This window comes from uncultured Faecalibacterium sp., assembly GCF_900066275.1.
Lineage (GTDB): Bacteria > Bacillota > Clostridia > Oscillospirales > Ruminococcaceae > Faecalibacterium > Faecalibacterium taiwanense.
In genome coordinates this window covers 1-57,671 of sequence record NZ_FMFG01000008.1, presented here as the reverse complement: position 1 = coordinate 57,671, position 57,671 = coordinate 1, and the positions used below count along the sequence as shown (strand labels likewise).

The following is a 57,671-nucleotide window of genomic DNA, read 5'->3' as shown; positions in this document are numbered from 1 at the left end:
CTGCAGGCGGTTCCGCCAAGATGGGCCGCGACTCTGCCATTCAGGCCATCCTGCCGCTGTGGGGCAAGATGCTGAACGTGGAAAAGGCCCGCGCCGATAAAATTTACGGCAACGACAAGCTGATGCCCGTTGTGCTGGCACTGGGCTGCGGCATTGGTGACGAGTTCGATATCTCCAAGCTGCGCTACGATAAAGTGTTCATCATGGCCGATGCAGATGTGGATGGCTCCCACATTTGCACCCTGATGCTCACCTTCTTCTTCCGCTATATGCGCCCGCTCATTGAGCAGGGCCATGTGTATGTGGCCCAGCCGCCTCTGTTCAAGGTGCAGAAGGGCAACACCATCAAGTACGCCTACAACGATGCCGAAATGGCCGTGCTTTCGCAGGAAATGCCCGGCGCAAAGGTGAACCGCTATAAGGGCCTTGGTGAGATGAACCCCGAACAGCTGTGGGAGACCACCATGAACCCCGATAACCGCGTGATCGTACAGATCACCATTGACGATGCAGAAAAGGCCGACGAAGCCTTTACCATCTTGATGGGCGATCAGGTGGAGCCGCGCCGCCGCTTTATCGAGACCAACGCCCAGTACGCAAAGCTGGACGTGTAAGAAAACCCTCTCAGGCGCTGACGCGCCAGATTCCCCCTTTTGTCACCTACGGTGACATCTTCCCTCAAGGGGGGAGCTTCAGGCAAAAAGATAAACTTTTCCTTCTCACGCAAAAAAAGCTCCCCCTTTTCGGGGGAGCTGGCAATGCCGTAAGGCATTGACTGAGAGGGTATGATCCTACGGAGGAAACAATGGAAGAAGATTATGTGATGATACCGGGCAGCGGAACCAAAAAGATCATCCGCGATGTGAAAAAGGAGATCGAGACCGCATTTCTGGACTACTCCATGTCGGTCATCGTGTCCCGCGCTCTGCCCGATGTGCGCGACGGTTTGAAGCCTGTTCACCGCCGCATTCTGTACACCATGCACGAGCGCGGCAACGACCCCAGCCATCCCTACCGCAAATCCGCCGACACCGTTGGTGCGGTGCTGGGCTCCTACCATCCCCACGGCGACGCATCGGTCTACGATGCCATGGTCCGTCTGGCACAGGATTTCTCTCTGCGCTATCCGCTGGTGGATGGTCAGGGTAACTTTGGTTCTGTGGATGGCGACCCCCCGGCTGCCTACCGTTACACTGAGGCCCGCATGAGCCGCATGGCGGTGGAGATGCTGACCGATATCGAGAAGGACACCATCGACTGGGACCCCAACTTTGACGAGACCAAGAAGGAGCCCAGCGTGCTGCCCTGCCGCTTCCCCAACCTGCTGGTCAACGGCAGTCAGGGCATTGCGGTCGGCATGGCCACCAACATCCCGCCCCACAACCTGAGCGAGGTCATTGACGGCTGCATCGCCTATATCGACGATCCGGACATCGATCTGCCCGGCCTGATGGAATACATCAAGGGCCCGGACTTCCCCACTGCCGGCATCATCATGGGCCGCAGCGGCATCCGCGCCGCCTACGCCACCGGCCGGGGCAAGATCACCCTGCGGGGCCGCGCCACCATCGAGGAAACCAAGAACGGCCGTACCCAGATCATCATTACGGAGATCCCGTATATGGTCAACAAGGCCCGCCTCATCGAGAACATGGCCGACCTTGTCAAGGAGAAGCGCATTGAGGGCATCACCGGCCTGAACGATGAGACCAACCGCAAGGGCATGCGCATCGTGGTGGACATCCGCAAGGACGCCAATGCACAGGTCATCCTGAACCAGCTGTACCAGTACACCCAGCTGCAGGATACCGTGGGCGTTATCATGCTGGCCATCGACCACAAGGTACCCAAGGTGCTCACCCTGAAGCAGATGCTTCAGAAATACGTGGAATTTCAGGACGAGGTGGTGCGCCGCCGCACCCAGTACGACCTGAAAAAGGCCAAGGAGCGCGCCCACATTCTGGAAGGCCTGAAGAAGGCCACCGACATCGTGGACGAGCTGATCGCCACCATCCGCGCCTGCAAGGGCGGCATGGCAGAGGCTAAGGCTGCCATCATGGAGCAGTTCGGCTTTGACGACCCGCAGGCAGATGCCATCGTCAAGCTGCAGCTGGGCCGTCTGGCAGGCCTTGAGATCCTGAAGATCGAGGAAGAGCTTGCCAGCCTGCAGGCCAAGATCGAGAACTGGGAAGCCATTCTGGCCGACGATGCCCGGGTGCTTGCCATCGTCAAGGAAGAGCTGCTGGAAATGAAAAAGCGCTTCGGCGACGAGCGCCGCACCGAGATCCAGTCCGTGACCGGTGAGGTGGATATCGAGGATCTGATCGCCGAGGAACAGTGTGTCTACACCCTGACCGAGGCCGGCTATATCAAGCGCCAGCTCAAGGCCACCTATCAGGCACAGCGCCGCGGCGGACGCGGCATCTCCGGCATGACCCGCAAGGAAGAGGACATCGTGCAGGAGATGTTCGTAGGCTCCACCCACGACTATGTGCTCTTTGTTACCGACCGGGGCCGTCTGTTCCGCATCAAGGGCTACACCATTGCCGAGGGCAGCCGCACCAGCAAGGGCAGCAACATCGTCAACCTGCTGCAGCTGGCCGAGGGCGAAAAGGTCACCAACATGATCTGCCAGTCGAAGGAAGCCGACACCGAGGGCGGCTTTGTGACCATGGTCACGAAGCAGGGCCTCATCAAGCGCACCCCGCTGGAACAGTATGCTAATATCCGCAAGTCCGGCCTGATCGGCATTGCCCTGAACGAGGGTGACGCTCTGGCATGGACCCGCCTGACCTCCGGCCACGATATGCTCATCGTTGCCACCCGCAACGGTCAGGCCATCCGCTTCAACGAAGCCGATGCACGTCCCATGGGCCGCAGCGGCCACGGCGTGCGCGCCATCCGTCTGGCCGAGGGCGATGAAGTTGTGGGCGTGTGCATCTGCCGCGAGGGCGGCACGGTGCTCACCGTCACCGAGAACGGCAAGGGCCGCCGGTCGGACATCGACACCTACCGCATCACCGCCCGCGGCGGCAAGGGCATCCGCAACTACGATGCCGCCAAGGATAAGGTGGCTGCGGTCAAGATCGTGGATGATGTGGACGACGTGCTGCTGAGCAGTCAGGAGGGCATCATCATCCGTCTGCACGCCAACGAGATCCCGCTGCAGAGCCGCTACGGTTCCGGCGTGCGGGTGATGCGTTTGGGTGAGAACGACAAGGTGATGGTGCTTGCCCGCACCGACCACGACGACGAGGCCCAGACCGAGCAGATCGACACCTCCGATGCCGATGCCGAACCCACCGCAGAGCAGCTTGCCGCCATGGAAGCTGCGGATGCTGCCGCCGCTGCAGAAGCCCCGGAAGCAGACGATAAGGGCAAAGAGTAAACCTTGAAAACACAATAAGATTTGAAAGAAGCCGCCGCGCAGAGATTTCTGCACGGCGGCTTCTTTTCAAATCCATCCAAACCATGTATAATAGAAATAGCGTGTGAGGAATAAAAATAAACACAGAAAGTGGTTTAAGGAACATGACAGAGCAAAAAAAATCCCCGGAGATCAGCATCATCGTGCCGGTGTATAAGGTGGAAAAATACCTGAACGAATGCATTGATTCCATTCTGGCACAGACCTTTACGGATTTTGAGCTGATCCTGGTGGACGATGGCTCCCCGGACAACTGCCCTGCCCTGTGTGATGCTGCGGCAGAAAAAGACAGCCGCGTGCGGGTAATCCATAAAATCAACGGAGGTGTAAGCACAGCTCGCAATGCGGGTTTGGAAGCTGCACAGGGAAATTGGATCGGCTTTGTGGACCCGGATGACTTTGTAGACAAGACTTACTACGAAAAAATGCTGCGGGCAGCAAAGCAGGCAGGTGCTGAACTTGCAGTCTGCAACGAAGTTTTTATGGAAGAGGATGGAAGTCTTTGTGATTATCAGGAACAGCCTTTACGTACAGAAGTGCTTTCCCGTGAGGAAGCAATACACCGCATCCGCCTTACGCCGTTGATTCAGGCAGCAACAAGACTGCATCGGAGAGATGTGCTGGAAGGAATCGTTTTTCCTGTGGGCAAAAACTATGAAGATGCATTTACCACACCGGAAATCATTGAACATGCAACAGCTGTGGCTTGTATAAAGGAAAAACTGTACCATTACCGGCTGCATCCGGCAAGCATCATGCATGGAAAGGTCACCTTGAAAAATCTGGATGAGATCGATGCAAACTACGGCCTTCTTGCTTGTGCACTCAAGTATGGAAAAAAAGACACAGCATTTCTGCAGTATGTACTGATGAAACGCATGCTCCGAAACACAAAAAAAAATCTGCCACCCAAACAGAGAAACAGTGAACGGGTTCAGCAGGCGGAAGCGTGCTTGAAAAAAGCAGGCAGAGAGGTTCGTCAACAGGGGGCCTGTACCCTGCGCAACGCAGCAGAAACCGCACTCTGCATTGCAAACCCGCAGTTCTACTTCAACTTCAAGTACCGGAAATAAAACTGAATTCCGAATGGGAGAAATACTGTGAGTGAAAGAACAGAAAGTGGAAAACCGGAGATCAGCATCATCGTGCCAGTGTATCAGGTGGAAAAATATCTGAATGAGTGTATTGATTCCATCCTCGCTCAGACCTTTACAGATTTTGAACTGATCCTTGTGGACGATGGCTCCCCGGACAACTGCCCTGCCCTGTGCGATGCAGCAGCAAAAAGGGACAGCCGCGTGCGGGTGATCCATAAGCAAAACGGCGGTGTAAGCACAGCCCGCAATGCGGGTCTGGATGCAGCACAGGGAAATTGGATCGCATTTGTGGATTCGGATGATACAGCAGCACCAGAATATCTGGAAAAAATGCATAAGGCAGTGCTGGAAACGGGTGCAGATTTTGCAATCTGCAGCAGTCAGTGCATTGATGAAACGGGCAAAACGCTTGCAGGCGGGGAACATCGCCTTTTGAACGAGTTTTTGCCGCAGGAGGAAGTTCTGCGCCGGATGGTGGTGTCGGATTTTCAGGTTCCGTGGAATAAGCTTTATCGCCGAAAACTGCTGGAAAATCTGCGCTATCCAGAAAACAAGGCATTTGAAGATACCTGTCTCATGCCGGTCATTTACGCAAGAGCGGCTTCTGCCTGCGGTGTATGGGATTTTTTATACAATTACCGCATCGTTACCGGCAGTGCCATGCACCGCAAGACTACCTTGAAAACACTGGACTGGGTGGAAGCATGGTACCGCCTGTTTGATGTGCTGTACCAAAACGGCATCCGGGATGCTTTGTGTGCAGCCTATCGCCCGATTTTGACTGCCGTGTGGGACATCTGGCTGCACCTGACACCGGAAGAGCGCAAAAGCCCCCGGATGAAGGAAGCCTTTGCGTATGAGCGTACAGCCCGCCATCGGCTGATGCAAGCCCGCGGCGTAACACTAAAAAATTTGTGGGCGGCAGTGATCTGCGCTGCATCGGCCTGCAGTTATCTGGATCTATGCCGCAAAAGGGCGGAAAGACGACAGAAAACGACCTGAAGCAATGAGGAGTTTATTGTGCAGGAACAACATAAAAAACAGCCGGAGATCAGCATCATCGTGCCGGTATATAAGACAGAGCGTTTCCTGAGCGCCTGCATCTCTTCCATCCTTGCCCAGACCTTCACGGATTTTGAGCTGATCCTGGTGGACGATGGCTCTCCGGACAGCTGCCCTGCTTTGTGCGATGCCGCAGCAGCAAAGGACAGCCGCATCCGGGTCATCCACCAGAAGAATCGTGGCCTGAGCGGAGCACGCAATGCCGGGCTGGACGCGGCAGAGGGCGAATGGATCGCCTTTGTGGATTCAGACGACACCATCATGCCGGACTTCTGCGCAAAGCTTTACCATGCGGCGCAGGAGGCCGGTGCACAGATGGCCGTGTGCAATTACCGGCAGGTGGACGAAGCCCTGACTCCCATTCGGGAGCAGTATCTGCATGTGCGGCGGGAGGTGCTGACCCCGGAGCAGGCGTTGGAGCACAGCACCCTTCTGCCCTACATGGTGGTGTGGAACAAGCTGTACCACCGCAGCATTTTTGCGCAGCTGCGCTTTGCAGAGGGCAAGCTGAACGAGGACACCCTGCTGATCGCCTACGCCTACGAAAAAGCGGACAGAATCGCAAATATCCCGGATGCGCTGTACCTTTACCGCAAGGTGGCGGGCAGCATTGTCAACAGCAAAGTCACCCTGCGCAATCTCGACCGTGTGGAAGCAAACTATACCGTGTTTGAGTGCGTCCGCCGCCATGGCATCACGGGTTCGCTGTGTGAGCTGTACTGGGCACTGCTGCACTCCCTGATCGATGTGGGAATGCACCTGACCGCCGAAGAGCGCCGGAGTGCCCGGATGCAGCAGGCGCGGGAGTACGAGCGCTGCGCCCGCCGGGCCTTGCGTCAGGAACATGCTGTTACCCTGAGAGCACTGGGCAACACCCTGTGTTTTATTATTTCACAGGACTGGTATTTTGCCCGCCGATGGAAAAATACCGTGTAACCGCGCAGGTTTGTCTGGACTTCCCTGCAAAGATATGCTACAATGGCAAAACAATCACAAATACCCGTGGGGGAGTAGCAGGCGCTTTTGCAGGGCGCAGCAAGTCAACATAATGACCGTTGGTTCCGGTCTGGCTTGCTTTCATTTGCGAGACTCATGTGTTTTTGGCGCATAGAACAGCGCCCGTGCACATGGAGTTGGTTTCAAAAAAATCACCCGGTCCCGGACGTACATGTGCGCCCGGGACCGGGTTTTGTATTGCCCGATATTCTGGTCAGATTCAGGAGGCAGACAATATGGAATGGAGTTTTGTATTTTTCCTCAACAGTGCCCTGCTGGGCGTGGGCCTTGCAATGGATGCGTTCTCGGTGTCCATGGCAAACGGCCTGCACGACCCCCGCATGAGCAGGGGAACCATGTGCAGGATCGCGGGCACCTTTGCCCTTTTTCAGGCCGTGATGCCCATGACGGGCTGGGTGTGCGTGCACACCATTGTGGAGCTGTTCTCTTCGTTTGAAAAGTTCATCCCGTGGATCGCGCTGGCACTGCTGGGCTACATCGGCGGCAAAATGCTGGTGGATGGCATCAAGGGCGAAGAGGCCGAAGAGGCCGCAGAGCTGAGTGCGGGTGCACTGCTCATGCAGGGCATCGCCACCAGCATCGATGCGCTTTCGGTGGGCTTCACCATTTCGGAATACGGCTGGCTGATGGCACTTGCGGCATCGCTCATCATTGCGGTGGTCACCTTCTTTATCTGCATGGCGGGCCTGCGCATCGGCAAAAAGTTTGGCACCAAGCTCTCCGGCAAGGCATCCATTCTGGGCGGCATCATCCTCATTGGCATAGGTCTGGAAATTTTTATTTCCGGGGTGTTCTGAAATTCAGACAGCATAAAACAAAAGGGCACGGCGCTGCAATGCGCTGTGCCCTTTTGTTTTATAAAATGTTCCACATAGAACAATTACTTTTCCGGCTCAAAATAATCGGCATATTCCTCGGTCAGCTTGGAGCCAAGCCGCCGGATGCCGCCGTACAGGTGCCGTTCCACCAACGGTTCAAAGGCGGCAAGGTCGCACCGCTCGATGGCGTTCATCAGGTTGCGGTGGTCTGCAATCACCTCGGCAAGACCGCCGGTGGTCATGGTGTCCAGCATCCGGAAGCGGCTGTAGTCGGCGTGGGCGTTCTGCAGGGTGCTCCACAGGTACATTTTATCCATGGCGGCAAACCATGTCCCGTGCAGGGCACGGTCGGCTTCGTACAGCTTGTTGTAATCCGGGCTCTCCATGGCCGCAAGGGCCTCGTAGGCTTCCACCCGCCTGCGGATCAACGCCCGCTGCTCCGGGGTGCACCGGGGCGAAAAATCCCGCAATACGCGGGCTTCCACGGCGGTGCGCTCGTAGATCAGCTCGTCCACGATGCGGCGGTTCAGCCGGGTAACGGTGGTGCCCTTGTAAGGCACGATCTTTACCAGCCCGTTTTCCTGCAGCTTCTGCAGCACCACCCGGATCAGGGTGCGCGGTGCGCCAAAGCGGGCACAGAGCGGATTTTCGCTCAGCGAAGAGCCGGGGCGGATGGTCAGGTCAATGATCTCCCGCTCCAGCACAGCATAGATCTCAGCATCAGTTTTGTATTGTTCCATACCTCTCACCTAATGAAAATGATGTATTCCTTTAGCGGGCTCGCCCTCTCAGTCAAAGCCTGTCGGCTTTGCCAGCTCTCCCAAAGGGAGAGCCTTTGGCAGTCCACGCGGACTGTATCTCTATGCCAAGGCCTCTCCCTTTGGGAGAGGGCTAGGATGCTGACCGTATACAACAATCTTATTCTAAAAACTCTTTCCACGGTGCGGCGTCCGGCAGCGGCAGCGTAAATGCCATGGGCTTTCCGGTCTCCGGGTGCAAAAACTGCAGGCCGCAGCTCTGCAGGGCAATGCTGCCTTTTACGCGGCTTCCGTATTTGCCGTCTCCGGCCAGCGGATGCTTCCGGGATGCAAACTGCACCCGGATCTGATGGGTGCGGCCGGTGTGCAGAGTGATCTCAGCAAGGCTCATCTCTCCTGCCGTTTTCACGATGCGGTATTCCAGCACGGCTTCCCGCACGCCCTTGCGCGGGCGGCTGACCGGGAACACCCGGCCCCGGCGGCTGTCCTTGAACAGCCAGTCCCGCAGGGTGCCTTCGGCGGGCAGTGCTTCGTCCGGCCCGCCTGCAATGACGGCACGGTACTGCTTGATGAACTGCGGCACTTCCGGCTCCCCTTCAGCCCTGCCATCCTGCACAGCGTAGGCGTTCTGGCTCTGGGTGATCTGACGGCTGAGTGCGGCCGCAGCCCCGGGCGTTCTGGCAAACACCATCAGGCCGGACACACCCGTGTCCAGCCGGTGCACCACGCCTACAAAGGCATCCGGCTGGCCCCACAGCTGCCGCAGGGCTGCGGGCACGCCCTCTTCGCTGGAAAGTCCGGCGGGCTTGTCCAGCACCACAAGGGCGGCATCTTCGTACAGGATGTTCACAGCCTGCCCTCGGCGATCAGGGCCTTGAGCTTCAGGATACCGGCAATGGTCTTGCCGTCCCGGATCTCGCCGCTCATGACCATCTCATAAGCTTTATCCAGCGGCACACGGTCAGGGGTCAGGAATTCATCGGCATCCAGATGCATCTGGGTCTTGTGCAGGCCGGTGGCGACCCATGTATAGATCACTTCGGTGTCATAGCCCACGGTGGGGAAAAACTGGCCCAGAGAGATATAATTGTCCGCGGTCAGGCCGCACTCCTCGCCCAGCTCCCGCTTGGCGGCTTCAAAGGGGTCCTCACCCTTTTCCAGCTTGCCGGCAGGCAGCTCCCACAGCTCCTGCTGCATGGCGTAGCGGAACTGGCGCACCATGCAGATGGTGCCGTCCTCAAAATAGGGCAGGATGCACGCACCGCCGTGGTGATGCACCACTTCGCGTTCGGCGGTCTTGCCGTTTTCCAGCAGAGCAGTGTCTTTTGTCAGGGTGATCACCCGGCCCTCGAAGAGCACCTCGCTGGTGAGTGTTTTTTCGTAATGCACGGTATTCTCCATTTTATTACCCTCTTTGCCCGGCACAGCGCCGGTTTTCTATGGCTTCAGTTTACGGCAAAATGAGGTTTGTTGTCAATAAAGAGATGATAAATATAAGAGGATGGGACGATTTGAAATGCGCGCCGCGTTTGCTTTGCGCATAATCAGCGGAAAGAATATTTATAATTTCGCAATTCTGGAAAATCTGCGGAGCTTGTCGGGGCAAAGCCCCTCCATCTGCTAACGCAGACCGCTCTGCCGCTTGAAAGCCCCACTGGGGCTTTCATTGCTACACAAACGCGGATTTTCCAGAATTGCCTTTTCACGGGAGGGGTCGTAACGGAAAGCAGCATTTGCAGGGCCGCTGCGGGAAACGAACCCTCTCAGGCTCACTGCGTTCGCCAGCTCCCCCGAAAGGGGGAGCTTTTTGTATCTTCTGGTCAGCACAAATAAAGCTCCCCCTTTGGGGGAGCTGGCACGGCGCAAGCCGTGACTGAGAGGGCTCCCTCCCCTTTTTGCGAAAAAAATTACAGGATCTGGCAAAGCAGGCAGGCCAAAACCGGAAAATCCGCGCCAGTGCTCACTTTAACGAACTAAAGACGTACAAAAGCGCTAAAAAAATTTCTTTATTTTTGGTGCGTTTGTTGAGCGGTTTGCGTTTACTTTATGGGCGGAATTTGCTATTATAGTATACAAGCAATAGTGCCTTTATGGGGTTCTCCGGTCCCATGTGGGGCATATTGCCCCGTGCAAAAGGTACCAAATTCTGAATAATGGAGGAAGAAAAATGCCTAGAGCAAAGCAAACTATGGATGGCAATACCGCTGCCGCCCATGTAGCGTATGCCTACACGGACGTGGCTGCCATCTACCCCATTACCCCGTCTTCTCCGATGGCTGACTCTGTGGACCAGTGGTCTGCAGCTGGCCAGAAGAACATCTTCGGCAATCAGGTCAAGGTCGTCGAGATGGAATCTGAGGCCGGCGCTGCTGGCGCTGTGCACGGCTCTCTGGGTGCAGGTGCTGTTACCACCACCTTCACCGCTTCTCAGGGCCTGCTGCTGATGATCCCCAACATGTACAAGATCGCTGCTGAGCAGCTGCCCTGCGTGTTCGATGTTTCTGCACGTACCGTTGCTACTCAGTCCCTGAACATCTTTGGTGATCACAGCGACGTTATGGCATGCCGTCAGACCGGCTTTGCAATGCTGGTCGAGAGCAGCGTGCAGGAAGTTATGGATCTGTCCCCTGTCGCACATCTGTGCGCCATCGAGGGCAAGGTTCCCTTCCTGAACTTCTTCGATGGCTTCCGTACTTCTCATGAGTACCAGAAGATCGAGAAGTGGGATTACGCCGATCTGAAGGAAATGTGCAACATGGAGGCTGTGGAGGAGTTCCGTAAGAAGGCTCTGAACCCCGAACACCCCAAGATGCGCGGCTCCCACGAGAACGGCGACGTGTTCTTCCAGCATCGTGAGGCATGCAACAGCGTTTACAACGCTCTGCCTGCTGTTGTTGAGAAGTACATGGCCAAGATCAACGCAAAGCTGGGCACCAACTACGATCTGTTCAACTACTACGGCGCACCCGATGCTGACCGTGTGATCGTGGCTATGGGCTCCATCTGCGACGTTGCTGATGAGGTCATCGACTACCTGAACGCCAAGGGCGAGAAGGTCGGTATCATCAAGGTCCGCCTGTACCGTCCCTGGGTCTCCGCTTCCCTGCTGAAGGTTCTGCCCAAGACCGCCAAGAAGGTGGCTGTGCTGGACCGCACCAAGGAGCCCGGCTCTCTGGGCGAGCCCCTGTACCTGGATGTTGCCGCTACCCTGCGTGAGGCTGGCCTGAACGATGTCGTTCTGACCGGCGGCCGTTACGGTCTGGGCAGCAAGGATACCCCGCCGTCCTCCATCTTTGCTCTGTTCAAGGAGCTGGAGAAGGATCAGCCCAAGGAGCGCTTCACTCTGGGTATCACCGATGATGTCACCTTCCTGTCTCTGCCGGAAGTCAAGCCCGCTCCCATCACCGCAGCTGCTGGCACCAAGGAGTGCAAGTTCTGGGGTCTGGGCGGCGACGGTACTGTCGGTGCTAACAAGAACTCCGTCAAGATCATCGGCGACCATACCGACAAGTATGTTCAGGCATACTTCCAGTATGACTCCAAGAAGACTGGCGGCGTGACCATCAGCCATCTGCGTTTCGGCGACAAGCCCATCCGCAGCCCCTACTACATCAACCAGGCTGACTTCGTGGCCTGCCACAACCCCGCTTACATCCACATGGGCATGAAGATGGTCCAGGATGTCAAGCCCGGCGGCGTGTTCATGATCAACTGCCAGTGGTCCGATGAGGAGCTGGGCCAGCACCTGAACGCCGAGGCAAAGAAGTATATCGCTGACAACAACATCCAGCTGTATACCATCAATGCTATCGATAAGGCTATCGAGATCGGCATGGGCAAGCGCACCAACACCATCCTGCAGTCTGCATTCTTCAAGCTGGCTGACGTCATGCCCATCGAGGATGCCGTCAACTTCATGAAGCAGGCAGCTCAGAAGAGCTACGGCAAGAAGGGCCAGGACGTCGTTGAGATGAACTGGAAGGCTATCGATGCAGGCGTTGACGCCATCCACAAGGTGGACGTGCCCGCATCCTGGTCCAACCCCGAGGCTGATCCCGCACCCAAGGCTCTCACCGGCCGTCCGGAACTGGTCAAGCAGATCCGCGATGTCATGGAGCCCATTGCCCGTATGGACGGCGACAGCCTGCCTGTCTCTTCCTTCGTGGCAAATGCAAACGGCGAGTGGGAGCAGGGCGCTTCTGCATACGAGAAGCGCGGCACCGCTGTCAACGTCCCCGAGTGGGATGCTGCAAAGTGCGTTGGCTGTAACCAGTGTGCATTCGTCTGCTCTCATGCTACCATCCGTCCCTTCCAGCTGACCGCCGACGAGCTGGCAGCTGCTCCTGCACAGACCAAGAGCCGCGACAACAAGCCCGCAAACGAGTACAAGTTTGTTATGGCTGTGTCTCCTCTGGACTGCATGGGCTGCGGCGAGTGCGTCACCGTCTGCCCCACCAAGGCTATCACCATGGTGCCGCAGGACAGCCAGGCCGATCAGCAGGCAGTGTTCGACTACTGCGTGGCCAACATCTCCAAGAAGCCTTCCAAGTTTGCTGACGATACCGTCATCGGTTCTCAGTTCAACCAGCCGCTGCTGGAGTTCTCTGGCTCCTGCGCAGGCTGTGCCGAGACTTCTTACGCTCGCCTGATCACTCAGCTGTTCGGCGAGAAGATGTACATCTCCAACGCTACCGGCTGCTCCTCCATCTGGGGCGGCACCGCTTCCATCTCTCCGTACACCGTCAACAAGGACAGCGGCCATGGTCCTGCATGGTGCAACTCCCTGTTCGAGGATAACGCAGAGCATGGTCTGGGCCTGTACATCGGCCAGAAGACCGTCCGCGAGAACCTGATCAAGGAGATCGCAGAGGTTGCTGGTTCCGACAAGGCTTCTGCTGAGCTGAAGGCTGCCTTTGAGAAGTTCCTGGAGACCAAGAACAACACCAAGGCCAACGACGAGCCCGCAAAGGCCCTGATCGCTGAGCTGGAGAAGGCTGCTGCTGCCGGCTGCGAGAAGTCTGCAGAGATCCTGAAGAGCAAGCAGTTCATCGCCAAGAAGTCCGTCTGGATCTTCGGTGGTGACGGCTGGGCATACGACATCGGCTTCGGTGGTCTGGACCACGTTCTGGCTTCCGGCGAGGATGTCAACGTGATGGTCTTCGATACTGAGATGTACTCCAACACCGGTGGACAGGCATCCAAGGCTTCCAACATTGGTGAAGTCTGCCAGTTCGCTGCTGCTGGTAAGGAAATCAGCAAGAAGAGCCTGTCCGAGATCGCTATGACCTACGGTTACATCTATGTTGCTCAGATCGCACTGGGTGCTAACCCGGCTCAGGCTGTCAAGGCCATCGCTGAGGCTGAGGCTTACCCCGGCCCGTCTCTGATTATCGGCTACGCTCCCTGCGAGCTGCACGGTGTCAAGGGCGGCATGACCAACTGCCAGAACGAGATGAAGAAGGCAGTTGAGGCCGGTTACTGGAACCTGTTCACCTTCAACCCGGCAAACAAGGCTCAGGGCAAGAATCCGTTCACCCTGACCTCCAAGGCTGTGGATAACGAGAAGTATCAGGCACTGCTGGCTAACGAGACCCGTTACAGCCGCCTGACTCGTGCATTCCCCGACCGTGCTAAGGAGCTGTTCGCACGCAACCAGGAAGTTGCAAACGACCGCTACGAGCACCTGACCCGTCTGGTCGACCTGTACAAGTAAGCATTCTTCTGCGCTTTGGATGCAGATATTTGCGGCACCTTAGCCCCACAATGCAAGAGGGCGGCTGCCCCGTACCGGCGGTTACTGCGCAATGCAGCGGTACGAAGCGGAGAAACGCATCCATCCATGCAGGTGATGTGCTGAAGTACAGCATTCGCCATACGAGTTCTATCTGATTTCACTTCCCGGGCGGTGCTTTGTTCCGTGCGGAGCACCGCAGCGGGATATGAGATACCAAAGCGCCCGCGAGGGTCCTTGAAAGCACACCCCGCGTGTGTCAGGAGCATAAGGTCTGCTTGCAGATACCTTGCTCCGCCTGCTGCATAAGACCTGCTTTGCAGGGATCTTGCCGCAGTAAAAACGAGCTTCGTTTTAGCGCCCCGCTCACCGCAAGGTGACCGGGGCGTATTTTTTGTATAAACTCTTTCCGTAAAAATACGAAGCCCGGAACATCTGCGGATGTTCCGGGCTTTGCGTTTTTGGTGAATAAAAATTATTTATTCGATACAAATTCAATTCTGACATTCATCCCCATACCAGCCGCAAGGCGCTGCAGGGTGCGCAGAGAAGGGTTTGCGTTTCCCCGTTCCAACTTGCTGATATCGGCCTGTGCAATGCCGGTGCGCTCCGAAAGCTGTTTCTGGGTCAGACCGCTTTCCTTCCGGGCATCGATCATGGCCTGTGCAATGGTAAGCTCCGGCTGAAGAGCATCCCATTCTGCCTTAAAGGAAGGCCGCTGTAATTGTTCATTCAAATAATTCCGAAAATCACTCATGAGGAACTCTCCTTTCGATAAAAATAGTCCGCACGATACTTTTGCGCCAGTGCAATTTCTTCCGGCGGTGTTTTCTGCGTCTTTTTGACAAAGCCATTTGTCAGGATGATCTGATGCCCGACCACAAAGAAATATAAAATGCGCGTAATATTGCTGCTTTGCTTGGCACGCAATTCAAAAATGCCGTCTCCCAATGATTTGGAATAAGGTTCCCGCAGTTGTGTGCCATTGGCTTCCAATAGGGAGATCGTGCCCAAAAGCTTTGCCAGCATTTTGTCGTCCAGTGTATCCAGAAAATCACGAACCGGGCAGCTGCCGTCTGCCTTATAATAAAAATTCACTTCAAAAGCAGACATTTTCGGCATCCTTTCCGTTTGGTGGTATCCTATGATTATAATATAGGATAAAACAAATATTGTCAAGAAGATTTTCTATCACAAAATCTTCCAAAAGATACCATTCCCTTTTTACAGTTTCTTCATAGCTTCTTAACGAATTGAATTGTGAAAGCTGTTATACTTTTGCCATGGGAAGCGGGGCCGCAACCGCTTACCCAAGTAACATGATTCCTCCTCACACCAAGGCAATATCCAAGCAAAACACCCTTTTTCGTGTGCCGCAACACGGAAGAGGGTGTTTTGTTTTGCAAAATTCTGGTAAATCGGTGGTTTAGGGTTGACCCCGTTTTTTTGCGGCGCTATAATAAAAATGAATATGAAAACTTGGAGGTGAACGCAGGAAAATGGACCCGGATCATAGTCGAAGTAGAACCACCGGCGCGGTGGATCAGAAAACAAAAACAACTGCGTTTTCCCCAACCGTTCGCCTCCTTCGCTGAGTCCTGCGGAAAAGCACCGCTTCAACGGTGCATCTTTCCGCAAAACAGAGCAGAGGAAGGCGCGGCTTTGTGTGCGCAGAATGCGGCGTTTGCGGCATTCCGGCAGGCAAGGCGGCGCGTTTTTTGTTTCCCGATCTGCTGCGTCCTCCGGATACAGGAGCTGCTCCTGTTCCGTAAAAACTGAGGAGGTACGCCCAATGGATATGGAAGAAAAAAAGCTGACGGCTGATGCTGCGGAACAGGCGCTGCCGGTGCAGGAGCTGCCTGCTGATATCCCCGCCGAGGTCCGCCAGAAGCTGGCTGAAGATCTGAACGAGGAAGCTACTGAAGACCTCAAGCAGGACATGCGCGAGGCCGAAAAAGAGGAAGCCAACGACGAAGAGGTCAAGGCCAACCCTGAGATGCTCACCAAGAGCCGCCTGCTCAAGCTGCTCATCAAGAAGCAGTACGTCAAGCTGCGCGAAGTGACCGAGGAAGAGCAGCCCGCCGACCTTGCCGAGCTGCTGGAAGAGCTGGACGAAAACAACCGCCTTGTGGTGTTCCGCTTGCTCAAAAAGGAAGTGGCCACCGAGGCCTTTGCCTATATGTCCGACGAAGCCCGCGACGATCTGGTGAACGCCTTCTCAGATGTGGAGCTTGTGGGCGCTATTGAAGAGATGAGTCTGGACGATGCCGCCGATCTGCTGGAGGATATGCCGGCAGGCGTGGTGAAGCGGGTGCTGGAAAAATCCTCCAAGCAGACCCGTGAGAGCCTGAACAAGCTGCTGAACTACCCCGAAAGCTCTGCCGGCAGCCTGATGACCCCCGAATATGTCCGTCTGCGCGAGGATATGACCGTGGCGCAGGCTTTTGAAGCCATCCGCAAGCAGGGCGAAAACGCAGAGACCGTGTACACCTGCTACGTGGTGGAGCGCAACCGCCTGAAGGGCGTTGTTTCTGCCCGCAGCCTGCTGCTGTCAGAGCCGCATACTCCCATCAACGAGATCATGGATGATAACGTGGTCACTGTGAAAGTGACCGACGATCAGGAGTACGTGGCCCGTGAGATGCAGCGCTACGACTTTACCGCCATGCCTGTTCTGGACAACGAGGGCATGTTCGTGGGTATCATCACCATCGACGATGCAATCGACGTTCTGACCGACGAGAGCACCGAGGATATGCAGAAGATGGCTGCTATTCTGCCGGACGACGATGCCACCACCTACTTCGGCACCAGCGTCTGGACCCACGCAAAGCAGCGCATTCCATGGCTGCTGATCCTGATGCTGTCCGCCACCTTTACCGGCATGGTCACCACCCACTATGAGGAGGCCTTTGTCAGCCTGCCGCTGCTGGTCTCCTTCATGCCCATGCTGATGGATACCGCCGGCAACTGCGGCAACCAGATCAGCACCCTGATGGTGCGTGGTCTGGCTCTGGGCGAGGTGGAGCCCAGCGACTTTTTGCAGGTGCTGGGCAAGGAGCTGCGGGTGTCTGCCATCGTGGGCGCGGTGCTGGGCATCGTGAACGGCCTGCGCATCTACCTGATGTACACCTTCCTGTTCCCCGGCCAGTACGCCAACGTGATGGGCTATGCCATCGTGGTCAGCGTTTCGCTGTTCTTCAGCGTCATTCTGGCAAAGCTGGTGGGCGGTATGCTTCCGCTGGCAGCCAAGAAGCTGGGTGCCGACCCGGCCATCATGGCTACCCCCTTCATCACCACCATCGTGGATGCCTGCAGCCTGATCCTGTATTTCCAGATCGCACAGCTGGTGTTCCACAATATGATGTAAATAATAAAGCAATGCCGGACGGTCTTGAAGTGACTGCCCGGCATTTTTATAGGACGAACCCTCTCAGTCATCGCTGCGCGATGCCAACTCCCTCAGTCAAAACCTGACGGTTTTGCCAGCTCCCTCAAAGAGGGAGCCTCTGGCCGTGCCGCAAGCTCTGCACTTTAGCCGGAAACTTTTCCGTACTGCCAAAGGCCCCATCCCAGAGGGGGCTGTCGAGCGCAGCGAGACTGGGGGAGTTTGCTCCCGGCGCGCCCGCGAGCAGCAGCTTTTTCCGGTGTGGAAAACTGCATGTTTCCCCGCCTTTTCCACACGGAAAAACGGCAGCGGCCCGGTGTTGAAAACTTGGGGCCGGTTCATTCCAGATTGGAGAAAAATAAATCGCCGCTCAGGAACGGTTTGTAGAATGCAAAGAAAATCCTTCGACTTTCTTTTTTATAAAAGGCAGAATGCCTGCATTTTTGCCCAAAACTTACCAGAAAGCTGCGGCCTGAATTACGGTGTGTATAGGGCTGATGCCTTTTTGTTGTGGAAAACCCGGTGGAAAAAGTGGAAAACCTCATGGAAAACTCGCCCTTTTCTTCACAAAAACGGTGGAAAACCCGGTGGAAAAAGTGAAAAGTTCATTCCAGACAGGAAACTCCATACACTTTCCGGTTGTGCTTTTGTGCCGCAAAATCCGCTTGACAGCTGTATTTTTGGGCGGAAGATGCGGCAGTTTTCCACACTGGGGCATTGCCTTGAATGCCCCGGCCAATCATGGTACAATAACAGCAGAAAAATGCGGCAAAACTCACCGATATCGGAATACAATGCGTTGGAGGCACCCTATATGAACAATTGGCTCAACCAGCTGGAGCGCAAATACGGCCGCTTCGGCATCCCGAATCTGACCAACATTCTGGTGGGCGGGCAGATCCTTGTGCTGGCCATCGAGCTGTTTGTCAACCAGACCGTCAGTGTCTGGCTGGCACTCAGCCGCTATTTTCTGCTGCGCGGCCAGATCTGGCGCATCATCACCTTTGCGTTCATCCCCTCTTACGGCGGCAGCATCCTCAGCGCGGTGCTGGGCATCTATTTCACATGGTTCATCGGCACAGCGCTGGAACAGGAGTGGGGCGATTTCCGCTATACGGTGTATCTGCTCTCCGGGATGCTGGGCACTGTGCTGGCCTGCCTGCTCACCGGCGTGACCGGCAGCACCTACTGCCTGTCCCTTTCGCTGCTGCTGGCCTTTGCCATGCTGTACCCGGAGGTGCAGGTGCTGCTGTTCTTTGTCATCCCCATCCGGGTAAAATACTTTGGCTTTTTTGCGGCAGCACTGTGGGTGCTCAGCTTTCTGGGCGCGCCGCTGCCGCAAAAGCTGAGCCTGCTGCTCAGCATGGCGAACGTCTGGCTGTTCTTTGGCCCGATGGCCTATCGTTCCGTCCGCGCATGGGTACGCCGTGAGCAGTGGAAGCGGAGAAACAGAAGGTAAGGAGAAACACCATGATGCTGGACCGCATGGAGGGCAATGCAGAACTGAAAAGCAGCGTGCAGCTGATGCTGGCAGCCCGCCGCCTGACCCACAGCGTGCTGCTGGTGGGTGAAGAGGGCCTTGGAGCCGGTTTTGCGGCCCGCTGCATTGCGGCAGATTATCTTTACCCTGCAGGCGGAGCGCCCGCTGAGGCCCTTCTGCGGGGCGAATGCTGCCGTGCTGTGGGTAAGCCCGGCGACCGCGACAGCGGCCATGTGGAGACCGGCATCGTGCGTGAAGCGATCAGCGTTTCCGGTATGGGCGCAGGCGGCAAATATCTGGTCAGTCAGGTCAAGGCTATGCGCAGCGAGATCTTCAACACCAGCCTTTCGGCCGAGGGCCGTGCCGTGCTGCTCTACCATGTGGAAAAGATGAACGAGGAATCTGCCAATGCCCTGCTGAAGGTGATGGAAGAGCCGCCGGAGGGGGTGCTGTTCCTGCTTACGGCGGATTCGCTGGCAGGCGTGCTGCCCACCATCCGCAGCCGCTGCGTCAGCTTTGCAGTGGCTCCTGTCTCGCCGGAGCAGTGCGCCCACTACTGCGCCGCACAGGGGGTGGACAAAAAGACGGCCGCGCTGTACAGCGAACTGTTCGATGGGCACATTGGCACGGTGCTTGCCGCCGCACAGGACGAAGCCCGCACCGCGCAGGTGGAAAAGGCCCTGCAGCTGGCAAAGGCCGCTGCCGACCGTGACAGCTATGCCGCAGCCTGCCTGCTGGCCGCCTACGAAAAGGACAAGGCCGGTGCCGCCGCCCTGCTGACAGACTTCCGTGCGGTGGCGGCAGCGGGCCTGCGGCAAAGCCCCCACGCACCGGTGCAGGGCATTGCCGCCCAGCGTGCCCTGCGTCTGGCCGAAGCCGCCATCCAGCGCCTTGGCGCGCAGGTGAACCCTAAAATCGTGCTCAGCGTGTTTGCGGCAAAGTTCCGCGCGCTGTAATGCAAAAAGAAAAACCGGAAGAGCATTGTGCCCTTCCGGTTTTTAGCATCATGATTTTTATTCAATAGCGGGGTCATCGTAGATGGGCTGATATTTAAAGGTGGCCGTTTTTCCGCCCAGTTTCAGCTCAACCGTAAAAACGCCTCTGACATTAAGGGAAGTCGTATTCACCGGGCCAAGGTCAATATAGATAGGAACAGTTTTACGCTCACCTTTGGCAACGGTTACGGAAGAAACATACTTGAAACCGGTTCCGGCGCTGTTCAGGCCAAAATTGCCCAGACTGCACACTTTCAGACCAGATTCGGTAGTACCATTATGTTTGCAGGTAAAATTACTGGTAGAAATCGTAACGGAAGAATCTGTGTTATAGGAGTTATCAATAGAAAGACCGGTGTAAAGATAATTATGCCGCCATCCGTCCGATTCGTAAGTAGTACGGGAGACCCAAGTGCCAGTCAGCGGCCCCATATCCACATAGGTGCTGCCGAATGTAGCAAAAGTACCAGTGTCAATGGTGGGCAGGGTCGGGTTGCCGGGGGTTGCACCATAACCTTCGCCGCAGCCAACCAGCATACTGCCGGCGGCAGCGACCAGTGCGGCGGCACCAGTGGCCTTTAAAAAGGTACGGCGGGGGATCAGTTCAGACATAAAAATCTCTCCTTTGATTGCAGGAAATCACAAAATACAAAAGCTGATGCAAACAGAAACTCCCTCCGGCGCTTGCGGTACACCGGAGGGAGTTTCTGTTTGGGGTATTGCTTTGGTGTGAGGAGGAATCATGTGCGGAAAGACGGTTGCGGCCCCGCCTCCCCGCAAGGTATAGTATACCCGATTTTAAGTGAAAAGTCATTACATTTCTGTGAAAAAACATCCCGCAATGAACTTTTTACAAAATTCCCCCAATGATAAAAACCAAACAGCGCGGTGTACAAAAATTCTGGTATTCCAGAATGACATAAACTGCCAATTTCACTATAGCAGACAAGACCGCAGGTGTCAATTAAAATGTCGGCTTTTTGGCGGAAAGACGAAAAAATGTGGCAAAAAACTGTAAAATCGGCACAGGGTCAGCCCTTGGCAAGCTCGGCAGCGTGAAGCTTGCCGTGCTCCACGTAGTGGGCGGCGTTGTGCAGGTTGGCCTCGATCTGGGCCGCGCTCACCTGCTTGATGACCCTTGCGGGCACGCCCACGGCCACCGAGTTATCCGGGATCACCATGCCCTCCGGCACCAGCGCACCCGCGCCGATGATGCAGTTTTTGCCCACGACACAGTGGTTGAGCAGGGTGGCGTGCATTCCGATGAGGCTGCCGTCCCCTACCGTGCACCCGTGCACCAGCGCACCGTGGCCCACGGTGACGCTTTTGCCCAGCATTACAGCACCGCCCACATCACAGTGCAGCACGGCGTTATCCTGCACGTTGGAGTTTTCGCCAATGGTCAAAGTGCCGTCGTCGCCGCGCAGCACGGCCCCGTACCACACTGTGGAACCGGCTTTCAGGATCACATCGCCTTGCACGGTGGCGTTGGGCGCAACGAACGCAGCCCCCTCGTCGCGGGGAACTTTTCCACAAAAGGACAGAAACATTGTTAAAAACCGCCTTTCTCTCTTTCTCTTTTGGCTGGTTTATGGTATTCTTTAAAGTAGTATAGCAAGCCAGAGCCTTTCCGGCAAGTAGGAGCTGTTTCAAAACAAAAATTTTTGCCGTGCGTCGGCAAGCAGATACAAGGGGGCACGCTCATGTTCAAAAACACCATCTTCCGCCGCATGACGGCGCTGGTGCTCACGCTGGCACTGGCCGCTGCTGCTGCACTGCCGGGCCTTGCGGTATATCCCATGCCCATCCAGACCGCCAGCGAGACCGAGGCGGTGTACCTGTTCAACGCCGACACCGGCAAGACCATCCTGAACCAGAATGCTGACCAGCAGCAGTATGTTGCCAGCCTGACCAAGCTCATGACGGCCCTGCTGCTGCTGGAAAGCGGCAAGGATCTGAACGGTGAAGTGACCGTGCCCACCGCGCTGACCCAGGAGTTCCGGGATATCCAGAACGCCAACGGCACCACTATGGGCCTGCGCATCGGCGAGACGGTGCGCCGCATCGACCTGCTGAACGCCATGCTCATCGTCAGCGCCAACGACGCCGCCAGCGTCATTGCCTACGATGTGGGCGGCAGCGTGCTGGATTTCGTCAAGCAGATGAACGCCCGTGCCCAGGAGCTGGGCTGCACCGGCACGAACTTTACCTGTGCCCACGGCCTGTTTGACTACGGCAACGTGTCCACCGCGCAGGATCTGGCAAAGATCGCCGCCGCCTGTGCGGCAAACCAGACCTTTGCACAGGTGGCGGGCACCGCCAGCTATGTCCTGCCGGCCACGAACCTCCGCAAGGCTGAGCACACCATCAGCAGCTCCAACAGCCTGATGAACAGCGAGAGCGCCAACTACCGGGAGTATGTCCGGTGGGTCAAGGGCGGCTTTACCACGCTGGCAGGCCGCTGCATCGTGGCCTTTGCGGAAAAGGACGGCCACACCTACGGGCTGGTGATCCTTGGCTGCGATACGCCGGACCACCTCTTTGCCGAGTGCGATGATCTGTTCGACTGGGCCTTTGCCAGCTTTGCCGACCGCCCGCTGGTGGACACCCAGACCGAGATCACCACCGTGGCGCTGACCAAGTGCCGCACCGAACCGACGGTGGCGCTGTATGCTGCCGCACCGGTCAGCGGCTACGGCCACGCGGACGATATCGTTACCTACTCCTTCGACCTGCCGGAGAGCATTGCGGCCACCGTCAAGAGCGGCAGTGTGGTGGGTACAGCCACCGTGTATCTGGACGGCGATGAAGTGGGCACGGTGGACCTTGTGACCCACCGGGAGTACGTCTCCGACTTCCGCACCGACACCAAAGCCACAGTGCTTCTGCTGTGTGCACTGCTGTTCATCCTCGCTGCATTAATGGCGGTCACTCTTGCCGCGGGCGGCAGCTCGCTGAACCTCAAAAAGAGAAGGCGCAGAAGATAAAATGCCGTGGCCACAGATGCGGCAGGTTGGAGCAGAAAAAAATAAGAAAAGCGGCGCTCAGTGCCTTGCAACAGGCTCTGAGCGCCGCTTCTTTTGCGCTTATTGGTTGAGGAACTTGATAAAGTGGTAAGATTCCACGATCTGGAAATACTTGATGATGCGCGGGTACAGGGGTTCGGCCTTTTCGCCGAACTGCTGCTTCATGCAGTCAGCAAGCTGTGCAACGGTCTTCTGGCCGTCGATCAGCGGCCAGAGATAGCTGCCGGTCTCGTCCAGATGCACCTGTGTGGTGCGCGGTTTATGGAACACTTTTTGCGCGATCGTATTGAACACACCGGTGTTCTCCACCTCAAGGGTGATAAAGCCGGTGGCTTCGTCTGTGTGCCAGCGCAGGGTTTCCGCCCGCTGCGGAATGAGGTCCAGATAGTTGATGGACTGCTTTTTCTTACTCATCAGTTCTTCTTTTTCTTCATGGAGAAGGCCAGCAGGCATGCGATCATCACGATCATCAGGACCACGCCGCCAATGTTGCCCAGATCAATGCTCAGGGCAGTGCTGATGCCGAACACGGCAAACACAGCCAGCAGGATGCCCACAAGGCCCTCGCCTGCGATCATACCGGCACAGAACAGTGTGCCGCGGGTGGTCTGCTCTTCCTTGAGCTTCGCGTCAACATTCTTGCGGCTGTCCATGAACCAGCGCACAACACCGCCGATCATGATGGAGGTGTTCAGGTAGATGGGCAGGTACAGGCCGATGGCGAACGGCATCACGGGGATGCGCAGGACCTCCAGAGCAATGGCAAGGAACACACCGGTGAACACCAGGTTCCAGGGCAGGTTGCCGCCCATGATGCCCTCGACGATCATCTTCATCAGGGTAGCCTGCGGTGCGGGGACCTCGGCACCGCCGTAGCCCCATGCGCTGTCCAGCAGGTACAGCACACCACCGATGGCCAGACCGGCGGCAATCACGCCGATCAGCTCACCGATCTGCTGCTTGACCGGGGTCGCACCCAGCAGGTAGCCGGTCTTCAGGTCCTGAGAGGTATCCGCAGCAATGGCAGCGCAGATGCAGATGACAGAGGCGATGGCCATGGAGCCGATCATGCCCTCGATGCCAACGTTGCCGGTGGCCTTCAGGATCATGGTAGCGATCAGCAGGGTGGCAATGGTCATGCCGGAGACCGGGTTGTTGGAACTGCCGATCATGCCGACCATACGTGCAGAGACGGTGGAGAAGAAGAAGCCGAAGATGACGATCAGCAGAGCACCCAGCGGGCTGACGGGGATGGCCGGAGCCAGCCAGATGATGAGGATGATGAGCAGGATGCCGCCCAGAATAAAGGGCATGGGCAGGTCCTTCTCGGTACGGGAGGTGCCGGAAGCACTGCCGCCCTTCATGCTCTTCATGGCATCACGGAAGGTGGATGCGATCAGAGGCAGGCTCTTGATCAGCGAGATGATACCGCCGGTAGCAATGGCACCTGCGCCGATATACTTGACGTAGTTGGACCAGATAGCGTCTGCACCGCCTGCTGCATACAGATCAGCAATGGTGGTGCCGGCTGCTGCCGGGTACAGGGAGATGTTTGCGCCGAACAGGCAGATCAGCGGGATAATGACCATCCAGCCCACCAGAGAACCGGTGAACATGTAGGAAGCGGTCTTGGGGCCGACGATGTAGCCCACGCCCAGCAGAGCGGGGTATACTTCCATGCCCAGAGCACCCTTGAAGGAGCTGAAGGCCACGGCAATGTCGGCGGGGATCATCTTCAGGCCATCGACGATGAACTTGAAGATGGCTGCCAGACCCATGCCGGAGAACACGGTGGAGGCGTTTGCACCGCCCTCTTCACCGGCCAGCAGAACGTCTGCACAGGCGGTGCCTTCCGGGTACAGCAGGGTGGCGTGCTCCTTGACGATCAGGGCGTTGCGCAGGGGCACCATGAACAGAACGCCCAGAATGCCGCCGCACAGGGCGATCAGGGTGATCTCCAGGATGCTGGGCTTGTCGCACAGGCCCTCTTTTGCCCACAGGAACAGTGCGGGCATGGTGAAGATGGCACCGGCGGCCAGGCTCTCGCCTGCGGAACCGATGGTCTGCACCATGTTGCTCTCCAGAATGGAGTTCTTCTTGAGCAGGACGCGGATCACGCCCATAGAAATGACTGCTGCCGGGATGGAGGCAGAAACAGTCATGCCGACGCGCAGGCCCAGATAAGCATTTGCAGCGCCGAAGACCACGGACAGGATGATGCCCATGATCACAGAGGTCGCCGTCATTTCTGCGGTGATCTTTTCCGCAGGAATATACGGCTTGAAGGATTCTTGATCTTTCATGTTTGCTCTCCTTGCGACAGCACAAGCGCCTTGCTTTTTGGGGCAGGGCGCTTGTGCTGTCCGTTTTCCGATTTCCTAAACACGCGCATCCCATCCAAAAGGACGCGCTGGCACATACTCTATTATACTAAAGTATGACTGAATTGGCAACTGGAAATGTACACAAGAAATTTACAAAAAATTCGTTTATTCAAGCATTTTGCGGGAAATTTGGGCAAAAGCGTGCGAAAAAATTCCATATGATCCAAAAACTGTACGCATATGGAGAACAGCTTTGCGGAAAAGAATGCCTTTTAACAGCGTGCGCGCCTGTCCAGAGGAAGGATGGAAAAGCTTTCCTTTTCCCTGCTTTCGGCGGGCCTTGGACAAAGCTGAAAAAAGCCCCGGGTCTTTCCTCGACTGAACCAGCCGAGGAAAATTCCCGGGACGCTCATATATTATAAAGAGTGCTTTTACACGGCCCCATAGATGCCGTGCACCGATACTTCGCCGGTAAAAACGTGCACTTCGCCGCTGTCGGTGCGCACCACCAGACGGCCCTCTTCGTCCACATCGACGGCTTCGCCTGCACCCTGCCCGCCGTCCGGCAGGTCGAAGGTGACCCGGCGGCCCAGATTGACGCAGGCGGCCTTGTATTCCTCCCGGAAGGGTGCAAAGCCATCGCGGGCAAACACATACATGTTGCGGTCAAAGCCAAAGTCGGTCAGGCCCTCGGCCAGCCATGTGGGGTCGGTGGAAAGATCCACCTTTGCGCCCTGCAGCGCCAGCGAGGTGCCATTGGGCAGACCGGCGGCATCAAAGTAGCTCTGCGGCTGGGCCAGATTGATGCCGATGCCGCACAAAATGCCCCGGCCCTGCTGCTGGTAGCCGTAGCTCACACTCTCGCACAGGATGCCCACGATCTTTTTGCCGTTGAGCAGAAGGTCGTTGGGCCACTTGATCTGGCAGTCCACGCCGTAGCGCAGCTTGAGCTGGGTGCGCACGGCAAGGCTTGCCAGCAGCGGCAGGGTGGCAGGCTGGGCCAGCGGTTCCCGGATGGCTGCCGTATAATACAGGGCCTTGCCCTCGGCGTTCACCCAGCTGCGGCCCAGACGGCCGCGGCCTGCGGTCTGGTTCTCGGTATACACCGCACCCACCGGGCCGAACTCTTCAAAATGCTCCTTCACGTAAGCGTTGGTGCTGCCGCATTCCGGCAGATAGCGCACCTCATTGATGCTCATTGTTTGGGTACCTCTTTATGTTCATAGGCAGTCACTTTGCCTTCGTCCAGCGTCAGGATGCCGTAGGTGTCCGGCCCGGTGTAACACCGGCCGCAGGAGCCGGGGTTGAACAAAAACACCTTGCTGCGGGTCTCTGCATGGGGGATGTGGGTGTGGCCGAACAGCGCCACCTCGGCACCCCGGGCAGATGCGGCATCTGCCAGCGTATCCAGATCGTATTTCACACCGTACATATGACCGTGAGTGTAAAAGATCACCACGCCGTCAAAGGCGGCAAGGCCGTCGGTGGGTTCCAGTGCACCGTAATCGCAGTTGCCCGCCACCGAGTAGGCCCGCAGCTTGGGGTACAGCGTCAGAGCCAGTTCCAGATCCCGCAGGCCATCGCCCAGAAAGATCAGGGCATCGATGCTTTTGCTCTCTTTCATCAGCACGCGCTCAATGGCGGCACGTCCGCCGTGGCTGTCGCTCAAAACCAGAAGCTTTGTCACAAAAGGGGTCCTCCTCTATTACCATTTACCTGAGATGCTGTCATTCACCAGCCTGCTGGCCCTGTTGCAATACCAGCAGCTGCTTGTACACTTCGCTTTTAGAATAAGGTGTGCCCTGTGCCGCCGCCTTGGCTGCGGCGGTGGGGCCAAAGCCCTGCCCGGTCAGCTCCAGCGCCCGATGCGCTGCCTGCTCCAGCGTCAGCTCCTGCTCCGGGTCGGCGGTCTCCGGCGCACCGGCCATCACCAGCACATACTCGCCGCGCGGCTCGTTGGTCTTGTAGTGCTCCACCGCCTCGCCGAGGGTAGTCTTCCAGATATCCTCGTGCAGCTTTGTCAGCTCCCGGCACAGAGTGATGCTGCGGTCTGCGCCAAAGGCATTGGCCAGATCGTCCAGCGTGGTGCGCAGCTTGTGGGGCGCTTCGTAAAAGATGGTGGTGCGCTTTTCCTGCAAAAGCGCAGCCAGCCGCTCTTTTTTCTGCTTGCGGTTCACGGGCAGAAAGCCCTCGAACACCCAGCGGGAGGTGTCCTGCCCGGACACGGCCAGCGCTGTGACGCAGGCGGAAGCCGCCGGCACAGGCACCACTTTGATGCCCCGGGCCAGTGCGTCCCGCACGATCACCTCGCCCGGGTCGGAGACGCAGGGCATGCCCGCATCACTGCACAGGGCACAGCTCTCGCCTGCTTCAATGCGGCGCAGGATGCCCTCACCCTTCTGCAGGGCGTGCTCATAGTAGCTGACCATGGGCTTTTTCAGGCCCAGAAAGTTCAGCAGCTTCATGGTCACACGGGTGTCCTCGGCGGCAATAAAGTCTGCCGCGCCAAAGGTGGCCGCTACGCGCGGCGGCATATCGTCCAGATTGCCGATGGGCGTTGCCACGATATAAAGAGTTCCTGCCATAGTTTACCTCCCATATAACGCCGCACCGGCGCTGATCAACACATCCGGCTCCACCCGCAGGCCGGTCTTGCGGTTCTTCTGCGCTTCCACAAGGAAGAGCCATGGCGCGCCGTCCGCCTTGTTCTTTACAAAGGCCAGCCGCTTCGGCTCCAGCCGGTTGGCCCGCAGCACCGCCAGCACCTCCGCCAGTCGTTCCGGCCGGTGGCACAGCGCAAAGCGCCCGCCGTCCTTCAAAAGGCGGAACGCACACTGGCACACATCGTCCAGTGTGCAGGTGTTCTCGTGCCGAGCAAGGGCGTGGGCTGCGTTTTGGCTTTGGGGCCCATCCGTGAAATAGGGCGGATTGCACGCACACACGTCAAAACTGCCCTCGCCCTGCCGGAAAGCGCGCAGGTCGGCACAGACAGGCTCAATGTGCCCGATGTCCTGCTCCTGCACCGCAGCGGAAAGCAGAGCGCTGCCCTCGGGCTGCAGCTCCAGCCCCATGCAGGGGCCGCGGTGGCCGCGGTCGTGCCATTCCAGCGCCACGATGCCGCAGCCGGAGCACAGGTCTGCGGCCTTCTGGGCGCGCTTTGGCTCACAGAAACGGGCCAGCAGCAGCGCGTCGGAGCCAAAACGATGCTCCGGCGAGCAATAAACCATAGTTCTATTATACAAGACTTCGGTAGAATGTTCCATAGATAAGTGTGCCGTACCCTCTCAAAAAAATGCGTGGAATTGCTCGGGGAATTTGTGCGAATTACTGCAAAACAAAAAAGCAGCAGACCTGCTTTGGACAGGCCTGCTGCTTTTGATGCGTTTTTTGTGCAGCTGCTAAAATTATTCAGCAGTGATAGCACCGGTGGGGCAAGCACCCTCGCAAGCGCCGCAGTCGATGCAAGCGTCTGCGTTCACAGAAGCAACACCATCAACGGTGATAGCGCCAACCGGGCAAGCGCCCTCGCAAGCGCCGCAGCCAACACATGCGTCAGAAACCTTGTGTGCCATAATAAACTCTCCTTTTTATCTCCGTGCCCGAAGTATTGTATGAAGAGTCATGTATGGCACGGCTGTGCATGTCTCTCCGGAAATCATATCCTTGCCTGCATTTTAACAAAGCAGGTGAGAAAAGGCAAGACTAACCGTGACCCGAAAAACACAAAAGTCTGTTTTTTGTTGGGTTGCACAAAAGCACAGGCTAACTTATGGCCAAATTTGCAGGAGTTTTTTGGCAAAAATCACGAAGAACAGTTAGTTTTAGCAGACTAACCCCTCAGAACTTCCGGCGCGTCCCTCACTCCTTTTCGGCAGCGCGCTTCCGGGCGCAGCCGCCGCCCGCGCAGCGCTTTTCGCCATCGTCGGAGGAAGCCACCACCGGGGCCGGGTTGCGCACGCCGGAGTAATCGTCGTCCGGGTCCGGGCGGCGGGGCGCACGCTTGCCGCCGCTGATATATTCGCACACGCCCACCTTATAGTAACGGGGCGAAAGGCTCTCGGTGCCGCAGCGCACCCGCAGATAGCCGGAAACCGGGTTCACCTCCAGCACGGTGCCAAGACCGTCCGGCGTGCGCACGGTGCTGCCCACCATGGGCATGATGCTGTTCAGGTACTCGTAGGCGCTTTCCTCGTAGGCAAGGCAGCACATCAGCCGGCCGCAGGCACCGCTGATCTTGGTGGGGTTCAGCGAAAGGCCCTGCTCCTTGGCCATCTTGATGGAGACGGGCTGGAAGTCCTTTAAAAAGCGGCTGCAGCAGAAGGGCTGGCCGCAGATGCCAAGGCCGCCGATCATCTTGCTCTCGTCCCGCACGCCGATCTGGCGCAGCTCGATGCGGGTGTGGAAGATACCGGCCAGATCCTTGACCAGCTCGCGGAAGTCCACGCGGCCATCGGCGGTAAAGTAGAACATGATCTTGGAGCGGTCTAGGGTATACTCGGCCTCCACAAGCTTCATTTCCAGGCCATGGCGGGAAATGCACTCCTGACAGGTGCGGTAGGCGCGCTTTTCGTCCTCACGGTTCTGGCGCATCCGGCGGATATCCACGCTGTCGGCCATGCGGGTAATGGGCTTGAGGGCCTTGGGCACTGCCGCATCGGCGATCTCCCTCACGCCCTGCACCACCTCGCCGCACTCAATGCCGCGGGCGGTCTCCACGATCACATATTCGCCGGTTTTGATGTCGGCCCCGGCGGGATCAAAATAATAGCTTTTGCCGTTCTCTTTGAAACGGACGGAAATGACTTTTTTCATAGTGTTCCTCGTTTTTATCGGTCGAATCTATAGGATAAGGCCCGAAAAAGAGCCTGCTGATCCATTCTGTACTCTAGTATAACATATTCAAATGCACATTTCCACGCAAAAAACAAAAAGCGGCTCTGGCGCTTCGGCAGAAAAATTTTAAAAAGGTGCAACAATCTGCCCTGCTGCCGCGTATCCATAAAGGAAGACTGACCGAATTTGGTCGCACCCGCAGCCGGAAAATGGAAAAACGGAACGGCAAATGTTAAAATCTTGCGAAAGTATCCAAAGAATCGCAAAAGAATCCCACCCCGCTCTTGCAAGGCGGGGGCTTGCGTGTATAATAAAAATGTTGAAGTGTAGCCTTTCCCGCAGGGAAAGCAGCTGTCCTGCTTTGCGGCAAGGCAGAGAAACGGTAGGAGAAAATGGAAAAATTCAGTGTCAAAAAGCCGTTTACGGTGCTGGTTGCAGTGGTCATGATCCTGATCCTGGGCTTTGTGGCGGTCACAAAGATGGATACGAACCTGCTGCCCAACGTGAACACACCGTATCTGATGGTGGTCACCGTGTATCCCGGCGCAAGCCCGGAGCGCGTGGAGAGCGAGGTCTCGGATGTGCTGCAGAACTCGCTCACAGTGCCGGGCGTGTCCAAGATCACCGCAACATCGGCAGAAAACTACAGCCTGCTGCTGATGGAGTTTACCGAGGATACGGATATGAACAGCGCGCTGGTCAAGGTGTCCAACAAGCTGGATCAGGCCAAAAGCGACCTGCCCAGCACCTGCCTGACCCCCTCCATCATTGAGTACAGCCTGAACATGAACGCTTTCATGACGGTGGCTGTCAGCCGCGAAGGTGCCGACCAGTACGAGCTTTCTGAGTTTATCCAGAACACCCTTGTGCCGGAAGTGCAGCGCAAGGGCGGTGTGTCCAGCGTTTCGTCCAGCGGTCTGGTGGAAAAGCTGGTGCAGGTGCAGCTCAATCAGGATAAGATCGACGAGATCAACGCAAAGCTGCTGGAACTGATCGATACCCAGCTGGCTGAAGCCCGCTCCCAGCTGGAAAGCGCCGAGGCACAGATCACCGCCGGACGCAAGGAATACGAAAAGCAGCTGAAAAACTTTGGCAATACGGTGTCCAACTCGGTCATGAGCCAGATGAGCACCGAGGTGGGCGCCGCAGTGGAAACGGTGCGCGCGCAGGCGCAGGCTCTTCTGGAGAGCGTGAACAGCCTGATCGCTGTGGTCAAGGAGCCTGAGATCCAGCAGGCCCTGATCGAGGTGCGCGACGGTCTGCAGAAGGTCATGGACAAGTTCAACGAGACCGGTATGCGGGATATCGACTCTCTGATCGATATTGTGGCTGAGCTGCGCACCATTACCGATAAGCTCACTACCGCCCTGCAGAAACTGCAGGAGCGCGTGAACACCGAGACCGGCTCCGAAGGCAGCACCGCAGAGGATCTTGCCAATGAGATGCAGCTGCAGGAAAGCCTGAATGTGGTCTATAACACGCTGGAAAGCACCATCAAGGCCATGGACAATGTGCCCCAGCTGATGACCGAGTTCTCCGGCGCACTGGGCAGCTTCTCCCAGCAGCAGCTCAACGCCTATATGCAGTTCACCGAAGCGCGTGAAATGCTGAACGAGTACGAAAAGCAGCTGGAGGCTGCCAAGGCAGAGTACGAGACGGCCAAGACCAACGCTCTGGCACAGGCCGATGTGACAAAGCAGCTGGACATTGAAACGCTGGCGCAGCTCATCTATGCCCAGAACTTCTCCATGCCGGCCGGTTACGTGCAGGATCAGGACGGCGAGTCCTGGCTGCTGAAAGTCGGCGAAGAGTACAACAGTGTGAAGGATATCAGCGGTGCCCTGCTGCTGCATGTGGAGGGCTACGGCGACGTGCGCCTTTCTGATGTGGCGGATGTGGAGGTCATTGATAACTCCGCCGACAGCTACACCCGCCTGAACGGCGAAAAGGCATCCATCCTCAAAATCTATAAGAATGCCACTTCCAGTGCAGGCGAGGTCTCCGACAACTGCCTGACCGCATTTAAAGAGCTGGAAAAACAATACGACGGCCTGCACATGGTGGTGCTGTCCAATCAGGGCAACTACATCACCATCGTCATCAACAGCATCCTCACCAGCATGGTGGTGGGCGCTGCACTGGCCATCATCGTGCTGGCTATCTTCCTGAAGGATATCAAGCCCACCCTCGTGGTCGGCATCAGCATCCCGCTGTCCGTTCTGTTCGCGGTGGTGCTCATGTACTTTACCGGGCTGGACCTGAACGTGATGACCCTGGCCGGCCTTTCCCTCGGCATTGGTATGCTGGTGGATAACTCGGTGGTCGTCATTGAGAACGTCTACCGTCTGCGCAGCCGCGGCGTGCCTGCGGCCCGCGCTGCCGTGCAGGGCACAAAACAGGTGGGCATGTCGGTGGTGGCCTCCACCCTTACCTCGGTGTGCGTGTTCCTGCCGGTGGTGTTCTCGGCCAGCATTGTGCGCAGTCTGATGATGCCCATGTCCCTGTGCATCGGTTACTGCCTGATGGCCTCCCTCATCGTGGCGCTCACGGTGGTCCCGGCGGCATCCTCTACTGTGCTGAAAAAAGCTGAACCCAAGCGCCTTGCCTGGTTTGAAAAGGTGCAGGAAAAGTATGCCCATAGTCTGGAATGGTGCCTGCAGCACCGTGCCCTGCCCCTGATCGCGGCGGTGGTGCTGCTGGTGTTCAGCGGCTGGCAGGTGCTGAACATGGGCGTGGAGCTGCTGCCCAGTATCACCAGCAACGAGGCGCAGATCACCCTGTCCACCGCCGACGGCCTGACCAAGGAGGAATCCTATGCCATTGCGGGTCAGGTGGCAGAGGTGGCCCTGAATGTAGAAAACGTGGAAGAGGTGGGCATCACCCTCGACACCAGCATGGCCGGTCTGGATATCAGCCAGCTGGGCCTGCCCACCGCCATTACCGATATCCTGAACTCCGCCAATGCCTACGGCAGATACAAGATCAACGTTATGATGAGCAAGAGCCTTTCCTCCCGTGAGGTGGAAAAGACCCGGCAGGCCATGGAGGATGCAGTGTCCCAGATCGAGAATTGCACCGCTGAGGTCAAGCTGTATGGCATGACCGATGATCTGACCAGCCAGCTGGCCACCGGCCTGTCGGTCAAGGTCTACGGCAAGGATCCGGAAACGCTGACCACCGTTTCCGAGAAGGTAATGGAGATCGTCAACGATACCGAGGGCTTTGCCAATGCGGACAACGGCCTTGGCAGCGGCGATGCCACCATTATCCTGAAGGTGGACCGCGACAAGGTGCGCGCCTACGGCCTGACCGTTGCGCAGGTGTACCAGCAGATCGCGGCAAAGCTCACCACCACCGCCACCGCCCAGACCCCCGTCACGGTGAACGGCACCACCATGGATGTCCAGATCACGGACAATCTGGACCCCGTCACCAAGGAAAACATGATGGAGCTTACCTTTGAGACCACCGAAATGTCGGCAGACGGCACAGTGACCAATGGTACCTGCACCCTGAACGATATCGCCAGCTGGACCACCGGCACCGCACCGGATGCCATTACCAGCGAGAACCAGACCGAGTTTGTCACCGTTACGGCAGATACGCTGAAGGGCTACAACACCATGGTGCAGTCCCGCGTGCTGCAGAAGAAGCTGGATGAGTACGCGGCCAGCGGTGAGATGCCGGAGGGCTGCAGCACCACGCTGGGCGGCGAGACCGAGGGCACCGACTACATGGTGAACGAAATGGTGCAGTGGATGGCTCTGGCCCTGCCCTTTGTATATCTGGTCATGGTGGCACAGTTCCAGAGCCTGCTGTCCCCCTTCATCGTGCTGTTCACGGTGCCGCTGGCCTTTACCGGCGGCCTGCTGGGCCTGCTGATCACCGGCCAGCAGCTCACCATGATCTCCCTGATGGGCTTCATCGTGCTGATGGGCACTGTTGTCAACAACGGCATCGTGTTCGTGGACTATGCAAACCAGCTGCGCATTGGCGGCATGGAGCGCCGCGCTGCGCTGGTGGCTACCGGCAAGACCCGTATGCGCCCCATCCTCATGACCACCCTGACCACCGTGCTGGCTATGCTGCAGCTGGTGTTCAGCGGCGATATGGCAAGCCAGCTGATGAGCGGCATGGCCATCGTCATCATCTGCGGCCTGAGCTACGCCACCCTGATGACCCTGTATATCGTTCCGGTGCTGTACGATATCCTGTTCAAGAAGCCGCCGCTCAACGTGGATGTTGGCAGCGACGATGATTTGGACGACATTCCGGACGATGCAGCCGAGTTCATTGCGGCGCAGAAGTCTGCGGGCACGGCACAGCCGGAAGCCTGACGACAGCATGACGATTTAGAATGCGCGCCGCTTTGCTTTGCGTATCATCAGCGGAAGAATTATTTATAATAGAGCAATGCCGGGCGGTCTGCGGACCGCCCGGCATTGCGTTTTCACGGGAAAGGTCGTAACGGGAAGCGGCATCTGCTGCTGTCGGCGTACCGCCGTCGCGCAGCGACTCAAAATCGGCGCAACACAAAAAATCCTCTAGCGGAGCGACTTGGATTTTTTGTATGGAGCCTTTCTGCTTTGGGGTTACTAGGGGCGAGCAGCCCCTAGTTCGTGCCTCCCGCGCCTCGAAAGTAGCGGGTGCTTTTCTGGTTCTCTTTTGGCACGCAAAAGAGAACGTACCCGGCGGTAATGCTTTTTACAAAAGGCATGAAACTTGATCCACGCGAAAACGCTCTGCGCGGGAAGCTCCTCTTTCCGGTTACATGCCCCGCCAACTGAATAATTTCAACAAAAAATAGCTGGAAAAATTGGATGCAAATTCTAAAATCCGTTCCCCACAAAGATATAAAACTGTGATATAATCATAAATAAGATAGAATACAGTGGAAGTCTGCCTGACTGTATGTCCGAGTAAAATCTGAGGAGGCGAATGCCCAATGGCACAGATCCGCTCCAAGCCCTTCGGTGTGACCAAACAGGGCGCAAATGTTACAGAGTACATCCTTTCCAACCCCGGCGGCCTGACGGTGAGCGTTCTGGACTACGGATGCATCATTAAAAACATCATCGTTCCGGCCAAGAACGGCCCGGTGGATGTCGTGCTGGGCCACGACACCATGGCAGATTATGAGGATGACTTCACGTCCTCCGGCAGCACCTGCTGCGGCGCGTTCGTGGGCCGCTATGCAAACCGCATCGAGAATGCCACCTTCAGCGTGGGCGGCAAGACCTATCAGCTGGAAGCAAACAACGGCCCCAACCACCTGCACGGCTGCTTCTCCCGTAAGCTGTACCGGGTGAAGGCCTTTGGCGACACCCTGCTGATGGAGGCCGAAAGCCCGGACGGCGAGGACGGCTTCCCCGGCAACCTGAAGCTGGCGGTGCGCTACACCCTTACGGAGGACAATACCTTCCGCATGGATTACCGCGTCTCTTCGGATGCGGATACCATCGTGAACCTCACGAACCACAGCTACTTCAACCTGAATGGTGAGGGCGATGTTCTGGGCCAGAAGCTGCGCATCTATGCCTCCAACTATCTGGAAGGCAACAATCAGACCTGCCCCACCGGTGCCATTCTGCCGGTGGCAAACACCCCCATGGATTTTACCGAGGGAAAGCTCATTGGCCGGGATATCGATACCGGCTTTGCCCAGACCACCATGGTGGGCGGTGGCTACGACCACTGCTTTGTGATCGACCGCGCCCGCGGCTCCAGCCAGAGCATCTGCGCATGGGTCACCAGTGAAAAGACCGGCATCAGCATGAAGCTGTACACCACCCAGCCGGGCATCCAGTTGTACACCGGAAACTTTTTGCAGGACTGCCCCACCCCCGGCAAGGGCGGCGTGCCCATGCAGAAGTACGGCGGCTTTGCGCTGGAGACCCAGCACTACCCCTGCAGCCCTTCCCACCCGGAGTTCCCCACCACAGTGCTGCGGGCAGGCAAGGTGTTCCGCGCCACCACCACCCTGCGCTTTTTCACCGGCAAGCAGTGCGGAAAATTGTAAAAAATGATGCACCACACAAAAACGTCTGCTCCGGCAGACGTTTTTTGCGTGGCAGGAGGAGAACTTCCCCAGTCGCCTACGGCGACAACCCTCTCAGTCTGCTCCCGATGGTCGCAGCCAGCTCCCCCAAAGGGGGAATCTGGCACGGCGTAAGCCGTGACTGAGAGGGTTCTCCCGTCCCCATTTCTATGTTTTGCACAAACCGTGCCTTTTATCCATGACAAAATACAAAAAAACGTTTTTAAATCAAAACCTCAAAAACAAAGATGCAACAAAAATTCATCTAAATAGAAGACGCATCCCTTGATTCTGAGCCATAAAAGCGGTATTCTTTAGGCAAGGCCGGGGAATGCCGGCATCAACTGTAATGTAAATGAGTGAGAGAGGTACTAGGCTATGGCAATTTTGGTTTCCGGCGGCGCCGGTTATATCGGCAGCCACACCTGCATCGAACTGCTGAACGCTGGCTACGACGTTGTTGTGGCAGATAACTATTACAATGCATCTCCGGTGGTGCTGGACCGCATCAAGCAGATCACCGGCAAGGACTTCCGCTTTTACAAGGCAGATATGACCAAGCACGAGGATGTGGAGCACATCTTCTCTGAGTGCCCGGACATTACTGCTGTGATCCAGTTTGCAGCCTACAAGGCCGTGGGCGAGAGTGTTTCCAAGCCCATTGAATACTATTACAACAACCTCAACTGCACGCTGGTCATTCTGGACGTGATGCGCCATCACAACTGCCACAACTTCGTGTTCAGCTCTTCCGCAACCGTCTATGGCGACCCCGCCAGCGTGCCCATCACCGAGGACTTCCCCACCGGTGCCACCACCAACCCCTACGGCACGACCAAGGTGTTCACCGAGCGCATCCTGCAGGATGTGTGCAAGGCAGACCCCAGCCTGAACGTGGCCCTGCTGCGCTACTTCAACCCCATTGGTGCGCACAAGTCCGGCCTCATCGGCGAGGACCCCAACGGCATCCCCAATAACCTCATGCCCTACATCGCCAAGGTGGCCGTGGGCAAGCTGGAAAAGGTGCATGTCTTTGGCAACGACTATCCCACCCCGGACGGCACCGGCGTGCGCGACTACATCCACGTGGTGGATCTGGCCCGCGGCCATGTGTGCGCCATCAAGAAGCTGGAAACGAACTGCGGCCTGTTCATCTGCAATCTGGGCACTGGCAAGGGCTACAGCGTGCTGGATGTGATCCACGCATTCTCCAAGGCCTGCGGTAAGGAGATCCCCTATGTGATCGACCCGCGCCGCCCCGGCGACATTGCCGAGTGCTATGCAGACCCCACCAAGGCAAAGAACGAGCTTGGCTGGGTGGCGGAATACGGCATTGAGGAAATGTGTGCCGACAGCTGGAACTGGCAGAAGAACAACCCCGATGGCTACCACACCGTGAAGTAAACGCATAAACCTCCAAAGCCGTGCATTCTCTGAAAAAGAGGGTGCACGGCTTTTTTGCGTGAGCTCCCTCAGCCAAAACCTGACGGTTTTGCCAGATTCCTCGGAGAGGGAGCCTCTGGCGTGCCTGCAGGCTTTGCGTTTTAGCTGCAAACTTTCCCGCTATGCCAAAGGCCCCATCCCAGAGGGGGCTGTCTGCGCAGCAGACTGGGGGAGTTAAACCTTCACCATTTTATCTATTGACAACCGCGCAAAGTTAGCCTATATTACTATTGTTAACACAAACTAACACACGTTGACAGTGGATAAAATGAGAAGGTCGATCTTATGACATTAAAAGAATTGCAGATCGGAAAAAGCGCTGTTGTGGATACCGTCGGCGGCAGCGGTGCACTGCGCCAGCATTTTCTGGATATGGGCCTGATCCCGGGGGTGGAGGTCACGCTGGTCAAGCTGGCACCCATGGGCGACCCCATGGAGCTGCGCATCCATGGCTATGAGCTGACCCTCCGGCTGGACGATGCCGCGCAGATCGGCATCACCCCCACCGAAAAGGCCCCGGCAATGTCGGCAGCTCCAGCAGATGATAAAATGGTGGATCACCCCGGCCTTGGCGAGGGCGGAAAATACCACATTAAAAAGGGGGAGAATCCCCTGCCCGAGGACAGGACCCTCACCTTTGCGCTGGCTGGCAACCAGAACTGCGGCAAGACCACCCTGTTCAACCAGCTCACCGGTTCCAACCAGCATGTGGGCAATTTCCCGGGCGTGACGGTGGACCGCAAGAGCGGTGCCATCAAGGGCCACCCGGAGACTGAGGTCACCGACCTGCCGGGCATCTACTCCATGTCCCCCTATTCCAGCGAGGAGATCGTCACCCGCCAATTCATCATCGGCGAAAAGCCCACCGGCATCATCAATATCGTGGATGCCACCAACATCGAGCGCAACCTCTACCTGACCATGCAGCTCATGGAGCTGGACACCCCCATGGTGCTGGCGCTGAACATGATGGACGAGGTGCGCGGCAACGGCGGCACGGTGCGCATCAACAAGATGGAGGCCATGCTGGGCATCCCGGTCATTCCCATCTCTGCCGCCAAGAATGAGGGCGTGGATGAGCTGGTAGACCATGCCCTTCATGTGGCAAAGTATCAGGAGCGGCCCGGCCGCATGGATTTCTGCAGTGAGGACGACCACGGCGGCGCGGTGCACCGCTGCATCCACGGCATCATCCACCTGATCGAGGACCACGCTAAGGCGGCGGGCATTCCGGTGCGGTTTGCCGCCACCAAGCTGGTGGAGGGCGACCAGCGCATCGAGGAAGCCCTGAAGCTGGATCAGAACGAAAAAGAGATGATCGAGCATATCATCGTGCAGATGGAGCAGGAGCGCGGGCTGGACCGCGCCGCCGCCATTGCGGATATGCGGTTCTCCTTCATTCAGGAGCTGGTGGCCAAGACGGTGGTCAAGCCCCACGAAAGCAAAGAGCAGCTGCGCTCCAACCGCATCGACAAATTCCTCACCGGCAAATACACCGCCATCCCGGCCTTTATCGCCATCATGGGTCTGGTGTTCTTCCTCACCTTCAACGTCATCGGCCTGTTCTTCCAGAACCTGATGGAAACGGGCATCGACGCCCTGACCGGCATCGTGGACACGGCGCTTACCAACTGGAACGTCAACGCGGCGGTGCACTCCCTGCTCATCGACGGCGTCTTTACCGGCGTGGGCAGCGTGCTGAGCTTTCTGCCCATCATCGTGGTGCTGTTCTTCTTCCTCTCTATGCTGGAGGATACCGGTTACATGGCCCGCGTGGCTTTTGTGATGGATAAGCTGCTGCGCCGCATCGGCCTTTCGGGCCGCAGCATCGTGCCCATGCTCATCGGCTTTGGCTGCACGGTGCCCGGCGTCATGGCAAGCCGCACCCTGCCCTCGGAGCGCGACCGCAAAATGACCATCCTACTCACCCCGTTCATGAGCTGCTCGGCAAAGCTGCCCATCTACAGCCTGTTTGCGGCGGCATTCTTCCCGCAGTATGCGGGCCTTGTGATGGTGCTGCTGTACTTTACCGGCATCGCGGTGGGCGTGCTGGCGGCACTGCTGCTCAAGAGCACGGTGTTCAAGGGCGAGGCGGTGCCCTTTGTCATGGAGCTGCCCAACTACCGCCTGCCCGGCCTGAAAAACGTGGCACAGCTGCTGTGGGAAAAGGCCCGGGACTTTTTGCAGAAGGCCTTCACGGTGATCTTTGCGGCCACCATCGTCATCTGGTTTTTGCAGAACTTTGACCTGCAGCTGCGGTTGACCGCCGACCCGCAGGCCAGCATCCTTGCCCGCATTGCGGGCGACATCGCCCCGCTGTTCGGGCCTTTGGGCTTTGCGGACTGGCGCATCTCCACCGCCCTCATCACCGGCTTCATGGCAAAGGAGAGCGTGGTGTCCTCGCTACTCATCCTCTTTGGCTCCGAAGTTGCGCTGTCGGCGGCCCTCACCCCGGCGCAGGCGGCTCCCCTGCTGGTGTTCTGCCTGCTGTACACCCCCTGCATCGCGGCAGTGGCCTCGGTCAAGCGGGAGCTGGGCAACAAGTGGGCGGTCATCATGGTGGTGAACCAGTGCGCCGTGGCATGGCTGTGCGCTTTGCTGGTGCGTCTGGCGGCTGTGGCGCTGTTCTGAGAAAAACGATTGGAATGCGCTCCGCGCTGCTCTGCGCATATTCAGCGGAAAAATTACTTATAATAGAGCAATGCCGGGCGGTCTGCGGACCGCCCGGCATTGCGTTTTCACGGGTGGGGTCGTGGAGGAAAACAGCATCTGCCGCGCTGATTTCCTGCGGAAACAGCCGCGCGGCGGGAAGAACCCTCTCAGGCTCACTGCGTTCGCCAGCTCCCCCGAAGGGGGAGCTTTATTTGTGCTAACCGGAAGATGACAAAAAGCTCCCCCTTCGGGGGAGCTGGCGCGGCGTAAGCCGCGACTGAGGGAGTTCCCCCCTTGACAACTCCCCTCATCTGCACTATAATACTTCAAAAATGAATCATTCAAAGATGAAAGGACAGACCTGCTGTGAACCCGAATATCGAATTTTCCATCAAGACCGCGCAGGCGTACAATGCCGTCTGCAAGCCGCTGTGTCAGGAGCTTGGCCTGTCGCAGACGGCGCTGGACATCCTGCTGTTCCTCGCCAACAACCCGGACTATAAAACGGCCCGGGACATCGTGGAGGTGCGGCATATCAAGGCGAACCTCGTCTCCATGAATGTGGATAGGCTGGTGCAGGAAGGGTATCTGGAACGGTACGCTGTGGTCGGCGACCGCCGCAAAACGAAGCTTCTCTGCACCGGCAAGGCAGACCCGATCATCCGCAAGGGGCGTGTGGTGCAGAATGCCTTTTTCAAGCGCCTGCTGGACCATGTGGAGCCGGCCGATCAGGAGGTCTTTTTCCGGACCATGGAGCTGATCGGGAAAAATCTGGACGAAATTATAAAGGAGAACGCATAAAATGAACGTGTTGTTTACGGTTCTTGTCACCTTTTTTGCCGGCATGGGGGCCGGCCTTGGCACCGGCTTTGCCGGTATGAGCGCGGCGGCGGTCATCAGCCCCATGCTCATCACCTTCCTGCACATGGACCCCTATATGGCGGTGGGCATCGCCCTTTCTTCGGATGTGCTGGCCAGCGCCGTTTCGGCCTATACCTACCACAAAAACAAGAACCTGGATATCAAAAACGGCCTGATCATGATGGCCAGCGTGCTGGTGTTCACGGTGGTGGGCAGCTGGGTGGCCAGCAGAGTGCCCTCGGCCACCATGGGCGGCTTCTCGGTGTTCATGACCTTCCTGCTGGGCGTCAAGTTTATTGTGCGCCCGGTCATGACGACCAAGGAAGCTATGCAGGGTGTCAGCGCCAAAAAGCGTGCCATCCAGTCCATCGTGTGCGGTGTGCTCATCGGCTTCATCTGCGGCTTCATCGGCGCAGGCGGCGGCATGATGATGCTGCTCATCCTCACCAGTGTGCTGGGCTACGAGCTGAAGACCGCCGTGGGCACCAGCGTGTTCATTATGGCCTTCACCGCTCTGACCGGTGCTGTCTCCCACTTCATGATCGGCGGTGCGCCCAATTGGTTCGTCTGGGCGCTGTGCGTGGCGTTCACCCTGCTGTGGGCGCGCATTGCCGCTGTGTTTGCCAATAAGGCAGACCCCAAGACCCTGAACCGTGCCACCGGTATTGTGCTGGTGGTGCTGGGCGTGGTCATTATGGGATTCAACCTTCTGAGCTGATATCCCCTGCCCTTCAAATGAAAAAAGAAAGCCCGTGCAGCCGGAAACTGCACGGGCTTTCTCTGTATCAGAACTTACTTTTCTTCAATGGTGGAGTGCTCGATCACCCAGTCGGCAGCCTTGCGGATGCCCTCGTTGCGGCGCATGGCGGGAATATCGGATTTTTCCTTGATCTCTTCCAGCGTCTTTTTGGCGCGCTCTGCACGAGCGGCCAGAGCCTTATCGATATCTTCCTCGGTGGGCACCAGATTTTCCTGCTGTGCAATCTGCAGCAGAGCCATGTGCACACGGGCGGTCTTCTCGGCAGAAGAGCGCACCTTGGCGGTAAAGCTCTCGCGGGTCTCGTGGATCTGGCTCAGGTAGCGATCCAGGCTCAGGCGCTGCATCTGCAGCTGCTGCTGGATCTGCTCCATCTGCTGCTGGTAGGTGGTCTCCACCAGCACGCTGGGCAGTTCGCCCTCAGAAGCATCGGCCAGCTGGGTCAGGATCTGATCCTTGGCGCGGTTCAGCGCACCGGCGTGCTTGCCGTCGTGCAGCTGCTGCTTGACCTGTGCGCGCAGCTCGTCCATGGTGTCCACATTGGCAACCTTCTTGGCAAAGTCGCTGTTCAGAGCAGGGATCTGGCGCACACATACGTCGATCAGCTTGATCTTGAACACGACGGGTTTACCGGCCAGATCCTTTGCGTGGTAACGGTTCGGGAAGGTGACGAAGATCTCGAATTCCTCGCCTGCCTTGTGGCCCAGAATGCCCTCTTCAAAGCCGGGGATCATGCGGCCGCTGCCCAGCTGGACGGCCTGGTTCTTTGCGGTGCCGCCCTGGAAGGGCTTGCCCTCCAGCAGACCTTCGTAATCGATATGTACGATGTTGCCCTTTACGGCAGGACCCTTGTGCGGCACCAGCTCAGCGGCAGCAGCGCGGCGGCGCTCCAGCACATTGTCGATCTCCTTGTCGGTCACTTCCGGGGTGACGCACTCGGCGGTAAAGCCGGTGGTCTTGGTCAGGTTCAGCTCAGGCTGCAGGGCAACAGTGGCAGTGGCCACAAAGCCCTCGTCCTTTTTCACGCTCACAAGATCGTACACAGGATTGTCAACAGCCACAAAGCCGTGCTCTGCCATAGCGGCATCATACAGCGCGGGCACGTCCTTGTCCATCAGATCGTTGATGGCATCGTACCAGAAGGTGTGCTCGCCGCGGTCAGCCTCGATCTGTGCGCGGTCCGCTTCGCCCTTCTTGAAGCCGCGGATCGTATAGGAGGCGCGGGTGCGTTCGTAAACGGCGTTGGATGCAGCTTCCAGCTCTTCGGGGCTGGCGCTGAAGGTCATTTTGCAGACACTCTTTTCGGGAGTTTCCACGCTTACCAGTTTCATAGGATCTACCCTCCGTGGTGTCTCGCTGCAGAGAAAACCCGGCGGCGCAGCCTCCACGCGGTGCTGCCCGCAAAGCTCCTGTACCCCTGCACGGACACAGATTAAAAACATATGGTAAAGCTATTATAGCACAAGAACGACAAAAACGATACAAGAAAAATCATAAAAAATGCTGCTTTTTGAAAAAGATAAAAATATTTGCAAAAAACGGTTGACAAAACCCAGTCTGAGTGATAAAATACATCATGTTCCGAGCGGAACGTATGCGTTGGTAGCTCAGCTGGATAGAGTGACTGACTACGAATCAGTAGGCCGGGGGTTCGAGTCCCTTCCATCGCACCAGAAAATGCCGTGAAATCGAAAGATTTCATGGCTTTTTTGTTTTGTAAGCCATGGGTGCACGGTTTCTGCACGGTTTTTGCACGGTCGGTGTTTTCCATGTCCGATTATGTAGGGCGCTGTATTGCATTGCAATCAGTGCCCTTTTTTGCATCAGGTGAGCAGGGCTAAGCGGAGTTTTGCCTTCATTTCCGGGTCGGCATCCTTGAGCAATTCCAAGAGAGCCGTCATGGAGATGGTAGGTTCGCCTGCGGCGGGTACAGCCTGCGGGCTGGAGGTACCGGGCTTGGCATAGAAGCCGCTTTCAAACTTCTTGCCCAGCTCCACACGGGAGGACTGCTGGATATGAGCGTAGGTGTTCACCAGCATATCTGCACTGGCGTGTCCTGTGGTCCCCTGCACCGCCTTGATGTCACCGCCGGAGATCATCAGCTGATAGGTGGCACTGGAATGGCGCAGACCGTGGAACACAATGCGGGGGAATTCCGGGTGGGCGTCCTGCCATTTCAGGAACTTTTTGCGGATGAGTACCGGCTCTACCGCCAGACCGTTGGGCAGCCGCAGCAGCATCCCGCTGTTGCGGTATCGCTCCGGGTCGAGGGCTTCTTCCCGTTTCAGCCGTTCCAGCCACTGCTTCAGCTCCTCCCGCAGGGCGGCAGTCATAAAGATGGTGCGGCAGGAGGCTTCAGTCTTGGTGTCTTTCAGGATGAGGGAGGTCTTGCTGCCCTCCAGCTTGTCCGGGAAGATGCGGAGGATGCAGCCCTTGTCCACCTGCGCCAGCGTGTCCTTCTGCACCCGCTGCATGGAACGGTTGACGGTGAAGGTGCCCATGCCGTTGGCGGCATCAAAGTCGATGTCCTCCGGGGTCAGACCGGCAACCTCACCCTCTCGGAGCGCACCCACCAGCGTCAGGTGCACCGCCAGATGCAGGATGGGGTCCTCCATGCTGTCCAGCGCTGCCCGCATCTCCTCCACCTCCCAGATGCTGCGCTCTTGGGTGGTCTTTTTGGGTGCTTCCACCGGGACGGGGCTTTTGATGAGGATGCCCCACTCCACCGCCAGCAGAAAGGAATTGTGCAGAAGCTGGTGGACTTCATGGAGAGTAGTGCCGGAGAGGGTGCGCTTCTGCTGCTTGGGCGAGAGGTCTCGCCGCTTGCCGCCCACATACTGTCCGCAAGGGGTCTTGCTCAGGGTGTCGTACAGGGCTTCGATGTGGTAGGGTCGCAGCTTCTGCATCTGCATCTCCCCGATATAAGGGATGATGAGGTTCTGGATGAGTGCCAGATTGGACTGGTAGGTCTTGGGTGCCCACTTGTGCTTGCTGCACTGCTTGGGTAGCCAGTCCATCAGGAACTCTGCCACCGTCACCGTGGACGGGATCAGGAAATTGCCGGTCGCCAGCTCGTGCTCGATCTGCTTCTGGCGTTTGATCGCCTCCTCTTTGGTGGGAAAGCTCTCCCATTTGTCGCAACTCTTGCCGTGCTCGTCCTGATAGGTGTAGCGGACGCTGTAAGAGCTGCCGCGTTTCGTGATATATGCCATAGATTTGCCTCCTTATCAAGCTGCCCGGTAGAGCCATGCATCGAAACTGTCCTTCGGGATGCGGATGCTTCCGCCTGCCCGCAGGACACGGAACTCGGTGGTACTGTTGCACAGGTTGTAGGCGGCACGCTGGCTGATGGCCAGCATCTGCGCGACCTCCTTTACCGTGTACACCAGCTTTGTGGTCTCAGGGCTGTTGGTCGGAGACTTGACGGCATTGGTTCGAGTGACCACCTCCATTGTAGCCGGATCAGAGTCCGACTGCAAGAACTTTTTCGTATAATCCAAAGATTTCACATTCTCGTACATTTTATTACACATAGGCGTTGCTCCTTACTTATCGTGGCGCACCACAGATTCCTGCGTGCGGTTCTCATAGAATCGAATGACCTCCGGCGGGATGCTGTCCAGCGTTTTCAGGGCGGCTTCATAGTCCTGTCGCAGCTTGGCATCCTCCAGACGCTTCAAGACGCTCCCTTCCTTCGCTTTGTCCAGCGAGGCAGAGAGCGTCTTGTTTTTCTTTTTCAGTTGTCTGTTCTCGGCGGCGGTCTCCGTAAAGGCGACCTGATAGCGGTTCAGTTCGGTGCGCATTTTGGACACTGCCGGGATATAGCTGTCCAGCACCTTGCTGATCTCCGCCGCACGGCTCTTGCCGTTGAAGGGGGTGATGCCCACCAACAGGGCATCCAGCTGCTCCTTCTGCTTGGTCAGTTGGGTCATCTCCTTGAAGATGCGGGGCGGGATGTGCTCCCGCCCGGTCTGGCTGGCACTTTCGCCCCGTTCCAGCTCCGGGTACTGCTTGACCATGTGCTGCCAGAACTCGTCCTGCCACTTCACAAGGTTTTTGCGGTTGCCAATGATCTCTTTCGCGCTCAGCCGTCCGTCAGGGGTCAGTGGCACAAAGCAGAGATGCAGGTGGGGCGTTTTCTCGTCCATGTGGACAACAGCAGAGAGGAAGGTATCCGGGCGCTGTCTGCCCTCCAAAAATTTCAGGGCGTACGCAAAGTACGCCCTGATCTCCCGGTTGGTCTTATCCTTGAAAAACTCCGGGCTGGCGGTGACAAGAGCCTCTACCACCCGCACGCTGTCCTTGCGGACACGGCAGTGGGCGGCGGCTATCATGCGGTCGGCTTCTTCCCGGTACCTGCCCTGTGGCTGCACCAGATGGAGGTTGTAGCGGCTCCGGCTCGTGTCGATGTCCGGGTTGCTGGCGTACTGCTCCTTGGTGCGCTCGTTGTGGGCTTCGATGGGGCTGATTGCTGGCCCCTTATACTTTTTGAACCTTAAAATGCCGTATTGGGCTTTCATAGATCACGCTCCTTCTTGAGGTGTACAAAAAATCTGTACGGACTTCAAATAACCTGTACGGTTCGTACGGTGTACGAAAATCCGAAATTTAAACGATACCACGTTTTAATTTGCGACGATTTGCCGTACAGGTGCGTACAAGTACAGACCGTACAGGTTGTACGAACTTCTTCCGTGAAAAAAATGCACTTTTTACGGACAGGGGTGGACAAGCGGCTCAATGCCCACGAAACCCCGCACCCTGCGGCCACCGGGCAGGTAGATGTTGTTGGTGGCTTCAAGGTTGTAGCGGCGGTCATTCTGGCGCAGTTCTGCGCTGAAACGGATGGCCGATACGCTGTGACAGGCGTTGTCCTCGCACCACTGCTTATAAATGTCGTAGAACTCCTTGGAGCTGATGGAGTAGTCCGCCTTGAAGCGGAAATAGCCCTCGGACTCCATAAAGTCGATGACATTGTTGCTGCTGCGCTTGATGGTGTCCACGTTGGCAGCGGCTCGTTCGCTGACCGTGAAGCGGAAATCGTTCTGCACCAGCCGGTGCAGCCCTTCCAGACACCAGAGCAGGATGCCTTCCAACTCGGCGCACATCTTCTCCACAAGGAAAGGGTCATCCGTGCGGTCAGCAGGCTTGTCCTTGGTGGTCAGGATGAGCTGACGGCGGAAGAAGCCGTCCGAATGGTCGTACAGCGAGGTCAGCGCACCGTTGCCGAAGCAGAGGAACCGGGCGTAGATGTCCCGCTGGTAACTCTGGACACCCTTGCGCTCCAAGTCCAGCTTGGCTTCGGCGGTGACGATGGTCTTGATATAATTCGTCTTGGGCAGGGCGTTCATGTCCATGTCATCGTCGATCATCAGCAGGCGGCGTTCCAGATCGGCGCGGGCAAAGCGGTTGTTCTCGACTTTCTGGACGCTGCCATTGCTGGCGGCATCTCCCATGAGCCGCTTGAGCACCAGCCCGATGCGGGACTTGCCCTCGCCGCCCTTACCGACAATGAGCATCATCTTCTGCCCCTTGGTGCTGGGGATCAGGCAGTAGCCCAGATATTCCTGTAAGGTGGGGATGTCGGCATCGTCCAGCAGCTCGTGCAGGAAGGTCAGCCAGCGGTCAGGGCTGGGTGATTTCAGGTCATACTTCACAGGCAGGCGGTTCTGGCAGAACAGGCGGCTCTCCTGAAAAGAGCCGTCCGGCAGATGGTACACGCCGTTCTGGAGGTGGATGCAGTCCTGCTCGATGGGGAACGGGTCGGAAAAAGCCAGCAGCTTGATGGTCTCCAGAATGTTGGTGACTTTTTTGGACAGGCCGGAGGTGACATATTCCTCGATGTTCTCCAAGATGCGCTGCTTGATCTCGCTCTCGTCCTCCACCGGACCGTCCAGCGTGTACAGCGTACCGTTGACGCATTTCAGCGGCCACTGTTCCAGAAAGGCACGTCCAAACTGGACTTCGTCAATTTTCTTGCCGTTGTACCAGTCCGGCCATAAGGGATTGCGGGAAATGTTTTTCTTCATAGGGTGGTTCTCCTTTAGAAAAGTGAAGTGGTGGGTCTCACGGTGAGACCCACCACTTCGGGTGAATAAATTATCAGGCGCACTTTGCCAGAGCAAGGCGGTCGGTGCGCTCCTCCAGCATCAGCAGGTACGACCCGGACAGCAGCTGTGCGGCGGCAGCGGCCTTCTGCTGGGGCGTCCCAAATGCAACGCAGTCCGTCAGGTGCTCGATGGTCTCGGTCGTGTGGAGGGCTTCTTCAAACCGTGGGTCATGCGGTTCTTCCGGGCTGGCGGGCTTGTAACACTCTCGCCAGTCGTGCAGCAGGTCGAGATAGTCGGTCAGCACCCGCAGACAGTAGGCGATGTCTGCCCACTGCTCGTCCGTCAGGCCACGCTTGGGCGGCGGCAGAGCGATGGCATTGGCGGGCGGCTTGTCCGGGTCAAGCCCGAAGTCGTGTATCAGCTTCTCGGCGGCTTGCCGGGGGTTCAGGTCGAACAGCTTGGCGGTGAGGTCGATGGCATCTCCATTGGCCCCGCAAGCGAAACAGTAATAGTAGGATTCGTTCAGCATCATACTGGGGTGGTTGTCGGAGTGGAACGGACAGCACACCATGCCATGGCGGTCGGGCTCCATGCCGTACATCTCTCCCACCTGCCGAACGGTGATGGCGGACTTGATCTTTTGATATAAACTCAAAATTTCTCCTTTGGTCAAAGGCTCTGGCACGGATCAATTTGATCCCTGCCACGTTCAAGGTCACCGGTGTTCCCCAAATGGGAACTTCGGTGAAGCCGGTCTCCCTTGCTGCCTTCCGACAGGAAATCTTTTTGGACTCTGTGTCGGCCCCATGCAGGGCGCTCGCTCCCCCGATGGGAGGTCTTGGCGGTCTGGGCAGTTCGGACGGTCATTCTGTTCTCAAGGTTCTGTTATGAAAGATATTTCAGAGGGCTTTCGCGGGAAGCCCTTAATATGTTCGCTGCTGGGGAGTTAATATGTTTTCTTTCTGTCTATAGGATAGCACCATGATGGCCGCTGTGCCGTATATCCATAATGTCGGAAAACAGGTGCAGAAACTGCAAAATTCCACGCTTATGGACAGGAACCGCTGGAAGTGGTATACTGTGCAAAAAACATCGGAGGTGCGACCATGAACATCAAGCTGACACTGGGAGAACGGCTCAAAGACCTGCGTGTGGAGCGGAATCTGAAGCTGGAAACGCTGGCAGAGCAGACGGGTCTGTCCAAATCGGCACTGTCGAAGTATGAGAGCGACGATGTGACCGACCTCAGCATTTACGCGGTGACAACGCTGGCTGAGTTCTATGGCGTGACCACGGACTACCTGCTGGGTGTGACGGAAAACAAAAAACGCCCAGATGCAGTCCTTTCGGACTTGCATCTGAGCGATGGCGCAGTGGACGTATTAAGGAATGGAAAATTCAATCATCGGCTGCTGTGTGAGCTGATCGTGCATGAGAATTTCCAGCGGTTCATGACCGATCTGGAAATCTATGTGGATGGATATGTCAGCGCAAACATTCAAAACCTCAATGCCGGTTTGGAAGCAACGCGGCAAATGCTGAAAAAGAAGTATGCAGCAGATGAAAATGATCTGTACATGAGCACCTTGAAGCTGGGGCAGATCGATGAAGATGAGTACTTTGGTCGGGTCTTGTATGACGAGTTGGTGGCTATCCTGAAGAACATCAAGACGGAACACCGCAAGGACAAGACCACTTCGGATGGTTCAATAATCGACAACCTGATGAAGGAACTGGAGGATGCACAGAAACTTGAAGGGTCTGCGGATGAAAAGAAGATCCGAACGGCATTAAAGGCAATCGGCATCAACTACGATAAGCTGACAGAGGATGAAAGAAAGCTGATAAAGAAGATTCTTTATAAAACGGCAATGCTGAAACCGGGGACAATTGCAGGCAACCGGGGCAAGCACAGACGCTGATCATTTGCCCTGCGCCTTATAGGAGAAACGCTGCTGCGGCAGGACAGGAGAACGTACACCATTGGTTCCTCTGAAAGCCTGCGCTGGGTGGGCAAAGACCGTCAACTGCCACGCCCATCCGCGCATCCTTCTGCCACAGAACAGGTGCTTGCCGGAACCTCTCGCAGCCCCTTTTCCGCATCAGCCGGAACCAAGGTGTAACACACTAGACTTTGCAAGCAAAGTCGTGTGCCAACGAGCGTTCCGCCGCTCTTTGGATTCTTCCCGGCAGGGCACTGGAAAATGGGGTGCCCTGTGCAGCACGGGGCGCATCCGTCACCTCGCACAAAAAATTGACTGCAAGTTTTACTTGACAATTCGCAGAATATGCACTATCATAGCCATAAGATGAATATAATGTTTATAACGATATACTCAATTTGAGGGTGAGGTATTCCATGGCAATCAATGATAGTGCTGTCGTCCCGCTTTACCAGCAGGTAAAGGATGACATTCGTGCCGCGATCGAGAGCGGCAAGTACAAAACCAACGAGAAGATCCCCCCGGAGCCGGAACTGAGTGCAGAGTACTCGGTCAGCCGCATCACGGTGCGCCGTGCCGTGGAAGAGCTGTGCGCCGAAGGGTATCTGGTCAAAATGCAGGGGCGGGGCACCTTTGTCAGTAAGCCCCGCATCCATCGTAAGTTTGCCAGCGGCAGAGGAACTGCCAGCTTTACGGAGACCTGCAAAGAGTACGGCATGGTGCCGGGCGCCCGGCTGCTGAACCGTCAGATCGTGCCGGTGCGTAAGGATGAGGAAGCCTTCTTCCATGTAGGCCCGGAAGCCTTGCTCATCTATATCCAGCGTCTGCGCACCGCCGATGGTCAGCCGGTGTTTCTGGAAAATCTCTTCCTGCCCTACGAGCCCTACAAGAGCCTGATGAGCGAGAATCTCAATGATGTTTCCATGTTTGACACCATTGAGCGCATCTCCGGGCTGCGCCCTGCAACGACCTCCTGCCAGCGTATCGAGGCGGTACGGGCTTCGGCAGAACAGGCACAGCTGCTCAACCTTTCGCTGGGCGAGCCGCTGCTGTATCTGAACGCCTACTTCCATGACCAATATGACCACCCGCTGTGCATCGGGCGGCAGTATTACATTGGAAGCCGGTATATGTTTGAGTTTTAAGGGCAGAATTCTGTCCCAAAAGAGCGTCTTTTCCACCCGGAAAAGACGCTCTTTTTGTCGTTCCAAGGAGAATTGTTGGTGAAACTGCTAAAATATAGGGGAGATGCTTTGTGCACTTTACCAAAGTAAAGATTTTTTTAGAAAAACCTCTTGACGTCTGTGCAAAATGTGGTACTATGTACATGACGATTATGACGTCTATAACGAATAAGATGATACAGACGCCGAAGAGATGAAGGAAACACAGGAAAGGTCGTGGATGCGTATGAACCGAATCATTCTTGCTTCGCACGGAGGGCTGTCTGCCGGGATGAAGGACACCGTGCAGATGATCCTTGGCGAGATGCCGAACCTTTATGCCCTTGCTACCCTGCGGGATGAGACCGAGCCTATCACGGTAGCGGCACGCCGGCTGCTGGAGGGCTTTGCAGCAGAGGATGCTGTGTACATCGTGACCGATGTGATGGGCGGCAGCGTGAACAACGAGATGCTGACCCTTCTGCCGGAGTATCCGGCGGTGCACCTGATCTGCGGCATGAACGCTTCTCTGGTGCTGACCCTTGCTTCCAACGACGAAGCCCTGACACAGGACGAACTGGCCGAGTGCATTGCAGATGCCAAGGCGCAGATCATTGATTGCAACCTGCTGCTGAAAAAAGCAGCCCAAGATGAGGAGGATGACCTATGATCAAATTAGTACGTCTGGACTACCGCCTGCTGCACGGTCAGGTGGTATTCTCGTGGACCGGCCATGTGGGCGCACAGCGCATCATCGTGGTGGACGATGACGCTGCCAACGACGAGATGAAAAAGTCCGCCCTGCTGCTGAGCAAGCCTGCCGGTGTCCGGGTGAACATCTTTACGGTGGACAAAGCCATCGCCAAGATGCCCAAGGTGGAGCAGCTGGACGAGAAGATCATGATGATCTTCGGCAACACCGCTGCGCTGCTCAAGTTCTGCCAGGCATACCCCAAGATCAAAGAGATCAACTACGGCGCTGTGGCAAATAAGCCCGGCTCCAAGGCCTTTGACCAGTCGGTATTCCTGACCCCGGAGGAGCAGGCAGACACCCAGAAGCTGCTGGATATGGGCATTAAGATCTACAGCCAGCAGACCCCCACCTTTAAGGTAGTACCCATCGATCACACCTGATCGTAAGGAGATAAGAAGGAGGATTTGACCCATGTTTGTTACCGCATTGCTTCTGGGTCTGGTTGGCGTGTTCTGTATTCTGGACTCGCGCATTCTGGGCCGCATGAACTTCGAGCGTCCGCTCATCACCTGCACCATCGTCGGTGCGCTGCTGGGTGATCTGCAGACCGGCCTGACCCTTGGCGCATCCATCGAGCTGATGAGCCTTGGCATCGTGAACATCGGCGCAGCCGCACCCCCGGACATGAACATGGCTGCCATCATCTGCGCAGCTTTTGCCATCCTGACCGATGCTTCTGCCGAGACTGCACTGGCGCTGGCCATCCCCATCGCTGTTCTGGGCCAGATGCTGGGCGTGCTGATGCGCACCATCCTGTCCAACTTGACCCACGTTGCCGACCACGCCATTGCAGAAGGCAAGTTCCGCAAGGCATGGAGTATGCACATCGTCTGGGGCACAGTGCTGTACAGCCTGATGTACTTCATCCCCATTTTCCTGTCCGTCTACTTCGGCACAGATCTGGTGCAGAAGATCGTGGCTTTCATCCCCGCATGGCTGACCGATGGCCTGAACCTCGGCAGTAAGTTCCTTACCGCTTACGGTATTGCCCTGCTGCTGTCCACCATGCTCAACCGCGACCTGACCGTCTACTTCCTGCTGGGCTTCTTCTTTGTGGGCTATCTGGGTCTGGATGTTACCGCTGTGGCAATCTTCGCCGCAATTCTGGCTGTGATCCTGACCGGTCTGAAGTATGGCAAGGGCGCACCCGCCGCAGCCGCTGCCGGTGCAGCTGCTGCCAACCCGGATTACGACCCGCTGGAAGATGACGACGATCTTTGATAGGAGGAAGCTGAAATGAGCAACGCAACCAAGACTGCAAAGCGCAGCGACTTCAAGAAATACTTCCAGTTTATGTGGCGTTCCCTGAACATTCAGGCCTCCTGGAACTACGAACGTCAGATGAACATGGGCTTTTTGTACGGCATCGCTCCCACGCTGGACGAGCTGTACCCCAACGAGAACGACCCCGAGCAGCTGGCGCACAAAAAGGAAGCCTACGAGCGCGAGATGGCGTTCTACAACTGCACCCCGCAGACCAGTGCCTTTACGCTGGGTCTGGCTGCCTCCATGGAGGAGCAGTACGCCGCCGACCGTGAGAACTTCAACCCGGAGACCATCAACGCCGTCAAGACCTCGCTGATGGGCCCCCTGTCCGGCGTGGGCGACTCCTTCTTCCAGGGCACTGTCCGCCTGATCGCTTTTGGTCTGGGCATCTCTCTGGCACAGCAGGGCAGCGTTCTGGGCCCCATTCTGGCTATGATCATCTCCATCGTCCCCTCTGTGCTGGTCACATGGTTTGCCGGTAAGCTGGGCTACACCATGGGCAGCAAGTACCTGACCAAGCTCAACGGCGGCATGATGGACAAGTTGATGTACGTCTGCGGCATCGTAGGCCTGATGGTCATTGGTGCCATGGTGGCAAGCATGGTGGGTTTGACTACCCCCATTACCTTCGCAAGCACCGGTCTGGTGCTGCAGGATGTGCTGAACAGCATTCTGCCGAACCTTCTGAACCTTGGCATCGTGATGCTGATGTACACCCTGATCCGCAAAAAGGTCAAGACCGGCTGGCTGCTGGGCATCTGCATCGTGGGCGGTGTTGCCATCAACGCCCTTGGTCTGTTGGTGTAACCGGGTTTCCGGCTTACATAGATATCCGTACGCCTGTAATTTGTGATTCATCAGAACAAAAAGAAAAATAATTTGGAGGATTGCATTATGTATAACATTGATCTGGCAAACGTCAAGTCCATCGTGGCAGACATCGTGGCAAAGCACAACGTGGAGAACGTGGCCTTTGTTGGCTGCGGTGCTTCCAAGGCAGAGCTGTACCCCGCAAAGTACTTCCTGGCAAACTGCAGCAAGAAGCTGCGTGTGGCACACTACACCGCCAACGAGTTCAACTACGATACCCCCGATTGGCTGGGCGACACCACTGTGGTCATCACCGCTTCTCTGGGCGGCAGCACCCCTGAGACCGTCAAGGCCAACAGCGTGGCAAAGGCCGCTGGTGCAACCGTTGTCAGCGTTACCCACGCTGCCGGTTCTGCCCTGACCAAGGAAGCTGACTACACCATCGTTCACGGCTTTGAGGCAAACTACGCCGCCAAGCTGGAAAAGATGGGCTACGTTCTGGCACTGGCTGTGGAGATCCTGCAGCAGGTGGAAGGTTTCGACAAGTACGACAAGATGATCGAGGGCCTGACCAACGTGTTCGAGGCTGCCGAGAACGCTGCCAACTCTGCCCGCAAGTCTGCCAAGGAGTTCGCTGAGAAGTACAAGGACGCTCCCGTCGTCTACGTCATGTCCAGCGGCGCTTCCATGGAGGTCGCTTACTCCACCTCCATCTGCCTGATGATGGAGATGCAGTGGGTCAACTCCGGCTCCTTCCACAGCGGCGAGTTCTTCCACGGCCCCTTCGAGATCGTGGACAAGGACGTGCCCTTCATCCTGCTGATGAACGACGGCAAGACCCGTCCCGTGGATGCCCGCGCACTGACCTTCCTGCACCGCTTCGATGCTCTGACCACCGTTGTGGATGCAAAGGATTACGGTCTGGGCAATGCTGTGGACAGCAGCGTCATCACCTACTTCAACCCGCTGATGCACACCGCCGTGTTCCGCGTCTATGCTGAGGAGCTGTCCTACGTCCGTCAGCATCCGCTGACCCTGCGCCGCTATATGTGGAAGCTGGAGTACTAAGCGATCGACCGGGATCAATAGACCCATGCTTGGGGGAGGGGCTTGCCCCTCCCCTTTTTTGATGAAGAGGGAAATGAAGAATGATTGAAGCAGTGATTTTTGATATGGATGGGGTGCTGGCAGATACAGAATATTACTACGAGAACCGCCGTAAAAACTTTCTGCTGGAAAACGGCATCCCCATCCCGGAGGGCAACTTCATCGGCTCCAACGAAAAAGCCATCTGGGAAGCCATTGTCCCCAACGACCCTGTGCGCCGTCAGGAGATGCTGATGGCTTACCGGGAGTACCGCAAGGCTCGCCCCACCCCCTACGGCAAGCTTACCGACCCGCAGGCAGAGCCGCTGATGAATGCGCTGCGCAGCCGGGGGCTGAAGGTGGCGGTGGCGTCCTCCAGCGCAGCACCGGATATCATGAAGATGCTCACGGAGGGCGGCTTGAAAGCCATGGTGGATTTCGCCTTCAGCGGCGAGGACTGCGCCGCCCATAAGCCTGCACCGGATATCTATCTCAAGGCGCTGAAGGCACTGGGGCTGACGGCAGACAAGGCTATTGCGGTGGAGGATTCTCCCACAGGCATTGCCTCCGCAAAGGCGGCAGGGCTGAAGGTGCTGGCACTGAAGCCCCGCCACGGCGAGCCGCTGGACCAGTCCGCCGCAGACTGCATCATCACCCAGCTGATGGATGTAAAGGAGCATCTGGACTGAGATGGAAGCGATCAAGAACGGTCTGCGCAAAAACCTGACTCCGGCACAGCTGTGGAGCGGCGCACGCTTTTTTCTACTGCTGAATCTGGGACTTATCATCTATGCAGTAGCACTGAACTTTTACTGTGCGCCCAACCACTTTGTATTTGGCGGCACCACCGGTCTTTCCATCGTTCTGGCCACCTGCTTTCCGGCTCTGAGCGTCAGCACCTTTATGTGGATCACCAATGCGGTGCTGGATGTGCTGGGCTGCGTCTTTCTGGGCATAAAGACCATGGGTTGGACACTGTACTCCTCCTTCATGCTCAGCTTTTATTCCAGTATGTGCGAAAAGATGTTTCCCGTGTCGCAGCCTTTGACGGATGATACTTTGCTGGAGCTGTGCTTTGCGGTGGCGCTGCCTGCCATTGCCAGCGGCATCGTATTCAACATCGGGGCATCCACCGGCGGCACCGAGATCGTGGCGATGATCCTGCACAAGTACATCAAGGTGGAGATCGGCAGGGCTCTGCTGCTCAGCGATATCGGCACAGTGCTGTTTGCGGCTTACCTCTACGGCCCGCAGACCGGGATGTACTGCGTGCTGGGACTCATCGGGCGCAGCACCATCGTGGATACAGCTATCGAGAGCCTGAATCTCCGCAAGGTGTGTACGGTCATCACCTCAAGGCCGGAGCCCATCCGGCATTTCGTTACGGAAACACTGGGACGCACAGCGACCCAGCAGAACGCCACCGGCGTGTACACCGGCGAGCCCCGCACCATGATTATGGTGGCGCTGACCCGGCGGCAGGCAGGGCTGCTGCGGGATTTCCTGCGCCGGGAGGACCCGGAGGCCTTTCTGACCATTGTCAACTCAAGCGAGATCATCGGCAAAGGGTTCCAGTCCATCTGAAAACGCAGAATGCCCGCCCACTGTGGCTTTCCACAGGTGGGCGGGCATTATTATATATGGTAAATGGTTGTTTACGCTGACTTCCCGGGATTTACGCTGAAAATACGCTGACTTGGCATGGTTTACGCTGAATTTACGCTGAAAACGCGCAATCGCGCGAACAAAGCGCGAATAAATCCGGCTGACCGCGAATAAACCGCGAACAAAGATCGCACGGGCGTGCATTCTTCATGCGTGGGAAGGTGCGACGTGAAAGTTGGAACTTGTAAAAATAAACTGTAATACGATTGAATTTCGGAAAAGTGGAATCGCACGCTGGAATGCGCGCGTGCAATGTTGCCTGAATAAAAGTCAGCGATAAAAACGCGCGCCGCGCGATTAGCATTTTTGCCGCGCGTTTTCTAAGGCTCAATCTTCCAGCCTGCCGTGGTCACAGCCGAGGGAAAGATAATGCTCTATCTCCCCTCTCAGCACCATCTGTGCGTACTCCAAGGGCTTATTATACAGCAGCCAGTCCAGTTCTGCCCGCTGTGCCGGGGTGTTGCCGTACTCGTCCTCGACGGCGATGCAGTCAATGGCAAGGGTGGTGCCATCCTCAAACCGGGCTTCTACCCGGTTGGTGTCCATGTTGTAGCGGCAGGTAAGCAATTTTGTCATAATAGTATCCTCCAAGACTTGATTTTTGGTGTGCGGTCACTCGAACCAATGCCGTCAAGTCGTTGTCGGATGAAGTGGATTTTAGTTTGTCTGGGAGTAAGTGCACGGTTTCTGCACGGTTTTTGCACGGTTTCAAAACGTGCAAAGGGTGCAAATCGTTGCAAAATCGGACAAAGGGTGCAGAAACTCCAAGCTCAAAACTTGCGATGCATCGCCGAGAAATAACGGTAAAACGTAACTTCCAAAAATTGAGGAAATCGCCCGGCGTGCGCTACGAATCAGTAGGCCGGGGGTTCGAGTCCCTTCCATCGCACCAAGAAAACCAGAACACATTCGTGTTCTGGTTTTCTTTTTGTCTGCATAGTAGAAGGGACTCGAACAGGGCGGCGGCGCATAGCGCCGCAAGCAAAGCCACAGTGCGGCTTTGCTTAGCCCGCGGGTCCCAACGCGTAGGAATGTCTACCGTGGAAGCTGTGGATCGAAAGATTTCATAGCTTTTTTGTTTTGTAAGCCATGGGTGCACGGTTTCTGCACGGTTTTTGCACGGTCGGTGTTTTCCATGTCCGATTATGTAGGGCGCTGTATTGCATTGCAATCAGTGCCCTTTTTTGCATCAGGTGAGCAGGGCTAAGCGGAGTTTTGCCTTCATTTC

At 56.9% G+C, this 57,671-nt stretch carries 48 protein-coding genes and 1 tRNA gene (1 of these 49 running past the window's edge); 27 read left to right on the top strand and 22 right to left on the bottom strand.

All coding sequences use genetic code 11. The annotated features are described in order from the left end of the window. From gyrB to QZL71_RS04805, 6 genes are all read left to right on the top strand, one after another. Positions 1-614, top strand: partial view of a DNA topoisomerase (ATP-hydrolyzing) subunit B gene (gyrB, locus tag QZL71_RS04830; RefSeq protein ID WP_097774101.1) — the end only. The gene continues 1,381 nt to the left of window position 1, outside the view; only the last 614 of its 1,995 coding nucleotides appear in the window; its start codon lies beyond the left edge, outside the window; its stop codon occupies positions 612-614. Positions 615-805: 191 nt separating this feature from the next. Then, positions 806-3,388 (top strand): DNA gyrase subunit A, encoded by a 2,583-nt coding sequence (gene gyrA / locus QZL71_RS04825; protein WP_294648018.1) that lies wholly within the window; start codon positions 806-808, stop codon positions 3,386-3,388. A gap of 143 nt (positions 3,389-3,531) precedes the next feature. Then, positions 3,532-4,500, top strand: a complete 969-nt coding sequence (locus QZL71_RS04820; RefSeq protein WP_294648015.1) for a glycosyltransferase family 2 protein — start codon at positions 3,532-3,534, stop codon at positions 4,498-4,500. A 27-nt stretch (positions 4,501-4,527) separates the two neighbouring features. After that, the gene (locus tag QZL71_RS04815; RefSeq protein WP_294648012.1) at positions 4,528-5,526 is read left to right on the top strand and encodes a glycosyltransferase family 2 protein; all 999 of its coding nucleotides are present in this window, start codon (positions 4,528-4,530) and stop codon (positions 5,524-5,526) included. 18 nt (positions 5,527-5,544) lie between these two features. Continuing rightward, positions 5,545-6,522 (top strand): glycosyltransferase family 2 protein, encoded by a 978-nt coding sequence (locus QZL71_RS04810; protein WP_207698872.1) that lies wholly within the window; start codon positions 5,545-5,547, stop codon positions 6,520-6,522. Between the two features lie 296 nt (positions 6,523-6,818). After that, positions 6,819-7,400: a manganese efflux pump MntP gene (locus tag QZL71_RS04805; protein ID WP_097774106.1), complete on the top strand. Its 582-nt coding sequence runs from the start codon at positions 6,819-6,821 to the stop codon at positions 7,398-7,400. 83 nt (positions 7,401-7,483) lie between these two features. Here the strand turns inward: QZL71_RS04805 and QZL71_RS04800 are convergent, their stop codons facing one another. The 3 genes from QZL71_RS04800 to QZL71_RS04790 all read right to left on the bottom strand — a co-directional run bounded on the left by QZL71_RS04800 (position 7,484) and on the right by QZL71_RS04790 (position 9,580). Continuing rightward, complete coding sequence (locus tag QZL71_RS04800; protein WP_097781064.1) at positions 7,484-8,161, bottom strand: GntR family transcriptional regulator; 678 nt, start codon at positions 8,159-8,161, stop codon at positions 7,484-7,486. A 178-nt stretch (positions 8,162-8,339) separates the two neighbouring features. Then, positions 8,340-9,029 (bottom strand): RluA family pseudouridine synthase, encoded by a 690-nt coding sequence (locus QZL71_RS04795; protein WP_294648009.1) that lies wholly within the window; start codon positions 9,027-9,029, stop codon positions 8,340-8,342. Further along, the gene (locus QZL71_RS04790) at positions 9,026-9,580 is read right to left on the bottom strand and encodes an NUDIX domain-containing protein (RefSeq protein ID WP_294648006.1); all 555 of its coding nucleotides are present in this window, start codon (positions 9,578-9,580) and stop codon (positions 9,026-9,028) included. Before QZL71_RS04790 ends, QZL71_RS04795 begins: the two co-directional genes overlap by 4 nt. 766 nt (positions 9,581-10,346) lie before the next feature. Here QZL71_RS04790 and nifJ point away from each other — a divergent pair. Further along, positions 10,347-13,892 (top strand): pyruvate:ferredoxin (flavodoxin) oxidoreductase, encoded by a 3,546-nt coding sequence (gene nifJ / locus QZL71_RS04785; RefSeq protein ID WP_294648004.1) that lies wholly within the window; start codon positions 10,347-10,349, stop codon positions 13,890-13,892. A gap of 493 nt (positions 13,893-14,385) precedes the next feature. Here nifJ and QZL71_RS04780 read toward each other — a convergent pair whose 3' ends face one another. Together QZL71_RS04780 and QZL71_RS04775 are read right to left on the bottom strand one after the other, a co-directional pair. Continuing rightward, on the bottom strand, positions 14,386-14,667 hold the full coding sequence (locus tag QZL71_RS04780; RefSeq protein WP_294648001.1) for a helix-turn-helix domain-containing protein: 282 nt from the start codon (positions 14,665-14,667) through the stop codon (positions 14,386-14,388). Next, on the bottom strand, positions 14,664-15,023 hold the full coding sequence (locus tag QZL71_RS04775; protein WP_294647998.1) for a type II toxin-antitoxin system RelE/ParE family toxin: 360 nt from the start codon (positions 15,021-15,023) through the stop codon (positions 14,664-14,666). Before QZL71_RS04775 ends, QZL71_RS04780 begins: the two co-directional genes overlap by 4 nt. Positions 15,024-15,702: 679 nt before the next feature. Here QZL71_RS04775 and mgtE point away from each other — a divergent pair. The 3 genes from mgtE to QZL71_RS04760 all read left to right on the top strand — a co-directional run bounded on the left by mgtE (position 15,703) and on the right by QZL71_RS04760 (position 19,734). After that, positions 15,703-17,280: a magnesium transporter gene (gene mgtE / locus QZL71_RS04770; RefSeq protein ID WP_097774110.1), complete on the top strand. Its 1,578-nt coding sequence runs from the start codon at positions 15,703-15,705 to the stop codon at positions 17,278-17,280. Positions 17,281-18,112: 832 nt separating this feature from the next. Further along, positions 18,113-18,757 (top strand): rhomboid family intramembrane serine protease, encoded by a 645-nt coding sequence (locus QZL71_RS04765; RefSeq protein WP_044953336.1) that lies wholly within the window; start codon positions 18,113-18,115, stop codon positions 18,755-18,757. An 11-nt stretch (positions 18,758-18,768) separates the two neighbouring features. Then, the gene (locus QZL71_RS04760; RefSeq protein ID WP_207698868.1) at positions 18,769-19,734 is read left to right on the top strand and encodes a hypothetical protein; all 966 of its coding nucleotides are present in this window, start codon (positions 18,769-18,771) and stop codon (positions 19,732-19,734) included. Positions 19,735-19,791: 57 nt separating this feature from the next. Here the strand turns inward: QZL71_RS04760 and QZL71_RS04755 are convergent, their stop codons facing one another. After that, positions 19,792-20,385 carry a twin-arginine translocation signal domain-containing protein gene (locus QZL71_RS04755; protein ID WP_294647996.1) on the bottom strand — a complete coding sequence of 198 codons (594 nt, stop codon included), beginning with the start codon at positions 20,383-20,385 and terminating at the stop codon, positions 19,792-19,794. A gap of 419 nt (positions 20,386-20,804) precedes the next feature. After that, complete coding sequence (locus QZL71_RS04750) at positions 20,805-21,323, bottom strand: gamma carbonic anhydrase family protein (RefSeq protein ID WP_120081293.1); 519 nt, start codon at positions 21,321-21,323, stop codon at positions 20,805-20,807. Positions 21,324-21,476: 153 nt separating this feature from the next. On the opposite strand from QZL71_RS04750, the gene QZL71_RS04745 reads away from it, so the two are divergent. After that, positions 21,477-22,760, top strand: coding sequence for a D-alanyl-D-alanine carboxypeptidase family protein (locus QZL71_RS04745; RefSeq protein ID WP_294647995.1), 1,284 nt, complete (start codon positions 21,477-21,479; stop codon positions 22,758-22,760). A 99-nt stretch (positions 22,761-22,859) separates the two neighbouring features. On the opposite strand, the gene QZL71_RS04740 is transcribed toward QZL71_RS04745, so the two are convergent. The 8 genes from QZL71_RS04740 to QZL71_RS04705 form a co-directional block, all read right to left on the bottom strand. Next, complete coding sequence (locus tag QZL71_RS04740; protein WP_005940715.1) at positions 22,860-23,213, bottom strand: PqqD family protein; 354 nt, start codon at positions 23,211-23,213, stop codon at positions 22,860-22,862. After that, positions 23,213-25,102, bottom strand: coding sequence for an OPT family oligopeptide transporter (locus tag QZL71_RS04735; protein ID WP_097774115.1), 1,890 nt, complete (start codon positions 25,100-25,102; stop codon positions 23,213-23,215). Before QZL71_RS04735 ends, QZL71_RS04740 begins: the two co-directional genes overlap by 1 nt. Before the next feature lie 452 nt (positions 25,103-25,554). After that, positions 25,555-26,322 (bottom strand): biotin--[acetyl-CoA-carboxylase] ligase, encoded by a 768-nt coding sequence (locus tag QZL71_RS04730; protein WP_294647993.1) that lies wholly within the window; start codon positions 26,320-26,322, stop codon positions 25,555-25,557. After that, positions 26,319-26,810, bottom strand: a complete 492-nt coding sequence (locus QZL71_RS04725) for a YfcE family phosphodiesterase (RefSeq protein WP_223388447.1) — start codon at positions 26,808-26,810, stop codon at positions 26,319-26,321. The genes QZL71_RS04730 and QZL71_RS04725 overlap by 4 nt, the downstream gene beginning before the upstream one ends. A gap of 40 nt (positions 26,811-26,850) precedes the next feature. Continuing rightward, complete coding sequence (gene rsmI / locus QZL71_RS04720; RefSeq protein ID WP_120081296.1) at positions 26,851-27,708, bottom strand: 16S rRNA (cytidine(1402)-2'-O)-methyltransferase; 858 nt, start codon at positions 27,706-27,708, stop codon at positions 26,851-26,853. A 3-nt stretch (positions 27,709-27,711) separates the two neighbouring features. Beyond that, positions 27,712-28,386: a tRNA1(Val) (adenine(37)-N6)-methyltransferase gene (locus QZL71_RS04715; protein ID WP_223388446.1), complete on the bottom strand. Its 675-nt coding sequence runs from the start codon at positions 28,384-28,386 to the stop codon at positions 27,712-27,714. Between the two features lie 141 nt (positions 28,387-28,527). Further along, entirely contained in the window at positions 28,528-28,695 is a 168-nt protein-coding gene (locus tag QZL71_RS04710) for a DUF362 domain-containing protein (protein ID WP_005937576.1), read from the bottom strand. 286 nt (positions 28,696-28,981) lie between these two features. Then, positions 28,982-29,935, bottom strand: a complete 954-nt coding sequence (locus QZL71_RS04705) for a PSP1 domain-containing protein (RefSeq protein ID WP_154255968.1) — start codon at positions 29,933-29,935, stop codon at positions 28,982-28,984. Between the two features lie 413 nt (positions 29,936-30,348). Here QZL71_RS04705 and QZL71_RS04700 point away from each other — a divergent pair, with 413 nt between their 5' ends. From QZL71_RS04700 to QZL71_RS04675, 6 genes are all read left to right on the top strand, one after another. Further along, the gene (locus QZL71_RS04700) at positions 30,349-34,293 is read left to right on the top strand and encodes an efflux RND transporter permease subunit (RefSeq protein ID WP_294647991.1); all 3,945 of its coding nucleotides are present in this window, start codon (positions 30,349-30,351) and stop codon (positions 34,291-34,293) included. Positions 34,294-34,901: 608 nt separating this feature from the next. Beyond that, on the top strand, positions 34,902-35,975 hold the full coding sequence (locus QZL71_RS04695) for an aldose epimerase family protein (protein WP_294647990.1): 1,074 nt from the start codon (positions 34,902-34,904) through the stop codon (positions 35,973-35,975). Between the two features lie 396 nt (positions 35,976-36,371). Beyond that, positions 36,372-37,397 carry a UDP-glucose 4-epimerase GalE gene (gene galE / locus QZL71_RS04690; RefSeq protein WP_005937424.1) on the top strand — a complete coding sequence of 342 codons (1,026 nt, stop codon included), beginning with the start codon at positions 36,372-36,374 and terminating at the stop codon, positions 37,395-37,397. Positions 37,398-37,721: 324 nt separating this feature from the next. Further along, a complete protein-coding gene (gene feoB, locus QZL71_RS04685; protein WP_294647987.1) occupies positions 37,722-40,067 on the top strand; it encodes a ferrous iron transport protein B in 2,346 nt (781 codons plus the stop codon). A 387-nt stretch (positions 40,068-40,454) separates the two neighbouring features. Next, positions 40,455-40,889 carry a MarR family winged helix-turn-helix transcriptional regulator gene (locus QZL71_RS04680; protein ID WP_294647983.1) on the top strand — a complete coding sequence of 145 codons (435 nt, stop codon included), beginning with the start codon at positions 40,455-40,457 and terminating at the stop codon, positions 40,887-40,889. 1 nt (position 40,890) lies between these two features. Continuing rightward, positions 40,891-41,667: a sulfite exporter TauE/SafE family protein gene (locus tag QZL71_RS04675; RefSeq protein WP_294647982.1), complete on the top strand. Its 777-nt coding sequence runs from the start codon at positions 40,891-40,893 to the stop codon at positions 41,665-41,667. Between the two features lie 74 nt (positions 41,668-41,741). Here the strand turns inward: QZL71_RS04675 and tig are convergent, their stop codons facing one another. Continuing rightward, positions 41,742-43,037, bottom strand: a complete 1,296-nt coding sequence (gene tig / locus QZL71_RS04670) for a trigger factor (protein ID WP_097776813.1) — start codon at positions 43,035-43,037, stop codon at positions 41,742-41,744. 265 nt (positions 43,038-43,302) lie between these two features. On the opposite strand from tig, the gene QZL71_RS04665 reads away from it, so the two are divergent. Beyond that, positions 43,303-43,379 (top strand) — tRNA-Arg (locus tag QZL71_RS04665). 150 nt (positions 43,380-43,529) lie between these two features. Here QZL71_RS04665 and QZL71_RS04660 read toward each other — a convergent pair. The 5 genes from QZL71_RS04660 to QZL71_RS04640 form a co-directional block, all read right to left on the bottom strand. Then, complete coding sequence (locus QZL71_RS04660) at positions 43,530-44,918, bottom strand: site-specific integrase (RefSeq protein ID WP_294647979.1); 1,389 nt, start codon at positions 44,916-44,918, stop codon at positions 43,530-43,532. A gap of 15 nt (positions 44,919-44,933) precedes the next feature. Then, a complete protein-coding gene (locus QZL71_RS04655) occupies positions 44,934-45,227 on the bottom strand; it encodes a helix-turn-helix domain-containing protein (RefSeq protein WP_015565022.1) in 294 nt (97 codons plus the stop codon). A gap of 24 nt (positions 45,228-45,251) precedes the next feature. Then, the gene (mobV, locus tag QZL71_RS04650; RefSeq protein ID WP_294647977.1) at positions 45,252-46,226 is read right to left on the bottom strand and encodes a MobV family relaxase; all 975 of its coding nucleotides are present in this window, start codon (positions 46,224-46,226) and stop codon (positions 45,252-45,254) included. 192 nt (positions 46,227-46,418) lie between these two features. Beyond that, positions 46,419-47,735: a DNA primase family protein gene (locus tag QZL71_RS04645; RefSeq protein ID WP_294647975.1), complete on the bottom strand. Its 1,317-nt coding sequence runs from the start codon at positions 47,733-47,735 to the stop codon at positions 46,419-46,421. A 73-nt stretch (positions 47,736-47,808) separates the two neighbouring features. After that, entirely contained in the window at positions 47,809-48,411 is a 603-nt protein-coding gene (locus tag QZL71_RS04640; protein ID WP_294647973.1) for a CHC2 zinc finger domain-containing protein, read from the bottom strand. A gap of 451 nt (positions 48,412-48,862) precedes the next feature. Here QZL71_RS04640 and QZL71_RS04635 point away from each other — a divergent pair, with 451 nt between their 5' ends. From QZL71_RS04635 to QZL71_RS04595, 9 genes are all read left to right on the top strand, one after another. Next, a complete protein-coding gene (locus QZL71_RS04635) occupies positions 48,863-49,678 on the top strand; it encodes a helix-turn-helix domain-containing protein (protein WP_294647971.1) in 816 nt (271 codons plus the stop codon). A gap of 437 nt (positions 49,679-50,115) precedes the next feature. Then, complete coding sequence (locus QZL71_RS04630; protein ID WP_015565018.1) at positions 50,116-50,844, top strand: GntR family transcriptional regulator; 729 nt, start codon at positions 50,116-50,118, stop codon at positions 50,842-50,844. Between the two features lie 259 nt (positions 50,845-51,103). Continuing rightward, on the top strand, positions 51,104-51,532 hold the full coding sequence (locus QZL71_RS04625) for a PTS sugar transporter subunit IIA (protein WP_294647970.1): 429 nt from the start codon (positions 51,104-51,106) through the stop codon (positions 51,530-51,532). Next, positions 51,529-51,996, top strand: coding sequence for a PTS sugar transporter subunit IIB (locus QZL71_RS04620; protein ID WP_055186625.1), 468 nt, complete (start codon positions 51,529-51,531; stop codon positions 51,994-51,996). Before QZL71_RS04625 ends, QZL71_RS04620 begins: the two co-directional genes overlap by 4 nt. Positions 51,997-52,027: 31 nt before the next feature. After that, a complete protein-coding gene (locus tag QZL71_RS04615; protein ID WP_113991724.1) occupies positions 52,028-52,837 on the top strand; it encodes a PTS mannose/fructose/sorbose/N-acetylgalactosamine transporter subunit IIC in 810 nt (269 codons plus the stop codon). Between the two features lie 15 nt (positions 52,838-52,852). Continuing rightward, positions 52,853-53,689, top strand: a complete 837-nt coding sequence (locus QZL71_RS04610; protein WP_055186627.1) for a PTS system mannose/fructose/sorbose family transporter subunit IID — start codon at positions 52,853-52,855, stop codon at positions 53,687-53,689. An 87-nt stretch (positions 53,690-53,776) separates the two neighbouring features. After that, entirely contained in the window at positions 53,777-54,760 is a 984-nt protein-coding gene (locus QZL71_RS04605; RefSeq protein ID WP_015565013.1) for an SIS domain-containing protein, read from the top strand. 80 nt (positions 54,761-54,840) lie between these two features. Then, positions 54,841-55,467, top strand: a complete 627-nt coding sequence (locus tag QZL71_RS04600; RefSeq protein WP_015565012.1) for an HAD family hydrolase — start codon at positions 54,841-54,843, stop codon at positions 55,465-55,467. Position 55,468: 1 nt separating this feature from the next. Continuing rightward, positions 55,469-56,362 carry a YitT family protein gene (locus QZL71_RS04595; protein ID WP_015565011.1) on the top strand — a complete coding sequence of 298 codons (894 nt, stop codon included), beginning with the start codon at positions 55,469-55,471 and terminating at the stop codon, positions 56,360-56,362. 408 nt (positions 56,363-56,770) lie between these two features. Here the strand turns inward: QZL71_RS04595 and QZL71_RS04590 are convergent, their stop codons facing one another. Then, complete coding sequence (locus QZL71_RS04590) at positions 56,771-57,019, bottom strand: DUF6061 family protein (RefSeq protein WP_294647967.1); 249 nt, start codon at positions 57,017-57,019, stop codon at positions 56,771-56,773. Positions 57,020-57,671: the final 652 nt, after the last annotated feature.

What these genes read in the sequence shown, in the direction of transcription:
- gyrA (WP_294648018.1), top strand. Translation starts at nt 806, where the DNA reads ATGGAAGAAGATTATGTGATGATACCGGGCAGCGGAACCAAAAAGATC.
- QZL71_RS04820 (WP_294648015.1), top strand. Translation starts at nt 3,532, where the DNA reads ATGACAGAGCAAAAAAAATCCCCGGAGATCAGCATCATCGTGCCGGTG.
- QZL71_RS04805 (WP_097774106.1), top strand. Translation starts at nt 6,819, where the DNA reads ATGGAATGGAGTTTTGTATTTTTCCTCAACAGTGCCCTGCTGGGCGTG.
- QZL71_RS04800 (WP_097781064.1), bottom strand. Translation starts at nt 8,161, where the DNA reads ATGGAACAATACAAAACTGATGCTGAGATCTATGCTGTGCTGGAGCGG.
- QZL71_RS04790 (WP_294648006.1), bottom strand. Translation starts at nt 9,580, where the DNA reads ATGGAGAATACCGTGCATTACGAAAAAACACTCACCAGCGAGGTGCTC.
- nifJ (WP_294648004.1), top strand. Translation starts at nt 10,347, where the DNA reads ATGCCTAGAGCAAAGCAAACTATGGATGGCAATACCGCTGCCGCCCAT.
- QZL71_RS04780 (WP_294648001.1), bottom strand. Translation starts at nt 14,667, where the DNA reads ATGAGTGATTTTCGGAATTATTTGAATGAACAATTACAGCGGCCTTCC.
- QZL71_RS04775 (WP_294647998.1), bottom strand. Translation starts at nt 15,023, where the DNA reads ATGTCTGCTTTTGAAGTGAATTTTTATTATAAGGCAGACGGCAGCTGC.
- mgtE (WP_097774110.1), top strand. Translation starts at nt 15,703, where the DNA reads ATGGATATGGAAGAAAAAAAGCTGACGGCTGATGCTGCGGAACAGGCG.
- QZL71_RS04765 (WP_044953336.1), top strand. Translation starts at nt 18,113, where the DNA reads ATGAACAATTGGCTCAACCAGCTGGAGCGCAAATACGGCCGCTTCGGC.
- QZL71_RS04760 (WP_207698868.1), top strand. Translation starts at nt 18,769, where the DNA reads ATGATGCTGGACCGCATGGAGGGCAATGCAGAACTGAAAAGCAGCGTG.
- QZL71_RS04755 (WP_294647996.1), bottom strand. Translation starts at nt 20,385, where the DNA reads ATGTCTGAACTGATCCCCCGCCGTACCTTTTTAAAGGCCACTGGTGCC.
- QZL71_RS04750 (WP_120081293.1), bottom strand. Translation starts at nt 21,323, where the DNA reads ATGTTTCTGTCCTTTTGTGGAAAAGTTCCCCGCGACGAGGGGGCTGCG.
- QZL71_RS04745 (WP_294647995.1), top strand. Translation starts at nt 21,477, where the DNA reads ATGTTCAAAAACACCATCTTCCGCCGCATGACGGCGCTGGTGCTCACG.
- QZL71_RS04740 (WP_005940715.1), bottom strand. Translation starts at nt 23,213, where the DNA reads ATGAGTAAGAAAAAGCAGTCCATCAACTATCTGGACCTCATTCCGCAG.
- QZL71_RS04735 (WP_097774115.1), bottom strand. Translation starts at nt 25,102, where the DNA reads ATGAAAGATCAAGAATCCTTCAAGCCGTATATTCCTGCGGAAAAGATC.
- QZL71_RS04730 (WP_294647993.1), bottom strand. Translation starts at nt 26,322, where the DNA reads ATGAGCATCAATGAGGTGCGCTATCTGCCGGAATGCGGCAGCACCAAC.
- rsmI (WP_120081296.1), bottom strand. Translation starts at nt 27,708, where the DNA reads ATGGCAGGAACTCTTTATATCGTGGCAACGCCCATCGGCAATCTGGAC.
- QZL71_RS04715 (WP_223388446.1), bottom strand. Translation starts at nt 28,386, where the DNA reads ATGGAACATTCTACCGAAGTCTTGTATAATAGAACTATGGTTTATTGC.
- QZL71_RS04710 (WP_005937576.1), bottom strand. Translation starts at nt 28,695, where the DNA reads ATGGCACACAAGGTTTCTGACGCATGTGTTGGCTGCGGCGCTTGCGAG.
- QZL71_RS04705 (WP_154255968.1), bottom strand. Translation starts at nt 29,935, where the DNA reads ATGAAAAAAGTCATTTCCGTCCGTTTCAAAGAGAACGGCAAAAGCTAT.
- QZL71_RS04700 (WP_294647991.1), top strand. Translation starts at nt 30,349, where the DNA reads ATGGAAAAATTCAGTGTCAAAAAGCCGTTTACGGTGCTGGTTGCAGTG.
- QZL71_RS04695 (WP_294647990.1), top strand. Translation starts at nt 34,902, where the DNA reads ATGGCACAGATCCGCTCCAAGCCCTTCGGTGTGACCAAACAGGGCGCA.
- galE (WP_005937424.1), top strand. Translation starts at nt 36,372, where the DNA reads ATGGCAATTTTGGTTTCCGGCGGCGCCGGTTATATCGGCAGCCACACC.
- feoB (WP_294647987.1), top strand. Translation starts at nt 37,722, where the DNA reads ATGACATTAAAAGAATTGCAGATCGGAAAAAGCGCTGTTGTGGATACC.
- QZL71_RS04675 (WP_294647982.1), top strand. Translation starts at nt 40,891, where the DNA reads ATGAACGTGTTGTTTACGGTTCTTGTCACCTTTTTTGCCGGCATGGGG.
- tig (WP_097776813.1), bottom strand. Translation starts at nt 43,037, where the DNA reads ATGAAACTGGTAAGCGTGGAAACTCCCGAAAAGAGTGTCTGCAAAATG.
- QZL71_RS04660 (WP_294647979.1), bottom strand. Translation starts at nt 44,918, where the DNA reads ATGGCATATATCACGAAACGCGGCAGCTCTTACAGCGTCCGCTACACC.
- QZL71_RS04655 (WP_015565022.1), bottom strand. Translation starts at nt 45,227, where the DNA reads ATGTACGAGAATGTGAAATCTTTGGATTATACGAAAAAGTTCTTGCAG.
- mobV (WP_294647977.1), bottom strand. Translation starts at nt 46,226, where the DNA reads ATGAAAGCCCAATACGGCATTTTAAGGTTCAAAAAGTATAAGGGGCCA.
- QZL71_RS04645 (WP_294647975.1), bottom strand. Translation starts at nt 47,735, where the DNA reads ATGAAGAAAAACATTTCCCGCAATCCCTTATGGCCGGACTGGTACAAC.
- QZL71_RS04635 (WP_294647971.1), top strand. Translation starts at nt 48,863, where the DNA reads ATGAACATCAAGCTGACACTGGGAGAACGGCTCAAAGACCTGCGTGTG.
- QZL71_RS04630 (WP_015565018.1), top strand. Translation starts at nt 50,116, where the DNA reads ATGGCAATCAATGATAGTGCTGTCGTCCCGCTTTACCAGCAGGTAAAG.
- QZL71_RS04625 (WP_294647970.1), top strand. Translation starts at nt 51,104, where the DNA reads ATGCGTATGAACCGAATCATTCTTGCTTCGCACGGAGGGCTGTCTGCC.
- QZL71_RS04620 (WP_055186625.1), top strand. Translation starts at nt 51,529, where the DNA reads ATGATCAAATTAGTACGTCTGGACTACCGCCTGCTGCACGGTCAGGTG.
- QZL71_RS04615 (WP_113991724.1), top strand. Translation starts at nt 52,028, where the DNA reads ATGTTTGTTACCGCATTGCTTCTGGGTCTGGTTGGCGTGTTCTGTATT.
- QZL71_RS04610 (WP_055186627.1), top strand. Translation starts at nt 52,853, where the DNA reads ATGAGCAACGCAACCAAGACTGCAAAGCGCAGCGACTTCAAGAAATAC.
- QZL71_RS04605 (WP_015565013.1), top strand. Translation starts at nt 53,777, where the DNA reads ATGTATAACATTGATCTGGCAAACGTCAAGTCCATCGTGGCAGACATC.
- QZL71_RS04600 (WP_015565012.1), top strand. Translation starts at nt 54,841, where the DNA reads ATGATTGAAGCAGTGATTTTTGATATGGATGGGGTGCTGGCAGATACA.
- QZL71_RS04595 (WP_015565011.1), top strand. Translation starts at nt 55,469, where the DNA reads ATGGAAGCGATCAAGAACGGTCTGCGCAAAAACCTGACTCCGGCACAG.
- QZL71_RS04590 (WP_294647967.1), bottom strand. Translation starts at nt 57,019, where the DNA reads ATGACAAAATTGCTTACCTGCCGCTACAACATGGACACCAACCGGGTA.